The sequence below is a fragment of the Bacillus marasmi genome (genome assembly GCF_902168435.1).
Classification (GTDB): Bacteria; Bacillota; Bacilli; order Bacillales; family Cytobacillaceae; genus Bacillus_BU; species Bacillus_BU marasmi.
The window spans coordinates 115,343-156,260 of sequence record NZ_LR656176.1 but is presented as its reverse complement, the minus strand read 5'-3'; the positions used below and the strand labels follow the sequence as shown (position 1 = coordinate 156,260).

Here is a 40,918-nt window from a genome sequence, read left to right as displayed (position 1 = left end):
ATTTAGGTCGGCCTTTTTCAGTATATATGATCATTTTCTATTGATTTTTACAGTTTCTTTACGTTTGTAATATAATGTAATATTTTGAAATTAATTGTCAAAATACATTATACTCTACCAAAAGTGTAAATTAAACCCTTTTATTGAAAAATATTAAATTTTATAATGATATAGAATTATCTAAAATTTTCCAATAAAAGGAGGGGAAATCATGGAATTGGAACACAAGCGAAATCCCAAAAAAATATGGATAATCCTTGGCGTACTTGTTTCAATTATGCTTCTTGTCGGTATCAACATTGCTGTTGCTCAAAACAGAAGTAAGGGAAGTACTGATGACCTGAAATTTTCAAAAGTAACTGAACGGGAAATCAGTAATACAAAGCTAGTGTCCGGGCGGGTTGTTCCGGGGAGTGAGGAAACGTTTTATATGGATCCAACAAGAGGAAAGCTTAAAGAAATTTTGGTACAGGAAGGCCAACAGGTTGAGCCTGGACAAAAATTATTTTCATACGATAATCCAGAGCTTTCGATTCAATTGAAACAATTTGAAATTGATAAAAAAATGGCGAATCTTCGTTATGAACAGGATAGGAGCCAAATTGCATCATTGAAAAAAGATATTGAAACAAGCAAAAACGATGGGGCAGACGATGCGATGCTTACCCAATTGGAAAAGCAACTTGCTGAAGTGGAATTTCAATTAAAAACGACTGAATTAGAGCAGGAAAAAAATAAACTTCAAGAACAGGAATTACAGCTTAAACAACAAGAATTGTTTGTTACAAGTAGCATAAAGGGAATTGTAAAAACAGTGAAAAAGGATAGTGGACAAAGTAATGCGGACTTATCAGGTCAAGGAAATCCTGTCATTCAAATAGCATCACAGGATCCATATCAGGTTCATGGAGTGTTAACGGAACTGCAGATGGCACAAATCCACCCTGAGATGCCGATTAAAATCACGTCAAAAGCACTTCAAAATCAATCATGGACAGGAAAAATAACGAACATTAGTCAATATCCAACTTCTGATAGTAGTGGATTAGCCGCTAGTGTGTCAGGACAATCCTCGCAAAATATTTCATATTATGACTTTAAGGCTTCATTGGATTCACAAGACGGGCTCTCTCCTGGTTATCATGTGACGATTGAGGTCCAACTGGATACAAAAAAAATACTAGCTGTTCCGCGAAAGAGCATTGTAGAGAAGCAAGATTCTACGTATATTTTCATAGTTGATGGTAAGAAGCTTCGGAAGCAAGCAGTTACAACTGGAATGGGAGATGGAGATTGGCTTGAAATCCTTGAGGGGGTAAAAGCAGGTGACAAGATTGTCAACAATCCGTCCGCTAAATTGAAAGACGGGATGGAAGTGAAAGATAATGATTAGTCTAAGGCACATCCATAAAACATATAAGCAAGGAACTCTTGAGGTACCAGTCCTTCATGAGATTAATACAAACATAGAGTCGGGTGAATTTGTATCGATAATGGGGCCTTCGGGTTCAGGTAAATCAACTTTAATGAACATTATCGGATGTTTAGACCGACCAACAAGCGGTGAATACATACTTGACGCGGTGAATGTTTTAGAGGCAGATGAAGCTCACCTAGCGTTAATAAGGAATAAATATATCGGCTTTGTATTTCAACATTTCCATCTTCTACCCAGATTATCAGCCGTAGAAAATGTGGAATTACCTCTTGTATATGGGGGAATAAAGAAAAGTGAAAGAAGAGCGCGGGCTCTTGAGGCACTGACGAAGGTGGGGCTGGCTGACCGTGTTGACCACCTGCCAAACCAACTTTCTGGAGGTCAAAAACAGCGGGTTGCCATTGCTCGCTCAATTGCCAATGATCCAACCTTTATTTTGGCCGATGAACCGACGGGAGCTCTTGATACGAAATCAGGAGAACAGGTTATGAATATATTTACCCAGCTAAATAAAGAAGGAACAACCATTGTCATGGTAACACATGAAGAAGAAGTTGCAGCATATTCCAAACGACGGATTGTATTGCGGGATGGTCGAATCATTGAAGATAGAAGGGGAGTATTAATTTGAGCTTATTAGATAGCATGAAAATTGCCCTTTCGTCCATTCTAGCTCATAAGCTTCGTTCCGCTTTGACAATGCTTGGTATCATTATTGGCGTAGGTTCGATTATTACAGTTGTAGCAATAGGTCAAGGTGGAGAGGCTGCATTAAAATCACAATTTGCTGGGGATGGAAATAATACGATTGAAATTGTATTTACTCCTAATACGGAGGATCCATATGCATTAATGGCTTATGAAGGTCCGACCTTTTCACAAGAAAACCTTCAACAACTGAAAAGTATTCCAGAAATCTCGCATGTAATCACGACAAATAGTACATTCGAATCGCTTTCAATGGATGAAAAGATGTCTGAAGCACAAATCTTTGGTATAACGAGCGATTACTTTGCTGTAAATTCTATTAAAATGGTTGAAGGTAGAAAGCTAGATGAGCTTGATTTTTCTCAATCCAACAATGTCATCATGATCAACCAAAAGACAGCCGAGGAGTTTTACGAGGGCCAAAAGGCAGTTGGTCAAATTTTCGAAATAAAAGGTCAGCCGTTTGAAATTATCGGTGTTTACAAAACTGCCGATAGCCTGCTAAATTTCGGGATGTCAGAAATACTATTTCCACTGACGCTCTGGCCAGTCCTATACGGTACTGACGAAATTCAGTCCGTAACATTACAGGCTAAAGATGCAAATTCGTTAGAAGTTGGTGGAGAAAAGGCTGTAAATCTTCTCAATGATTCAAAATCTCCTGATTTAAAGGGTGAGTTTGAAGTGTTTAATCTTGAAGAAATTCAAAAAAGCTTATCGAAAGTAACCAATATCATGACAATGATTATAAGTGGAATTGCCGGGATTTCCTTACTAGTTGGTGGAATAGGTGTTATGAATATCATGCTAGTTTCAGTCACAGAAAGGACCCGTGAGATTGGCATTCGTAAAGCGTTAGGTGCAACGAGAGGGAAGATACTTCTCCAATTTCTAATTGAGGCGATGATGCTTACCCTTTTGGGTGGGTTAATCGGGATAGGAATAGGAGTGGGTGGTGCCTATATCGTTTCAACTTACGCCAAATGGCCGCCGCTAGTTTCTCCGACAGTAGTCATTGGTGGAGTATTATTTTCGATGGTACTTGGAATCGTTTTTGGGTTAATTCCTGCTAATAAGGCAGCTAAGCTCAATCCAATTGACGCATTACGATATGAATAACATTACGAAACGAGGAGTGTTCATTATGCAAGCAGAGGTTAATTTAGAAGAAGTGAAAACATCGAAGAAACCTAACTTATTTGGTATGTTATTTTCACCATCATTACAGTTTGAAAGAATGAAAGTAAAAGCTCCAATTGCACTTCCCCTTATTATGATGATGATATTTGCAGGGATAACTTCTGCGCTTGTTGCTTATATCAGTTTAGGAAATCCCATTTTGCAGGAAAACGAGGAACTTGCAGAGCTCGGTATCGATATACCAGTAGGGGTCACACTTGGTATGGGAGCTGCAACTGGGGTAATTGGTGTGGCAATCGGATTTTTACTTGTTGCATTGTTTTACAAAGTGGCAATGATGATTATAGGAAATGATACGACTTTCAAAACGCTTTTCAGTCTTGTTGTGCACGTGAGTATCATTTCAACAGTAGGACTATTGTTAAACGGACTTATTGCACTTGCAATTGGTGGTTATGAACCATACTATACAAGTTTGGCACCATTGTTTGTAGACAATCAGTTAATACACACCATCGCTGTAAACTTTGATATTATTCATGTATGGTATTATGTCGTATTTGCATTAGGTTTACAGGCTGTTGCTGGGTTAAGTAAAAAACAAGCAATTACTGTTGTGATTATTGAGTTTATTATCGGAGTTGGTTTTAGTTCCATTGGAGCATTTTTTGCTATATAAAGTAGAGAAACACTCGCGGTTCATAGCTAGCGAGTGTTTTTTTATTGTTTTAGAGATACAATCCGAGCTATTTTAATCTTTCTAGGAATATATTAAACATATAATTGACTATTAAAAGTAATGTTAGATTAATAATAAAGGGAGGGTATCTATGTATGACATAAGGCTCGCCTTTTATAACAATTATAGCCGATCAGGGAATAATAATTACTTCGAGGATGGCTTGGGGATACTATTGGGTGCTACACTGGTCGCAATTTCTTTGCAATGCTTCTTAATCAAAAATCATATTATTGATGGCGGTATCGTTGGAATATCAGTGTTAATATCATCATCCTTCCCAATTCCAATTGGGATTCTATTACTCCTGTTAAATATCCCATTTCTATTGTTAGGCTATTTTTATATTGGGACAAGATTTGTGTGTATGAGTCTTTATGCAAACCTTAGTCTGGCGATAGGGACATACATCCTCGAGCCGTTTCCGCCCATAACTATCAGTCCATTAATAGCTATCGTTATAGGTGGTTTTTTGCTTGGATTTGGAGTGGGTTTGATTATCCGATATGGTGGGTCGTTAGATGGAACAGAAATTGTTGCCATTATCCTTAGTAAACGGTTACGAGTTTCAATTGGACAAATTGTCATGCTAATAAACTTCTTTATTTTTAGCAGTGCTGTGATGGTTTTTGGTTTAAAAGAAGCTCTTTATTCTTTGGCAACATTTGTTGTTGTATATCAAACGATAGATTTTTCAATTAATAAATGAGCTAGTCCTTGTTTTTAATCTGTATTTTAACAAATGGGCAAATAACGATTTCTTGATAAAATAGGCAATGCTCTTATACACTCGGCCCTACAGGCACATAACATACAAAGTATAAATGACTGTAGGGGGTAAGTGGAGGATATGCAAAAAAAGAATGTATTGTCATATATGGAAAACATGGTTGGGAAAGTATTAAAGATTTATAAAGATGGACCTGAGTCGCGAACAGGTAAATTAATGGGTGTAAACAAAGATTTAATTGAAATAAGAACAGAGGATAACCAAACCGTATATTATCAGCTTAAACATATAAAAAGTATTATTGAAAATGCGAAATTTGGAAGCAAGATGTTAGAGGAAATTGAAGAGCCTGATGGGAACAAAATGAAACCTGCTAATTTTAATCAGCTCTTAAAGCTGCTACTTCAGAAAAAAATCCACATTAACGGTGGTGGACCTTCGCACAGAGTAGGCGTAGTGATTGATGTAAAGCCAGACTTTTTAGTTTTGCAAACGGAAGAAAATGATGTCTTTTATTACCAACTTGAGCATATAAAAAGCATCTGTGCAGTTGAAGAAAATCAAGAAGAGGAAAATGAATCCTCATCAGAATCATCTTCAGAATCAAGCGAGTCTTCAGAAGGGGAGGTTGTTGATGCAACTCCGGCCAATACGAAACCGAATTATATCACTGCTTCTGATTTTGAAAATCTTTTGAAAAAAATGATTCATAACTGGGTAGTGGTTAATGGCAAAGGGCCAGAGAATACTCAAGGGATATTAGTTGATTATGCAAATGATCATATTATCTTGGTGCATCACGATGAAGTATTTAGAATTTATACGTATCATATCAAAAACATCAGTGTAGGTTTTAAGGAACCAAAGCATAAAAAATAAGTATTTTAGTTCAGAAAAACAATGTAAATCAAAACAGGGGACACCTACAAATCAAGGCGTCCCCTTCAAATTGAAGTTTTGCTATTTTGGATGTTTTGTAGAGTCGTGCAAATCAATTCTAGTCGAATCATCACTATTCAAAATGGAGCGAAGTAAAAAGAATAGTGAGCCTCCAACCATTCCAAGACAGAGAATAAATCCAATTGTCATGATCCATAAATAAGCCATGATAAATCTCCCCCTTTATTTAATACATATGCGGACACTATCAAGATAAAAACCTTATTTTGTAAGCAAGCTATGTATAAATTAGGCTTCGAAAGATAAATGGGGTAATTTTACAAATGTCATCAAAAGTACACATAATATGGAATGCTTTTGTTCTCCTTTTGAATTGGTATGCTGTAAACTAAACATAGACACACAGAATTATCATAAGACAGCATGGGGAAGAAGGTGATCGCTTTGAATCGCAGCAATTCACTTTTTTATCAATTATGGAAACAACACGGAATCATAATCATACTATCAATAGTTATTCTGTTCATCTCAATAGTGTTTCGTCAATCATTATATGGGGTGTTTGGGGAGCAAAACTATTTAACTATTCACTTAATAATGGGAATATTTATTATTACTTTTGCATTGTCAATTGCAATTCAGTCCTGGTTGGTGTTTCCACATAGTTTGTCCAGTTATCGCCTTTGGATTGGCGCATTATTTCTTGCAGTTGCTTTGTTAGAGCTTGTACATACGATAACATATAATGGAATGCCATATTTTATTTCCGAGAGCTCACCTTACAAGGCAACATGGTTATTTATGGCAACCCGGTTAACGGAAGTAATCGGGTTGTTAACCGTTATTGCTACACATGATAAGCATGTATCCGCAAAACTAAAATACATAGCCTATTGTATTGCAACCGTTTACGCTTTTGGTTGGATTGCTGTTGTATACTCTCCTACCCCGCTATTACCAGAGTTAGTAGTCGAAGGGATAGGAACTACTGCTTTAAAAAATAATCTGCAATACGTTGGCATGATAATTGAAGTACTTGTTATTTTAATTGTGATAAAACGGTTTCGCACAATGGAAGTCTTTAGCGCAATTATTATTGTTGCTTCAGTTTATTTAATTATCTCAGATTACTATTTTACCTCTTATAAATCTGTTTTTGATATTAATAACTTTATAGGTCATATTTTTCAAATTGCAGGCTATTACTTTTTACAGAGAGCAGTTTATCACACTGCCGTAGAAGAACCTTTTTTGAAACAACGAAATGCAGAAATTCTCCTAAAACAAAACGAAAAGTTTCTAAAAACAATCACTTCAAATATGGGTGAAGGTCTAGTTGTATTAGATGTAAAAGGTAACGTAACTCTTGTGAATTCGGAAGCAATTCGTTTAATCCAATGGTCACAGCAAGAACTGCTAGGTGAAAATTTTCATAAACTTGTTCACCAAAGACTTGCTGTGGATAATTACTTATTTTGTACTTACCCCAATAAACGTCGAAATCAAACTGTGGATATTTTCCAAGAACAAGATGACTATTTTAGGAGAAAAGACGGGACAACCTTTCCAGCTTCCTATGTAGTTACACCATACTATGAGAATAATCGCCTATCTGGGGTAATAATCGTTTTCCGTGATATTACGAGGCAGAAAAAAGACCAGGAAATGATTCAGTATATGGCCTTCTATGATGAGTTGACAAAATTACCTAATTTAAGATATGTAAAAGATAAAAAATTGAATGATACTCTTCAATTACATAATCATCAGTCTGCGGTAATCATTTTGGATATTGATCGTTTTAAGAAAATAAACGAAGCACTAGGTCATGCATTTGGTGATACGATTCTAAAAGTTACAGCCGAGCGATTACAGGAGCAACTTTATGGTAAAATGCTATTAGTCCGTTTAACCGGTGATGAGTTCGCTATAATCCTACCAAATATTCAAAACGAAGCAGAAATTGAAGCTGTAGTTGATTCCATCCACCAAACATTTAGAAAACCTTTAGTGGTAAATCACTTACTTGTAAACATTTCAATAAGTGCTGGTGTTGCCATTTACCCTCAAGATGGAAGAGAGATAGATGAACTGTTAAAGCATGCCAACTTAGCGCTTCGAGATGCTCAACAACAAAATGCAAAAATCATGCTTTATCAACCAACGATGGCCGGAAAGGCATACGATTATCTTCTTTTAGAAAATGATTTATATTACGCTCTGGCAAATCAAGAACTGTTTTTGGTTTATCAACCGCAAGTTAATATAGAAACAGGAAAAATTTCTGGTGTTGAAGCGTTGTTGCGTTGGAACCACCCAAAGCATGGTCTCATTCCACCCAATCAATTTATTCCAATTGCGGAGGATACGGGTATGATTATCCCGATTGGTGAGTGGGTATTACGAACATCCTGTAAGCAACTAAAGGAATGGCATAAACAGGGTATAAGTGATATTGTTATCGCGGTGAATTTATCGATACGACAATTTTATCAGCAAAATCTAGTTGAAACAGTAAAAGACATTTTAATTGAAACGGAACTTGACCCACACTTTTTAGAATTAGAGATAACAGAGTCAATGATGATGAACCGTGAGCATGCTCAAAACACCATCCATTCTTTAAAGGAGTTGGGTATTCAAATTGCCATTGATGATTTTGGTACGGGGTACTCTTCGCTTTCTTATTTAAAGCATTTACCATTTGATCGTCTTAAAATAGATCAATCCTTTGTACGTGATCTACTAAATAACGAGAAGGATACAACAATTGTCTCTACTATTATTTCAATGGCACATCATTTTAATTTGAATGTTATTGCCGAAGGGGTAGAGACACTTAAACAAAAGGATATTCTATTTGACCAAAATTGCATGTTTGTCCAAGGATATTTATTCAGTCCACCCATTCCACCAGGTGACCTAAATGAGAAGATTAGTGAAATTGAAGAGAAAATTCGTAAAAACGTCGACAAGGCAAGTTAAGGATTAAGGAACATAAAATAATATAGACATTTTAAAGCTGCTTACATAACTTGTAAGTAGCTTTTTTCATAAATATTATTTTTTGAAGGGAGAGAACTTTGATGAAAAGAAAGAACAGGTTCCTTGTAATCCTGCTGATCATTTTTGGCGCTATCATAATTGGAGGGTGTGGTCCTGAAGACATTGTTGAAAAAGCTACAGACGGAGCAGTTGATGTCGACAAGGATGGGAATATTGAAATAAAAGGTGAAGACGGTCAAGGGGAAATGAAAATTGGTGAAGCAAAATGGGATAAATCAAAAATGTACGGCCTTCCAGAACCAAAGGCAACGCTCGATAGCTACATCTCAACTGAAGAAAGCACAAGCTATACTTTTTCCGATATGAAGGAAAAGGATGCAAAAGCTTACATTAAAAAAATTAAAAAGGAAGGCTACACATTTAACTTTGTTACCATGGATGAATACCATTATACTGGAACGAATAAGGAAGGGATAATCATCAGTTTTACTTATGATAAAGAAAGCAAATCTGGGATGATTTCTGCTACAAAAGGTGAAGTGCCTCAAGGTGATAATGGTGGGACGGTTTTTGAAGGGGAGATTGCAAAGTGGGAAAGCGATAAAATTGGAGGCTTGCCTGATCCAGGCGTAGCAATCACGTCTTTTGCTTCATCAGGTGCTGAAGCAACCTATACCTTTGAAAAGTTAGATGATTATAAAGCATATGCAGAAAAGATTAAAGAACTTGGTTATACTGAAGAAGCTTCAGAAGTAGAGTCTGTAGATGGTTATTTCTACAGTGCGAAAAATAGTAGTGGGGATTCTATATTCTTCAATGTTATGTCTGATTCATGCTCTGTGGTCTTTACAAAGGCAAGTGAATGATACTTTGTTCGTGATGGTTTGTGAAAAAGGATCTTCTCAACAGCAAAATGAAAAAATGTAAGCCGCCTCATATTTTTGAGAGCGGCTTTTTTCCAATTTTAATAATTTTGGTCTTTTGCTTAAGAAAGGTAGTCCGAAATTAACTGCTCAAGCCGCTTTAATTCATCATGCCAGGTTTCTGAATCTCCCTGTTCTAGTCTTAATGAATCGAGCGTGCTTTCAATTAAGAATTTCCGAGGATTCTGGCTGCTAAGTAGTTCATCCTGAACAAAATCTAGCAATTGAGCAAGCTTCGGTATATTTTCCTCTATGCTGATTCCTTTTTTTAATTCTAAGATGGAATGATAAAGTTTCTTTTGAAAGTGTTCTTTACAATTTTTGCATTCAGGAAGCCATACTTCCAATAGGTCTGGAGGAAATAAAGGTTTTTCGTTTTGAGATACATCTTTCACCATGCATTGAATCCGTTCCACGCTGTATTTTACAACGTGGTAAATTCCTCCGTGAGCGTTTTGTTCATTTGCCATAGCAAAGTATTTTAAATTTGATGTTAACAAGCCCATAAACATGATTGCACAATCTAATAAGTGCTCACGCTGTCTTTCTCCAAATAAGTCAATGAAGCGATAATAATACCAACTAATAAACTTCAAATTACCCAAACGGATGTATTGCTTCATCTCCAAGTCATTTGACGAACTTACTTCTTTAATAAGGGAAGCAACATTATTTGCATGACAAGTATTCATTTGTAGTTCCACTTGCTTAATAAATACTTCAATATCAGTAGGGCTATGACCAATCAATAATTCGTTACGATCCTTTTCAAGCTTTTTGTAGATGGACATAAAAAGTGCGATTAATAATTCATTCTTAGAGGAAAAATAATTATAGAATGTTCCTTTTGATATTCCACTATAATCTAATATATCTTGAATTGATGTGGCTTGAAAGCCTTTATCAATAAACAATTCATGCGATTTATTGATAACGTGTTGTTTTCTGTCATTCATTTCATCACCTGTGTGGTATAGACTTAATCCATAAAGATTATTGTACAAGAATTGTTTTTTTATACAAAAATAGTGGAGTTTCTTACTTTTTCCATTGCAATAATTGAACTGGTAGTATAATATTTTATCCTGTGTGAACTGACAGTTCAATTTTATTAGAAGAAAAAGTTTAGGAGGGGTAGAATGGTTGATGCAATGAAAAAGTCAGAACGACCACCCTATGGTTTGATTGCAGTCTTAATGATTGGTGCGTTTATTGCATTTTTAAATAATACCTTATTAAATATTGCCTTGCCATCCATTATGGCAGATTTAAAGATTGAGGCTTCAACTGTTCAATGGCTTACAACGGGTTTCATGCTGGTGAATGGCGTTTTGATACCAACTACCGCTTTTTTAATCCAGAAGTACTCAGTTCGTCATTTATATTTAGCCGCGATGGGATTATTTACAATTGGAACCCTTATTTCTGGTGTTGCAGATGTGTTTCCGGTTCTACTGGCAGGACGAATGCTTCAAGCATCGGGCTCTGCGATTTTAATGCCACTGTTAATGAATGTAATGCTCGTTAGCTTTCCAATAGAAAAAAGAGGATTAGCGATGGGTGTTTTTGGATTAATATTAATGGCAGCACCAGCGATCGGCCCTACATTGTCTGGATGGATTATAGAGCATTATGATTGGAGAATGCTGTTTCATTTTGTTACTCCAATTGCCATTTTAGTGTTGTTAATCGGCTTCTTCCTACTTAAGGACAAAAAAGAGAAAGTGGATATTAAGCTTGATTTTATTTCCCTAATCCTATCAAGTGCAGGGTTTGGCGGAATTCTCTACGGCTTTAGTTCTGCTGGAACCAAGGGCTGGGATAGTCCAATTGTATATGGAACCATTATCGCAGGAGTTGTAGCTCTTGTTACATTTATTCTGCGTCAAATTAAACAGGATGACCCAATGTTGAATTTTTCAGTGTTTAAATATCCAATGTTCTCGTTAGCATCTGCCATTTCCATCGTATTAAACATGTCGATGTTTTCGGGTATGTTGCTAATTCCGATTTATGTGCAAACCATTCGGGGAATTTCACCGATGGATGCAGGGCTCATGCTACTACCTGGTGCAATATTAATGGCGTTGATGTCTCCATTAACTGGAAAACTATTTGATCAATTTGGTGGACGTATTTTGGCCATTCTGGGTCTTTCCATTACCGTGATTACGACTTACTTATTTAGTAAATTAGCACTAGATACAGGCTATTATTATTTAATGGGTTTAAATGCAGTAAGGATGCTAGGAATGTCTATGGTTATGATGCCTGTTTCGACTAATGGGCTTAATCAGTTACCAAAACGCCTATATCCGCATGGTACAGCGATGAATAATACCTTGAATCAAGTTTCAGGTGCGATTGGTACTGCATTGCTAGTGACAGTTATGACAAATCGTACAGAAACTCATGCTAAAGAAATTGGTGAAGAAATGATGCGAAATGCTCCACAAAGTGCAGATGCAGGGCAAATAACACCAGAGTTATTGGCTCAACTAAAAGAACAAATTGCCATGAAGGCGATGCTTGAAGGAATAAACGATTCCTTCTTTGTCGCAACCTTCATCGCATTAGTATCCCTCGTCCTCGCTTTCTTCATCAAACGTGCAAAACAAGCAGAAGATAAAGATATGGTGCCTGTCACCGCCCGAAATTTGTCGAAAAATAGAGCATAACATCCCTTGTGATGTTTGCTCTTTTTTTAGCTTTGTACTTTGTGTAAACCTTTTATAGAATGATGTTTTTTCTTTGATTAATCGACTATAATTATTCCTGCTATAATTATTTTTTTAGGGGAGGTCTCGTATGTATCAGACCTATACTTTGCAGGATAAACTAAAACAGTTAACATACTTGCTTATTCCGATTTTGATTACGCAGCTCGGCATGTATACAATGGTTTTTTTCAATATCATTATGACAGGACAATATGATTCAACTGAACTAGCTGGCGTGGCGATTGGTTCCTCCATCTGGAATCCAATATTCACAGGGCTTGGTGGGATTTTATTAGCCGTTTCTCCGATAGCTGCTCAGCGATTCGGAGAGAATAAGAAGCAAGGTGTCTCGTCTATTACTGCACATGGAATTTATTTATCTATAGGACTTGGTTTAATCATTATTTTTTTAGGTTACCTCTACTTAGATGCAGTTCTCGAGATGATGAAGGTAGATCATCATGTACGTCAAACAGCCAAGGAATTTTTATTAGGATTAAGCTATGGGATTATCCCTTTGTTCTTATTTAACGTATTGAGGTCGTTTATATATGCATTGGGAAAAACGCGTGTTGTGATGGTCGTCCTATTATTCTCTTTACCAATTAACTTTCTTTTTAACTACTTGCTTATTTTTGGTAATGGAGGATTTCCAGAGCTTGGTGGGGCGGGGGCTGGATATGCTACCTCAATAACCTATTGGTTATTGACCAGCATGATGATTTTGATTACGCTGAGGCAAAAGCCTTTTAAAGGGTATCGCGTTTTAGAAAGTCTAACAAAGTTCTCAGTATCAGAACTGATTGAAGTATTAAAAATAGGTGTACCAATGGGATTGGCCTTATTTTTTGAATCGGCGATTTTTGCAGTGGTGACAATCTTAATTAGTAAATTTGATATGATGACCGTTGCGGCTTATCAAGCAGCCATAAACGTCATGGTATTTATATATATGATTCCGTTAAGTATTTCAATGGCACAGACGGTATTAATTGGGTATGAAATCGGTTCAGGTAGATTAAGGGATGCGAAAGCATATGCTTGGATTGGTATTTATCTATCGCTTATTATTGCTTTTGTTGGCGGTTTAGCCGTGATATTTTTCCGTTACGAAATTGCGGGGCTATACTTGCATAATCCGAAAGTCATCGAGATTATGGTTGGATTTTTAAGCTTTGCTTTATTTTTCATGGTGGCTGATGCCCTTCAAGCCGCTGCACTTGGTGCGTTAAGAGGATATCAGGATGTGATCATTTCGTTTTTGATGACGCTTATTGGATACTGGCTGATATGTTTGCCTTTAGGTTATTTCTTAGCGCAATCGACAAAGCTTGGCGCAATTGGCTATTGGCTTGGGTTAACGGTAGGGTTGTTTGCGGTTGGGATCGTGTTAGTGGTAAGACTCCATATTATACAAAAAAAGCAACAACGTTCTAGCGGAAAAACAGAACCAATACTGGCAGTACAATGACAAAAATGGCAAAAGTGATATACCCAGAGTGGGTTACACTTTTGCCATTTTTTAAAGAAATGCGTTTGGTGCTGTTCTTAACGTACTTTTTTATATATCCTAATTGTTCATTGTTACCAGACACCGCTTCTCCTTTTTATAACTGGTAAAACTTGTAGATAAACTTTCTTTTGAAAAATAAGTACCTTTAGCATTACCATAAACTGCATCTACGATAATATTTTGGTGTTTGGCGTTTCCTAAAAATGTTGAAATCCCTGAAGCCATTGCAATTTTTACTGCTTCAATTTTCGATTTCATCCCACCAGTTCCGATGCTGGTTCCCGCGCTTCCAGCACACGCTTCGATTTCAGGCGTAATTTTCGTAACGCTTTTTAATAACAAAGCATTAGGATTTCTTGTAGGGTCTGCATTAAATAAACCATCTATGTCGGATAAAATAATTAATGAATTTGCGTTAATTAAGGTTGCGACTTTTGCCGAAAGAGTGTCATTATCTCCGAATTTTAAATCATCAATCGTCACTGTATCATTTTCATTTACAATTGGAATAATTCCTCGATCCAATAAAACATTTAAAGTATTATGAACGTTTGTCTTTCTTTCTTCATCAAGAAGGTCTGTTCTAGTAATTAATATTTGTCCAGCAACGTAGCCGTGGGATAAAAATAGTTCGGAGTATGCTTCCATTAAAAGTCCTTGACCTATTGATGCTGCTGCCTGAACCTCTGGTAATGTGTGCGGGCGTTCGAGACAGCCAAGCTTTCGATATCCGCAAGCGACAGCCCCTGAAGAAACCAGTACGACCTCGTGACCTAAATCCTTTAATATAACAATATCAGAAACAAGTTTTTCAAGCTTTTTACGGCTGATTTCCCCGTGACTGCTTGTCAACGAACTGCTACCAATTTTGATAATAACCCGCTGTTTTTCCTTTTTCAGTTTCATTTCATCACCCCTGTGCTCATGATTGCAGTTTTTTCAGTATCTTGTTTGAGCTGTTGAGTGATTTCAAGAGAGCGACTAGTTGCCATTTTAACGGCTTGAGATATAGCAATTCCTCCACCAAATGTTTCAAGTGCTTCTAATCCAGCAGCAGTTGTTCCGTTAGGGGAAGTAACACGTATTCGGAGTTCGGCGGGGGAATTTGTTGCGACTTTAACCATTTTCGCTGCACCACTGATGGTTTGAGCAATAATTTGGCGTGTTAAACTCTCTGATAATCCAGCAGATTTCCCTTCCTTTTCCATGTGTTCCATCAAGTAATAAATATAGGCTGGACCACTACCAGCTAATCCAGTGAAAATATCCATGCTTTCTTCTTGTATCTCGTAAACTTCACCTATACACTTTAAAAGTTCAATAGTAAGATTCATATTTTCGCGTGTGGTCCATGTTCCAGAGCAAATTCCTGTTGCGGATTCCCCAATCATACTTGAAGTATTGGGCATTACTCGGATGACTTGTTGTTCTGAAGGTAGATGCTGTTCCATAAATTGGGTGGAAACTCCAGCTAATACGGAAATAATCAGCTGATGATGTTGTAGTCTATCACTTATAGTAAGTAATGAGGTTTGGGCATCTTTTGGTTTCATTGCGAGGATAATGAGATCGTATTCTGTAAATTTAAGTTCGTCTTTTTTTACCCCAGTAATTTGATATCTATTTTCGAGTTGTTTTAAGCGGTCAATGTTACTTTGATTTGTAACGGTAATCTGATTTGGTGGAATTACGCCTTCCTTTACGATTCCAGAAATCATTGCTTCAGCCATTGAGCCGGCCCCTAAAAATAATATTTTTTTCTTTTGTAACATGCAATCTCTCCCAATGTGTTCGTATTGTGTTCTCGTTTTATTAACGAATATATCGTAACATGTTCTGAAATCATATCAAGGGTTATCGGGAAAGTGGGGAGTATATGACTCAATTAGTGAGCAATAATGTTCATACCCTATATTCTGTGGGGATTATCCCTTCTCATGCCCAGAAATAAGCTCTAATCCCAAAATTTGAGAATTGAATGGGTGCCTGTCACCGCCCGAAATTTGTCGAAAAAAGAGCAGCTGTCATTTGTATGATGCTGCTCTGCGGTTTATTTAATAAAATATCGTTTTCGTGGTTTTACGGGGTAAAAGACGATTGATGGTGATGTAATATGGATATCTGGGAATCCAGGTAAAGAGCGAACAACAGCTTTGTTTGAGAACTTATTTAGATTAATAAGCTTTAATGCTCCTGTGGTGCAAGCCTCGACACAAGCAGGAGGGAGGCCAGCATCCTGTCTTGGATAGCACATTTGGCATTTACTAACCTTTTTTGTTTCAGGATTAAATTGCGGTGCTTGGTAAGGACAAGCACTTACACACAAACCACAGCCAGTACATAGGTTGTCATCAATTAGGACAATTCCATCTTCGCGCTTCGTAAACGCACGTTCGGGGCAAACACGAAAACACTCTGGACTTTCACAATGATTACAGGATATGGAAAGCGCCAGTTCGAAATCAATTTGTTTTACCTTTCGCCAATTAATGTAATCAGGTGTTTGATTTTCATTTTTACAGGCAATTTCACAAGCCTTACAGTTAATACAGTCATCTGCGTTAAAGCAAAAACCCACTTGTTTAAACAAAACCCTCCCTCCATTTCCGTAGCTTTACCATACTGTCATAAAAGAAAGTACTCGAATCTGAATCGCTTTTATGCACGACTAAACGATTAATCGGATTTTTACCACCTTGGTTAGTAACAATAATATCCTTTGGTAGATAAGGGTTTATTTTTGCTACACCAACTATTGCACCATAACGATTATAGACTTCGATTTTTTGTTGATTTTCAATATTATAGGTAGTTGCTGCTTCTATGGAAATTTCTATAATCAGTTCTGTGTGTCCAGTGTTTAACCATGAAAGCGATTCAAACTGTGAATGAATTTTTAGCAAGGATTGCGGAGAGAGCAATCTGTACATATTATCAGGTTCATTATTGATCAGAGATGTTCCATCATTATTTTGTGAATTTGACGGTGAAAAAAGCTTGTATTTACGCTGTTCAGTTGATAGAATATGAATCTCTTTTTTCTTCTGAGGACCTTTAAGCAAATCCTTGTAACTCTTAATAGAGTACATCTCCATTATTTCACTCGTTAATTCACCTTCTATCCAATCAAGTGGTTCCTTTTCAGCAGGGAAGTTTGAAAAACCTTTGCGAGTATCGTTTAATTTGCGTGTTAATTCCCTAGCAATTTGCAGATCACTCTTTGCTTCATAAAATGGAGATATTGATTTTTCATTGATGGATAACCAATAATGCCAATACCCTACATTTAAATCTTCCTCTTCGAAATGACTTGCTGCCGGTAATATAATATCAGCTTGTTGCGCCGTTTTTGTCATGTATAAATCGACAACAACGATTAATTCAAGCTGGTTCATTAACTGTTCCCAGGCCTTAAGATTTTGGTCCTGGACAATCATATTTCGAGAGGCGACCCACAATAATTTCAATGGAGGGGAATCTAGCGATAATGCAGTCTCAGGATAATTACTTAAATTAATTTCGCGAGAAGAATTAATAGTAGGATGACTTGGTCCACGGTGATTGAGTAGATTTAAAGGGAAATGGTCAACATCAAAATGCATGTAATAAATTCCACCATATTGAATCGATAAATTCCCTGAGATAGCTACAAGGCTATTGATGGCACTAATGCTTTCTTTTCCCTGGAACGTTCGTTGAATTCCCAATCCATTCCAAGTACATGCCGGTTTAATTTCCTTATATAATTTGGCTAGCTCGGTAATTGCTTCATAAGGTACACCCGTTATTTCTGAGACCTCTGATAAAGTGACTTGTTCTACTAAAAAGGATTGATATTCATCCCAACCAAGGGCATCAGTTTGTAATGAGTCCTTTGTGTAATTTCCGCTTTCAACTAATAGTTTGGCAACGCCATGTGCGAGCCAAGCATCGCTACCGGGCTTAATTTGAATATAAATGTCTGCTTTTTTTGCAGTTTCAGTCAATAATGGATCGATGACAATAAACTTTGCGCCCTTTTTTCTGGCTTCGTATATAAACTTCATTTGATGGACATTGGTTACGGCAGGATTTGCTCCCCATATGACAATTAATTTTGAGTGTGCCATATCCTCCGGAACAGAACTAAAGTTATGCCCAAAGGATTGATTTATCGAGAGTTTTCCACTTAAGGAGCAAACGTTACCGACTGATTTTGTATGCGGACCAATACTGTTGAACATTCCTTCTGTAGCATAATGTAAAAGACCGATGTTTCCGGAAAATTTATTATAGCCACTAGCCAGGTTTGAACCATACCTGTCATAAAGCTCAATCATCTTCTTGGCGATAATCGTGTAGGCTTCATCCCAAGAAATTCTTGTCCAAATCCCAGAACCTCTGTTTTTTTGAATCATTGGATATCTTAGACGTTTGGAATCGTAAACAAATTGGGTGGAGGCATAGCCTTTGGCGCAAAGTTTTCCTTTGGTGTACCCATGCTTCGCGTCGCCAGTCACCTTAATGAGCTTTCCATCTTTTACATGAGACAAGATTGCGCAAGTACCGTAGCAGTTTCGAGGACATGTATTGCGGAAAATACCGTCATTCATCAAAATCACCCTTTTTTATGTCAGTTTTCGTAGTAGTTTGATTTTGAAAGCAGCTGATATATTTAAACGATTATTAACGTCATCTAGCTTAATATTTAATATTTCTTCCACCTTCTTTAATCGATAACGTAATGTATTCCGGTGTAGAAAAAGAGCAGTTGATGTTTTTGTCATATCAAATTGGTTTGAAGAAAAAGCTTCAAGTGTTTCTAGAAAATTGGTGCCATTTGCTGCGTCATACTCAAGTAGGGCACCTAAAATATTTTCGTAGTATTCTTTCAAGTCTTGGAGGTCATGTTTATATAAAATTCTCTCTAAACCTAAGTCGGAAAAAAACGGTAGCTTAATGTTAATTAATATTCCTAGTTCAAAGGCAACTTTGGCTTCCTGAAAGCTTCGGAATAGTTCGGTGGGATTTTTATATACTTTTCCAAAGCCACAAGCAAGCTGTTTGTCTCCTATATATGAACTCGTATCATTTAATATCGCTGTAGATAAACTCTCAAGATCCTTTCGAAATAAAGCAAAATTTGGGTTTGAAACAGGTAGTAAGACGGTTACCTGATTGTGACGGATTAAACTGATGGGTTTAATGTTCTTTTGGAGAAGTGTTTTTTCAACCTTAAGGAGTATCGTTTGCAGCATTTGATGGTCATTAATAAAATGATCAGCATCTAATAACGAAAAAACGACTGCTATATGGGGCAATCGAAAGTCCCATCCCCAAATATCTCCGTATTCAATGATTTCTTCTTTTTGTTTCATATTTCCAAATAAAAGATTGAATAGAAATGCTTCTTTAAACTTTGATTTTTCCTGCATCATTTCAATTCTTTTTTGCAAATGGATACCGCATAAAGAGGCAACAAAGTTTAACAAATCGGCATACATGGGTATATCTTCATCTTTATTGTTTAATAAAATAATGTAACCAATCGTATTGTCATGGTGCACAATTGGGCAAGCCAAGCCTTGTTGGAATTTCGATTGTAATGAAATTTTACAAGTAAAAGAAGCCCCATTAATAACTTGCCTATCTTGAATTTCTATTATATTCGCTTCTTCCACAGAGAAAGTATGATCGGAAGAAAAGGAGATTTGAAATAAAGGGTCAGTGATATATGCGTGAAGTGATAAAAGGCTTGATAACTTAATTAGAATAGAACGGGCTCCTTGATTAGACACAGCTAGTAATTCTTGAACATAATCTGGAATCGGATACTGTTCGACCATTTTATCCCGTCTCCTTTCTACTATATAGATATAGTAAAACTAGTTCTTTCATCATAACGTATCTTTAAAAGGCAAACAATGAATGTCACAGAACCGTAAAAACCGTTTGTTCCCACGCACAAAAACTAAAGCAAATATTCGTTTGCTGAGGCCATATTATTCACAACCTCAAAACAATATAATGAATTCATAAAATTACTTCAACCTTTTCGCGATGAAAGTGACTGATTATATAAGCAGCTTAAGAGAAATAGTTTCGAAAGGGATGTGCTATCCGGAATGAATGCGCTCATAAAAAACATCGACCACAAACCAAAGAATCATAATCTACTTCAATACGCAGCTATCTATAAAAATATCGAAGAGAATACAAAAAAACAAATTCAGGAATACGGATTACCATTAGGAAAAGATTATGACGAAGCTAAGAAGTCAACTGACCAGCTTGACAAGCTAATTAAGCAAGGAGCCATATTTAGCAACAACAATAAAAGCATTCGCTCGAATAAAAGAGTATCTTCGGCTTGTGATGCCTGTCAGACGGGAACTGGTAGTTATACATCATTTGTATCATTAAAATGCCATCGTGATTGCTACTTTTGTTTTAATAAAAATCAAGATCATTATTCCTTCCATGTAAGGAATCATAATAATGTCAACGGTGAGCTTACTAAATTAGTCCAACAGGGAGTTAAACTTACCCACCTAGCTTTGACTGGAGGCGAACCGCTCCTCCATGCTGAGGAAACCATTAGCTTTTTTCAGCTGGCTAATGTGCTAGTTCCACAAACCCATACAAGATTGTATACTGCTGGTGATTTGTTAACAGAAGAATTACTGCAACGCCTAAAGGAGACTGGGCTAAATGAAATTCGCTTTAGCATTAAACTCGAGGATTCTTCACAGAAAAGAAATCATATACTCGGAAAAATCGCTTTAGCGAAGCAATACATTGAGGATGTTTTAGTCGAAATGCCAGTCATTCCAGGTACTGGAGCAGAAATGAAGACGCTATTATTAGAATTAGAGAAACTACAAATATTTGGAATTAATCTATTGGAATTTTGTTTTCCGTTAGAAAATGCTCAGGCGTTTAGAGAACGCGGCTTTGCACTAAAAAACCCACCTTTTGATGTTTATTATAACTTCTGGTACGCAGGCGGATTAGCTGTAGAAGGTAGCCAAGAGCTCTGTCTCGAACTTGTTGAATTTGCACTAGAAAATCAGCTACAGCTTGGAGTTCATTATTGCTCACTAGAGAATAAATTTACGGGTCAAATCTATCAGCAAAATCAAGATCAGATTTTAAATGAGACCTATTATTTTTCAGCAAAGGACTATTATTTTAAAACAGCTAAAGCCTTTGGAAGCGATATATATAAAGTGCAAAAGGTGATGGAAAAGCATTGTATCCCTTTTACACTCAATCATGAGCACCACTATTTGCAATTTCCGATTAAACATATATGTTTACTAAAAAATAAAAATATCGAGCTCGTAATATCTTCTAATGTAGTTGAATTGGATGGAAATGAACAACTTATTCGTGAAGTTAAACTGGATTGGGTAACTGCTAAGGAATTTCAACTAGATTTAATTTAAGTCACCAAGAAAGTGGGGAGAAACATGGAAGCAATTAAACAAAGACTCGCAAGCGAGGATGTACTAAATATTTTATATGCAAGAGATTTTGCTTACGACATATTAAGAAGATTTTTCATTGAGGAACCATCTCAAATATATTTGAAACCATTTATCCAAGAAAACATGATTGAATTATTCCCTTTTCAAGAGGATTCTTTTGAACTATCACAAGGAGTTAATGAGATAAAGGAATACTTTAAACATCACGATGTAATCCATAATCGGGGGCATTTTGAAGATCTTCATTGGGATTATACAAAAATGTTTGTCGGTCCGTTTGAGCTACTCGCTTCGCCATGGGAATCGATTTATGTTCGAAAGGACAAATTACTTTTTCAAAAAACAACAATGGATATCCGAAAACTTTACGAAAAATATCGATTACGAACATCCCATTTTAATATTGAGGCTGAAGATCATATTGGTCTAGAGCTAGACTTCATGTATCAGCTTAATCATCTTTGTATCGAATCGTGTGAGCAGCAACATGATTATTCTATTGCGGAAATGATTTATCTTATGAAGGAACAGCACTCATTTTTAAATATGCATCTCCTAAAATTCGCACCTCATTTTTCTGATAATGTTTGTGAGCATGCTGAAACAGATTTTTTTAAGGGAATGGCTATAATTCTAAAACATTTCTTATTAATTGATTCAAAAGTTCTTGAAGAACTGTTGAAAATAGAAATATTTCAAAAATAGCAAACTAGGAGGGTTATCATGATCGATCTAATAAAGAAAATTCAAGACTTCAAAACTACGAGAAGATCGTTTATTGGATGGACTTCAGCAGTTGCTGCTACTGCAGCAATTCCAGTCGGGCGAAGCTTGATTGCGAAAGCTGAAACTACTGCAGGGATTGAAGATGCATCAGCTGAAGGCGTATGGAAAGCTGCTGCATGCTGGCATAACTGCGGAAGCCGCTGTTTAAACAAAGTACTTGTTAAAGATGGTGTTGTGATTCGTCAAAAAACAGATGATACTCACGAGGATACACCTGATTTTCCACAGCAACGTGGATGCTTAAGAGGTCGTTCTCAACGGAAGCAAGTGTTTAGTGCTGATCGTCTAAGATATCCGATGAAACGAAAAAATTGGGCACCTGGTGGTGGAAAGAAGGAACTTCGCGGAAAAGACCAGTGGGTTCGAATAAGCTGGGATGAAGCATTCGAAATAATCGCATCTGAAACAAAACGCATTAGTGGGAAATATGGCAATGAGTCAATCATGGTTACCGGCGGTGATGTCAATATTACGAACGTAATGGCAACTATGGGTGGATACAGCTCAGTATATGGTAGCTCATCATGGGGAGCCTGGCGCTGGATTTGGGAAAACATGGGCGTCGGTGAAGGTTTATTAGCAAACGGTATTAATGATCGCTTAGATTTAAGAAATTCGCAATTGATTGTCCTATGGGGAGCGAATCCAGCCTGGAGTACGATGGGAAGCGTAACCTATAACTATTTACAAGCGAAAAAAGCAGGTGCTCGTTTCATCGTCATTGACCCAATGTACTCTGAATCTGCCAATGTATTTGATGCTGATTGGGTTCCAGTTCGCCCGGGAACAGACGATGCATTAGCGTTTGGGATGATGTACACACTTCTAGATGAGGATAGCCCAACTAATCAACTAGTAAAATGGGATTTCTTAAACAAATATACAATTGGTTTCGATGCTGATCATATGCCAGAAGGTGCGGATCCAAAAGAAAACTTAAAGGATTATATTTTAGGAACCTATGACGGTCAACCAAAAACACCTGAATGGGCATCAGAAATTTGCGGAATATCTGCCAATAAAATTCGTGAGCTTGCTCGTGAAATAGGTGGAACAGATCGGGTTTCTTTACTAACTGGATGGTCACCTGCACGTATCAGCAATGGCGAAGGCTGGGTACAAGCGTTTTCAGCACTTGGAATGATGACAGGACATATGGGAAGTTCAGGAAATATGACGGGTGTAAGTTGTTGGGAATATGCAGGTAACATGGGACCTATGCTTCTAAAGGCAGGTGCTGCAGGAACACCAAAGGTAAAAAATCCAGTTACAAATATGATCAACGAGAATGAAATTTGGGATGCTGTTCTGGATGGAAAGTTCCTGCAACGTTACGAAGGTGAAAGAAAGGCTAATATTCAATTTATTTATCACAATTATAATAATACGCTGCAAACGAGAAGTAATATTGCAAAAGGAATCGAAGCGCATCGAAAAGTGGAGTTTATTGTAACAAATGCCTATTGCTTAACAACAAATGCTAAATACTCTGATATTGTCTTACCGGTAACAACACAATGGGAAACACCAGGTGCAGTAAAAGGTGGGAATCGTGAAATCTTAATCACTTGGTCGCAAATTATCGATCCTTTATATGAGTCAAAATCCGATCAAATGATTGCTGAGGGACTTTTAGAAAAGCTTGGAAAAAATCCAAAAGATGTTTTCCCATATTCCGAAAAACAACAATATTTTAATCAATTAGCAGGTAGTAAAGTTGTTACAGAAAACGGTGTGGATTTTGAACCGTTATGTACAATTACGGCTCAGGACATAAAAGAAATGGGCGTCGAAGGAACACCGCAGCAGGGACGTATCCCATTAAAAGAATTCATTGAAAAAGGCCTATATCAGGTTCCTCGAAAGCAAGGAGATAATTTTGGGTTTATTGCCTATCAAGATTTTATTGAAGATCCAGTTGCAAACCCAGTCTCCAGTGAAAGTGGAAAGTTTGAAATCTACTGTAAGGCAATCAACGAACTATCTAAAAAGGCCTATTCAGAAATAGCACCAATTCCAAAATATGAGCCAAAAGTTCATGGATATGAGGATACGTTTAAAGATTGGAAAACAAAGAAAAAAGGAAAGTTTCCATATCAAATTATTAATCCACATTACTTGAGACGTGCACATAGTGTATTTGATAATATCCCGCAGCTTAGGGAAGCATGGCCGAATCCGGTTTATTTGAATAGCAAAGACGCAAAGGAAATTGGCATCAAGGACGGAGATACAGTACTGATTTCCAATGAATTCGGAAAATCATTACGACCTGCACTTGTATGTGAAACCATTATGCCTGGTGTAATTGGTCTTCCTCACGGAGCATGGATTGATATTGATGAAAAAACCGGAATTGACCGTGCTGGTGCCGATAATTTATTTGTTCCGCACATTCCAAAGGGTCTAGGATCATCAGGTTTTAACCTTGCTCGATGTAATGTGGAAAAATGGACAGGTAATCCTCTTGAGGAAGATGTTAAATGGCCGCAACGAGTGATTGATTATAAATAGAAGGAGGTTGTTACTAAATGGCGCAAATGGGATTTTATATAAATGTTGCAGAATGTATCGGCTGTAAAACCTGTACTATTGCATGTAAGGATAAAAGCGATTTAGAAGTAGGAAGGAACTTCAGAAGAGTCTATGATTTTTCTGAAGGCTCTTACCCTAAACCATCAATATGGCATGTGTCAATATCTTGTAATCATTGTGATGATCCTGGATGTGTTCAGGGTTGTCCAACAGGGGCAATGTTCAAGCGCTCTGAAGATGGAGTGGTTTTAGTGGATGAGGATAAATGTGCAGGCTGTAAATATTGTCAGTGGAATTGTCCATATGGTGCACCACAATATAATGAAGAAGCTGGGAAGATGACTAAGTGTGATACTTGTTTGGATTTGCGTGAAAATGGAGAGGATCCAGTATGTGTATCTTCATGCATCATGAGAGCAATCGAGTTTGGACCAATCGATGAATTACGAAAAAAATATGGTAACAATGCTGATATAAAAGGTGTGCCTAGCTCATCTATCACAAAACCAAATTTAGTAATTGCAGGACAATAAAGCCTATAGCAGGAGGGATCATTTATGCATGAATGGCCGTTATTAATTTTTACTGTTGCAATTCCTGCTTCAGTAGGAGGTATATTATTTTTATCGTTTATACAGGGTAGTCTGGCGAAAAGTGGCAAGGATACGGTAAAGGTTATGAAGTTACCAATATTAGTGATTGCCATACTATCAATTATAGGATTGATTGGATCGTTCTTCCATCTTGGTAGCCCAATGAGTGCGATAAACACTCTTAAAGGCTTCGGACGGTCTTGGATGAGTAATGAAATCGTCTTTACAGGAGTTTTTATTGCCTTAGTTTGTGTAATGGCTGGATTAGTATTAATAAATAAAAAATTGAACCCGGTTCTTCTTCTTGTAACTGGAATAGTTGGTTTAGTGACGATTTATTGTATGGCAAGTGCGTATGCAGTAACTCGTGTAAATGGCTGGGATCATCTTAATACGTATTTAGTCTTCTTCGGGACAACATTTTCACTAGGTCCAGTACTTGGTGCTGGATTACTCACGGCTACAGTAAAAGATGAGAAAGCACAAAAGATTATCAAATGGGCATTTGCCTTTGGAATCATTGGTATTGCTATTCAAGTGGCAGGTTCAGCAATGTTTGCTGGGTATTTACCAGAGGTAGAAATGATTGACGGGTCAACGGCTGCTATGAAACTAGAATCATATTCAACAATGATTGGTATTCGCTGGATTATAGAATTAGCCGGTCTTGCAGCGATTGGTTATTTATCAGTCAAATCAATGCCAAAAACTAATTATGCAATGCTTTATGCTGCGATATTAGTCTTCGCGATAGCTGAAGGAATGAGTCGTTACGTATTCTATGTACTTGGTGCATAAGCTGTCATTCGAATTTTCCAAAATTATACTAAGTGTAGGATAAACAATTAAATCAAATATAAAGAGCAGAAGGGATGCGTGAATTACGGCATCTCTCCTGCTCTTTTTTGATAAATCATTCTACTAATTAGCCTCTCAAAGTTGTTTTATATGTTGTAAATTCATCCTGTATTTCTTTTGAAGGGACATTATCAAGCCTGCTAGTGATAATAACAGCAATGCAGCTAAATAAGAAACCTGGTGCGAGCTCGTATAAATCAAAAATACCCCCATTTATGTTACCCCATATTATTACAGTTAAAGCTCCGGTAATAATACCTGCAAATGCACCATTTCTTGTCATCCTTTTCCAGAATAGGCTTAAAATGATGACTGGTCCAAATGCTGCACCGAAACCAGCCCAAGCATAACCCACTAGCTCTAAAACTTTACTATTTGGATTATATCCGAGGAGAATCGCAACCAATGCGATACCGAGAACAGCCATTCTGCCAACAATCATTTCTTCTTTTTTAGAAGCATTTCTTCGGAAGAGTGCCTTATAGAAATCCTGTGCTAAGGCACTTGAAGATACTAGTAATTGAGAATCTACTGTACTCATAATTGCTGAGAGAATGGCTGCAAGTAAAAACCCTGCTATCCATGGATTAAATAATACTTGAGAAAACATGATAAAAACTGTTTCGGAATTTTCTAAGGGAGATTCAGAAAAATGGGCGATTCCTGCAAATCCTACAAATATTGCTCCAAAAAGGGAAATAATCATCCAGACCATACCAATAAGTCTTGCTTTTGGAATTTCACTTGTAGATTTGATGCCCATAAAGCGTACGATGATGTGTGGTTGCCCAAAATATCCAAGGCCCCAAGCTAATAAAGAGATTACTCCTATTAGTGTTGCTCCTGAGTACACATTAAGGAATGATGTATCAATGTTTCCAATTTTTTGAACCATCTTATTCCAACCACCAAGCTGAGTAATGGCAACGATTGGAATGATTACTAGCGCTAAAAACATTAATATCCCTTGGATAAAATCTGTCCAACTTGCAGCAAGAAAACCACCAAAAAGCGTATAAGATAATATCACAGCTGCCCCAATCCAAAGTGCTAAAGTATAATCTACATTAAATGAATTCTCGAGTAGAACAGCACCACCAACTAAACTTGCTGATGTGTAAAAGGTAAAAAATATCAGGATGACAATCGCAGATACAACCCGGAGTAGTTTTGATTGATCGTGGAATCGATTTTCAAAATATTCAGGAACAGTAATTGAGTTATTTGCCAGTTCACTGTAAATTCGAAATGGTTTTGCAATAAATTGCCAATTGATGTAGGCACCAATTGCTAAGCCAATCGGTAACCAAATGGATCCTAGACCACTTACATAAACCGCACCAGGTAATCCTAGCATTAGCCAACCGCTCATGTCTGAAGATCCAGCACTTAAAGCAGCTACTCCAGCACTAAGGCGCCTCCCACCCAGGATATAATCATTCAAATCTTTAGTCATTCTGGCAGCAACGATGCCGATAATTAACATACCAATTAGGTAAATTGTGATTGAAATAAGAGTCGCTGAATTAAAGGCCGTCATAGTGATCTCTCTCCTTTTCTTTAAAATAGGTAATGATTGATAAGATAATTAACATTGGCATTGGTGTTAAAATCCATAACCAAGTAGCGGTAGGGATGCTAAATTCCATAAACTCACCTCCTTTCAAGCTATACCAGACAAAAGGTAAAAAACTGAAAAATTAGTAGATTTGAAAATTCAGATTATGACAAGTGTGACTAACCACCGAATATAAGGTTTACGATGATTCCGTTCCGTTATGTTTAAATGTTGGAACTCACGGGTTAACAGGTTTAGTTAGCAATTGTAGTAGATGTCAAGCACATATTGAAGATAATAATGTTTTGGCTTCTATTGGTTTCATTGTGAGGGTGATGATATGTTGTCTATATCATTAAGTCGTCTTTAGAAATATGTAATCTCTTCCGAGTGTGTTCGTATGGTGTTCTCATTTTATCGTAACATGTTCAGAAATCATATCAAGGGTTATCGGGAAAGTTAGGAGTATATGACTCAATTAGTGAGGAATAATGTTTATACCCTATATTCTCTGGGGAATATCACTTCTCATGCCCGAATTTCGGTTCTTATCCAAATAATTGGGAATTGATGCGTGCGTTTGCGTGCATAATTACACAAAAATAGTATTGTTAAATGTACAAATGATAAAGTGAAATAGTGGATAATATGCGTGTAAGTTGTGTCGAACTCTGTCGTAAATTATGTTAAAATAAGGTTTAATAAATAGTAATTTCTTATTTTAATATTTTAAAATACTTCTAGTTAGATATGAGCAAAAAGGGAAGTGAAGTAGATGGGGAAACAAGAGGATTTAACGCGACAGCTTGAGAGCATCATGAACGAACTAAAAGAAGCCGAAAAAGAAAGTGCAGCATCAGTTGTGCTTAGGAATCATGTAAGTTCCACTGTATTATCCCAATCTTTAATAAAACTATTAATTAATATGTGGGGTAAAAGAATTATCATTGCATCAATCGTTATAGTTCTAATCGCAGCTGTTGGATTTTGGTATTTATCAGATGGTAATACCAAAATAGAAAAGACAAGTTTTGTTGAACAAGTACAGGAGCTTGCGACACTCGCAACAGCAAAAGCTCACATTAAAGTTGTAATTGAGCAAGAGGATAATCGGTTCTTTGGAAAAGAGATATCGATGAACTTTCCAGGCACTAAGCGTGAGCTAATATTAATTGTACCGGCTACGGTCCTGGCTGGTGTTGATTTAAAGGATATAACTTCAAATCAAGTTAAAGTGGATGAAGAGACGAAACAACTTGAAATTATTCTGCCCCATGCAAAATTAATCCAAGAGCCAGCTATTGAGATGGACAAAGTAATTGTGTTTTCTGATGAGGGGTTATTTCGAAGTGAAGTCGACTGGTCAGAGGGCTTTGATCTTGCTTCAGTAGCTCAAAAGGAAATAAAAGCGGAAGCAACAAACATCGGTTTGTTGCAGACAGCAGAAAAAAGTGCAGAAAAAGTATTAACAGAGTTTTTTGCTAACTTAGGTTACACAGTAAAAGTTACCTATGAATAGAAACAAAAAATCCAGTCCGATGATAGAAGGACTGGATTTTTTTGATTTAAGCATTGACAATATTATAGGTAGAGCTTGTTGGATCCCATTGGAAAATACCTTCTTGTAATCGAATCATAGTATCAAAAGGACAGGAGATGTTTTCCTGCAGAGCAGAGTCGTTTTGATGCTGATCTTGAATCAGTTCATTTCTCAGCTGCAGCAGTTCTTTTTTAGAAGCAACATGAACGACCATTTCCATCGTAATTTGGCTTTCGATAATCCCCTTACTCTTACAGAGGCTTTCTTGAAAGCTTTTGTTGTACTTAATCATCATAGGTAAATCCTTTAAACATGCGACACCAAAAACATCCTTAACAATATCGTCGTATCTTAATTGGTAGCCTGTCGCAAATTTCACAATGTTTTTCTCAGGATTTTCCAAATAATAGATCGTTTCAATTTCAGTCGCCAATTTGTTACACCTACTTCCTCAATCGCATGCAATTGTCTAAGTAATTCTATTATGACATATTTTTTGGTTTTTCGGGTATAACTTGCTTAAGTTTTTGTTGGAAATAAGAGGTTTTTGTCATATGTTAGTGTTTTTTCTATATGTGGTATTTCCTACAGAGGAAAGAATGATAGGAGAGATCTGGGGAAGTAGTCCCAGATCACAATTAGCGTGTGTACCGATTTGCATAGCTAGAGGCAACAAAGGCATCTGGTTTTATCTTTGGTTCAACACCCATTGATTCTATTCTGGCGACCATTTCTTTCACAAACTCGCTTGTCTTATTCCGATTTCCGGCACCAATATCAATATGGCCTTCCATGGTGAAGGAAGCGCCTTGGTAGACATAGGGAAGAACGATGTTAATTAGTTGATCCTTCCTTTCTTTTGTGAAAAATGAAACAACTTCTTCAGTTAATGAAAGTTCTCGGGAAATGCGCTCATACAAATGGACCATTTTTCTAGGGACTGTTAACTTATTAATGCAAGCCCATACACCTTTTCCCTCATTTTGAATCACGATACCTGTGATAAAGACCGTTTTACATTTATGAACCTGGGAATCTGTTCCAATCATTAATTTATAATTTCCACAGGGGGATAAACTCATAAACTGCAAGATTCGCTTAAAAACCTCTTCAAAGCTCATTCCGGCTTCCCTGAGATTTTGAAAGGAATACTCAGTAAAATAGCTATTATTCATAAAACAGCACCACATCTTCCTTTTCCCGTAAGAGGGTTTTATCTTATTCATATTTTATGGGATAAGTTTTCATGTGTGCGGGACAAAACTTTATAAAAAAGCCAAGTAAATTTCATAATTTTATTAAAAATAAAAACGTAATGAGAATATATTTTTCCGTTCGATGTATCTCTGGACATCCTTTTGCGTCTAATGTGATAGGAGGGATTCAGATGAAAATACTATGGGGTGTTAGTGGCATATTAGTTGCAGTGTTAACGATTATCATTATATATGTTTACCTTCAGCCTAGTTCCGAACCAAAATGGAATGAATGGACTGATGGAGAATTACCAGTAATTGGGACAAAAGCAAAATTAGATAATTATTTCAAAAAAATTATAAAAGACACGGAAAGCACAAGGTCGTTTTTTGGCGCACAGGAAAACTTGATCGAATCAAAAGCAAGCGATGCCACAAGTGCTGATAGTAGTGGGAATCAGCAAGCATCCGAAACAAATGTTCAGGTTGAGGGTGTGGATGAAGCAGACATTGTTAAAACAGATGGTAATTACATATATCAAGTGCGGCAGAATCAAGTGACTATTATTGAAGTTAATCAGGCTAGAAATATGAAAGTAGCATCTTCGATAAGTTATGATCCTTCTTTTTTACCTACTGAACTTTACCTTTATCAAAATCAGTTAGTCGTAATTGGACAAAGCCATAAATATGAAGCTTACGGCAATACAAACCAGTCTGCTGTAGCAGATATGAAAATGGCACCAGTGTCTCAAGCTACAAAAGCTGTTGTCTACAATGTGGAAAATCCTGAAAAGCCAGTGCAAATTCGCGAAATAAAGCTTGATGGAGCTTACGTGTCATCGCGGAGAATCGACGGTCTCGTATACCTTATCACGAATCAGTTCCCTGAATATTGGATACTGGAGGAAAATAAAGCGATTGACCTCCGTCCGACTTTTTCAGATTCTGTCGTAAGCACCTCTTCAATACCAGTAGATTATGATAAGATTCAATATTTTCCGGATTCAAAGGAAGCAAACTATACAATGATTGCTTCGTTTAATTTAGCGCAGCCCGAAAAAGAAGCAGCCATCACGACATACCTGGGAAGCGGAAATCAACTTTACATGTCAAAGGACAATCTTTATTTAGCTGTCCCTCATTATGAGGAAAAAGCATTTGATTTATCAAATAAGGTCAACACGCCAGATAGTACAATCTATAAGTTTTCAGTTAAGGATACTGAAGTGAAATTCCATAGTTCAGCAGTTGTTCCTGGTACACTGTTAAATCAATTCTCGATGGATGAGTATAATGGTTATTTTCGTCTAGTCACGACAAAGGGATACGCATGGGACGAACGACAGCCTTCAACAAATCAGTTATTGATATTAAATGAGAACTTAAAGCAGGTCGGAAATCTTTCTGAACTTGCCCGAGGTGAACGGATATATTCAGCAAGATTTCTTGGTGACAAAATCTATATGGTAACCTTTAAAGAGACTGACCCACTATTCGTTATTGACGCCAAAGAACCAACACAGCCAAAAGTACTCGGTGAATTAAAAATCCCTGGCTTTAGTAACTATCTGCATCCATATGATGAAAACCATATTATCGGCTTTGGCCAGGACACAAAGCTTGTCGATGATAAGGCTTCAAATGGCCCACCTCGCGTCATAACAAATGGCGTGAAAATCTCATTGTTTGATGTCAGTGATATGAGCAATCCTAAAGAGAAATATACTGAAGTCATCGGAGGTCGTGGAACCTATTCAACATTAAATTATGATCATAAAGCGCTTCTTTTTAATAAAAATAAAGACTTATTTGGTTTCCCGATTTCTGTTTATCAAAACAGCACGAAAAATGAATACGAACAAATTTATGAGTTTCAAGGTGCCTATCTTTACAAAATCAATCCCGAAACAGGCTTTACACTTCAGCTAAAGATTAGTCATGAGACCGAAAAAGGTCAATTTGAACAATGGGAAAATACCATTCAAAGACTTGTAACAATAGGAGATACTATTTACGCTCTATCTCCGGACAATATCAGTGCACACGACTTAACTTCAAATGCACAAATAGGTGAATTATCACTTAAATAATGCATCAAAACGCGTTGGATTTATATTAAGAAGGAAACTTCCAGCGAAACTCTTGACAGAAAAATAAAGAATATGATATTAAAAAGGTATGATTTAGCACTCGGTTAACTTGAGTGCTAATTTGTTTGTCGTTCAATTTTTATGACTATCATAAAGATGATGCATTTTTAAACAGTCGTAGTTTTACATAAGCGAAAGGGGAAATCAATATGGAAAAAATGGAATTTAAAGCAGAATCAAAACGCCTATTAGAAATGATGATTAACTCCATCTATACGCATAAGGAAGTATTTTTAAGAGAGTTAATCTCCAATGCCAGTGATGCAATCGATAAAATCTACTACAAAGCCTTGACGGATGAATCATTAAGTTTTGACAAAGACAATTATTTTATCAAAATTGTGCATGACAAAGAAAACCGCACGTTGAAAATCACCGACACTGGAATTGGGATGACGAAGGAAGAACTAGAAACAAATCTTGGTACAATTGCTAAGAGCGGTTCTTTAGCCTTCAAAAAAGAAACCGAGCTTAAAGATGGTTTCGATATTATCGGTCAATTTGGTGTTGGCTTTTATGCTGCTTTTATGGTTGCTGACACTGTTACGGTCGTAAGTAAATCACTAGGCAGTGATATCGCTTATAAGTGGGAATCAACAGGTGCAGACGGCTACACGATTGAAGCTGTTGACAAAGCAGAAGTAGGAACAGAAATTACGTTAAAAATCAAAGAAAACACAGAAGATGAAAATTATGATGATTATCTCGATGAGTATCGCTTAAAAACAATCATCAAAAAATACTCTGACTTTATCCGCTACCCAATCAAAATGGATGTGACAAAGAGCAAGCTAAAAGAGGGCAGCGAAAGTGAGTACGAACAATACACAGAAGAAGAAATAATTAACAGCATGGTTCCAATTTGGCGGAAAAATAAAAACGAGCTGACCGATGCAGACTATGAGAACTTTTATGCGGAAAAACGCTATGGTTTTGATAAACCGCTAAAATCAATCCATATTACGGTCGATGGAACAGTTCGTTACAATTCAATCCTGTATATTCCAGAAAATATTCCATTTGACTATTATTCGAGAGAATTTGAAAAAGGGCTCGAGTTATACTCTAACGGCGTTCTTATCATGGATAAATGCGCTGATCTCTTGCCAGATCACTTTAGTTTTGTTAAAGGTATGGTTGATTCAGAGGATTTATCGCTAAACATCTCACGGGAAATGCTTCAACATGACCGTCAATTAAAGCTTATTGCCAAAAATATTGGTAAGAAAATTAAGAGTGAGCTACAAAGCCTACTTAAGAATGATAGAGAGAAATATGAAAAGTTCTATAATTCGTTTGGCCGTCAGCTAAAATATGGAGTATATGCAGATTTTGGTGCTAATAAAGACGCCCTCCAAGATTTACTTATGTTCTATTCTTCAAAAGAGAAGAAATTAGTCACCTTGGAAGAATATGTATCTAGAATGCCTGAGGATCAAAAATACATTTATTACGCAGCTGGTGAATCCGTCGAAAGAATCGAAAAGCTTCCGCAAACCGAATTTGTTTCTGAAAAAGGTTTTGAAATCCTGTTCTTCACTGAGGATATTGATGAGTTTGCGATAAAAATGTTGATGAATTACAAAGAAAAAGAATTTAAATCGATTTCGAGTGATGACCTTGGCATCGAAGGAGAAGATAATAAGTCTGACTCTGAATCAGAGGATCAAGAAAGCAAAGAACTGTTTGATTATATGAAGTCAGCCTTGGCTGGAAAGGTGAAGGATGTCCGTATTTCAAAACGTTTGAAATCTCACCCGGTTTGTCTAGCGACGGAAGGTGACATTTCAATTGAAATGGAAAAGATTCTTGCAGCAATGCCGGATAATACTCAACAAGTAAAAGCAGATAAAATCCTTGAAATCAATAAAAACCATGAGGTATACCAATCATTGAAGGCTGCGTTTGAGTCTGACAAACAAAAACTTGAATTATATACAAAACTACTTTACAATCAGGCATTATTAATCGAAGGTCTGCCAATTGCTGACCCAGTCGAGTTCACTAATGATATTTGTAAGGTTATGGTATAAAATAGAAATATTAAAACGTCCTAATACAAAGAGACATCTAGCGTTTGAAGATGTCTCTTTGTGCTTTTGTCATAACTTTTTTATGTAAAAATACTTTCCCATAGAACAAATTGTATTTTTAAGTCGATTATCGTTAAGGTTTTGTAAAAATCATGGTTTCTTATTTTCCAATCTTTTAAAATAGGATTAACCATAATCAACCGTAAATAAGTTATTTGTGAAGGGATGTTGATAAGATTGTACAATGAATATGGAATCATAGATATCGGCTCAAATACAATGCGTCTAGTCATATATAAACGTGATTTGAGTGGACGTTTAATGGAAATAGAAAACGTAAAAATTGTTGCTCGTTTACGTGTATATCTGAACAATGATAGAATTCTCTCGGCAAAAGGAATTAGTCTATTAATTAGGACACTACTTAGTTTTCAGGAGGTAACACGACATCACCAAATAAAAGAGGTGAAATGTGTGGCAACAGCCTCAATTCGTCAAGCGAAAAATCAGCAGCAGATTCTTGCTGAAGTAGAAAAGCAGACTGATTTTTCAATTAGAATACTATCAGAATACGAGGAAGCATATTTCGGTTATTTCGCTGTGTTAAACTCATTTGCCATCGATGAAGCCATCACGATTGATATCGGTGGAGGAAGTACCGAGGTTACCTATTTTAATAAACGTGAATTAATCGAATATCATAGCTTTCCTTTCGGCGCACTAGCCTTAAAGAAACAATTTGTAAGCGGTGAAGTTCCGACACTTGAGGAGAACCAAAGAATTAGTACATTTGTGCAACAGAACTTTGAAACGCTGGATTGGTTGAAAAATAAACAAGTTCCTGTTATTGCAATCGGTGGAAGTGCGCGAAATATGGCCCAGATTCATCAAGCAATTACCAAATATCCACTAGCTGATATCCACCAATATGAAATGGCACTAACTGACATACAAGAAGTTAAGGAATTGCTTGCTCCACTATCCTTTTCGCAACTAACGAAAGTGGATGGATTAGCAAGTGATCGTGCCGATATTATCATGCCAGCCGTTCTTGTATTTGAACAAATCATGGATACTTCTAGTACCACTACGTTCTTGATTAGCAGAAAGGGACTAAGGGATGGGATCTTCTATAAAGAATTATCTAGACCACATGGATCAAAGACTTTTAAAAATGTCGTGGAGAAGAGTTTATTTCTTTTGGCACAGGATTATGAAGTTGACCAGAAACATGCTAAGCAAGTATCTTATCTAGCCCTTTCAATATTTACACAATTACAGAAACTTGCTTTGGCAGAATTTACTGATGAAGATCTTTTTTATTTAATGAAAGGCGCTTCGATTTATAATTTTGGAGAGCATGTTTCTAATGAATCCAGTAGTGAACATACATTTTACTTATTAACCAATCGGATGATTGATGGAATGAAGCATAAGGACCGAGTTAAACTTGCTTTAATATCTTCATACAAGAAAAAGGACTTATTCCGCCAATTTGTTGAACATTATCAGCATTGGTATACCAAAAATGAATTGAAAAAAATGAGGCTTCTTGGTGCGATATTAAAATTGGCAAATAGCTTAAATAGTACAAAGCGAAATGTTGTCGATTGCTTAAAGCTAAGTGTAAGCGATGGAACAATTCTTCTTGAGGCTTTATGCAAAAAAGATTGGAAACCTGAAGAATATCAGGCAAATAAACAAAAAAAGCATTTAGAAAAAGCATTGAAACGAAATATTGAAATTTTGTTTTCCTAATAGTATTCAATTTTACAATTCTTTTACAAACACTTTACACCCATTTAATACCACAGAATATTATTATGATAACATTAATATAGAAAATATTTTTAATAATGTTAATTTTCATAGTAATGAGGAAGTGTATTTTGGTGATTACGACTATATCGAAAAAACCACTCCAACTTGATCATCCATTATTTTATAACAATAGAGAATTGAGTTGGCTTGCTTTCAATGAAAGGGTATTAGAAGAAGCAATGGATTCAGACAATCCATTGTTAGAGCGAATCAAATTTTTGGCAATTTTTAGTTCGAATTTAGATGAGTTTTTTATGGTTCGAGTTGCAGGCATGAAGGATCAGGTGAAAGCAGGTTTTAATAAGCCGGAAAATAAAGCTGGATTAACTCCGAAAGAGCAATTGTGTGCCATTTCTCAAAAGAATCATCGCTTAGTAGATTTGCAATATGATACTTTTGCGGAGATAATTCCAGAGTTAAAAATTGAAAAAATTGAGTTGGTAAAAAATATTAACAATTTATCCGAACGTGAAAGGAAGTTTGTCAAGGACCATTTTGATGTACATATCTTTCCAGTACTAACCCCAATGGCGATTGATGCATATCGACCCTTTCCCATGCTTTTAAATAAAAGTCTTAATCTTGCCATTTTATTAGAGGATCATGATGAGGCTGATGAAGACCTACCAAAACTAGCTATAGTACAAGTTCCGGCTGTATTAGAGCGATTTGTTTGTTTAGATTTTGATAAGGACATAAATAAAATTGTCTTGCTTGAGGATATCATAAGTCATCATATTAATAAGCTATTTAAAGGTTATACCATAAAAGCCATCACTCAGTTCAGAATTACTCGAAATGCTGACATGACAATTGACGAGGAAGGGGCAAGAGATTTACTAAAGGAAATCGAAGAGGAGTTAAAAAAGCGGAAATGGGGAGCAGCAGTTAGGTTAGAAATTAAGGAAAGCACCTGTAATGATGAAATATTAAACTATCTTTTGAAAGAACTTGAAGTTCATGAAAAAGATATATATTTAATTAATGACTTGCTGGATTTAACCTTCCTATTTGATTTTTATAAAACTTTTTCGAAGGTGAAGGATCATTTAGTCTATGATGCAATGATACCTAAGCCATCACAAGATATTCAGCCAAAGCAAAATATTTTTGATGTAATATCGAAACGGGATATTCTTCTCCATCATCCATATGAGTCATTTGAACCTGTAATCGATTTTGTTTCCCAAGCGGCAAACGATCCGGATGTGTTAGCAATCAAACAAACCTTATACCGAGTTAGCGGTGATTCTCCGATTATTAAGGCACTTGAAAAAGCAGCGGAAAATGGGAAGCAAGTAACCGTTTTAGTTGAGTTAAAAGCACGTTTTGATGAAGAAAACAATGTTCAATGGGCAAAGGAATTGGAAAGAGCTGGTTGCCATGTTATTTATGGAATTTCATCATTAAAAACCCATAGTAAAATCACACTAGTAGTACGGCGTAAAAATAATAACATTCAGCGTTTTGTTCATTTAGGTACGGGCAATTATAACGATGCAACAGCAAAAATATACACAGATATGGGCTTGTTCACCTCAAAACGAAAGATTGGAATTGATGCGACAAATTTTTTTAATTATTTAAGTGGATTTACTGAGAAACCGAAATTTCACCATCTTTCCATTTCTCCATTAGATATTCGCAAGGATTTTATCCAATTAATAGATGCGGAAATCGAATATCATAAACGTTTTAATAATGGTCGTATCATAGCTAAAATGAACTCATTAACAGATAAGCAAATTATTATGAAATTTTATGAAGCCTCAAACGCTGGAGTAAAAATTGATTTAATTGTCAGAGGTACTTGCTGCCTTCGTCCCGGAATCGAGGGCGTCAGTGAAAATATTACCGTTTGCAGTATTGTTGGTCGTTTTTTAGAACACAGCAGAATCTATTATTTTCATCATAATGGAGAAGAGAAAATCTTTTTATCCTCAGCGGACCTGATGACAAGGAATATGGAGAAAAGAGTAGAAATATTGTTTCCTATTTTTGATGGTAAATTGAAAAAAAGGATTAAAGAAATCATTGCATTGGTACTGTCAGATAATGTGAAGGCGAGAATTCAAAGTAAACATGGTGTCTATCATTATCGACTTAGGTTTGCAAATGAGCCAATCATAAATAGTCAACAAATTTTGTATGACATCGTAAATCATGTGTCAGAAGACGAAGAATGAGAAGAGGCCAAAGTGAGGGCACTGAAAAACCATTAGTTTTTTTAGAATCCAAAAACGAAATAGAAAAAAGACGACTTAAAAATTCACAAATGTGGATTTTGAGTCGTCTTTTCTATCTAGGTTGGCTTTATTAGCCCTATGTTTCTATGATTGGAGCGGAAGGTGCGAAGACTCCTGCGGGAGCAGCGGGACAGGTGAGACCCCGCAGGCGTTAAAGCGCCGAGGAGGCTCACCGCCCGCCCCGCGGAAAGCGAAGCACCTGGAGCGGAAATCAACAGCAAAGTTCAATGTCCCTTTTCATATAAAAAGGACTTTTTCAGTGCCCTCGGCCAAAGGGTCTCTCTTTTTTTGCCTCGATTTAATAGATTTGCTGGGTAAAGCATTTGATGAAAAAATGTCTTGAAAAAAACCTATTTTTGATAAATAATATTAGAGTTTTAAATTATGAATTTCGGAGGTTTCAAGTTTAACCATGAATACAAGGGAAGCTTATTATGACAATGCCAAGTCAATTCTGGTTTTTTTAATGGTTTTTGGACATTTAATTCAATCGTACATCCAGGATAGTAAGCTGATCTTTACAGTGTATACGACCATTTATTCGTTTCATATGCCGGCGTTTATACTCATCTCCGGATATTTCGCAAAAGGTTTTCGAAAAAAAGGTTATTTATTGAAAGTAGCAAAAAAATTAATCATCCCATATATTATTTTTCAAGGCATGTATGCTTCCTATTATTATTTTCTCCAACACAAAAAAGAGCTTATTTTTGACCCACTTATTCCGGAGTGGTCTTTATGGTTTCTAATAAGTTTGTTTTGTTGGAACGTATTACTATTTTTATTTGCAAAATGGAAGTCGTTCATTGCACTAGCATTAGCAATTAGTGTCGGAATCATGGTCGGATATATAGAAGGGATCAATGATTTTCTTAGCCTATCAAGGACATTTGTGTTCTTTCCATTATTTTTACTTGGGTTCTTTTTCAAAAAAGAAAACTTTGAGAGACTGTTAACGAAGAAAATAAAGCTTAGTTCAATCATTGTTTTCCTAACTCTTTTGCTTATTTTTTATTTAATTCCAGATTTTAACTATAAATGGTTATTTGGGTCTAAACCATATGAAGATTTTGATGTTAATGGCGCTTACGGTGGTCTAATCCGATTAGGTATTTATGGATTAACATTATTAGCAACATTAAGCTTTTTTGCTTTTGTACCAAAGGGGCATTACTTTTTTACAAAATGGGGTACACGTTCGCTTTATGTGTACTTACTACATGGTTTCTTTATTAAATATTTTCGAAGTAGTGAATATAAAGAACTGCTATCTGAGCCATGGCAAGTTTTGATGATGTCAGTGATCGCTTTATTCATTATTGTCATATTATCAAGCAATGCTATTAATGCAATAACACAACCGTTAATTGAGCTAAAGATTTCCACCTTAAAAAGTTATGGGCATAAAGTTTACGAGAAACTCAAAACACAAAAATTACTTCCAAATCAAGTCGAAGAGCAAGGGACTTTTGAATGATGCAGTGAAGTAAGTCGTATTACATGTTGAAAAAATAGAAAACCCGGGGTTAACAAATGAAAAAGATCTTAATTTCGTTATACATGATTTTTGCGTTATTCGCACTCATATTATTTAGTTCATCTGCATATCAAAATCAAATTCATCTTGTTGCCTTGGGAGACTCGATTACGCATGGAACGGGAGATCCTTTGAGAATGGGATATATAGGGCGTTTTCAACAAATATATGATGAGGAACACTTGGCGAATATCAAAATTAGCAACTTTGGAATTCCTAAATATACAACCGATGATACATTGAGGCAGTTAAGAGATAAACAAATTAGTGCAGCAATTCATTCGGCTGATTTTGTCATTGTCTACATCGGAACAAATGATTTTCGAAAAAGCGCTCAATATAAATTCGAACAGCTTCCTAATAAAAGGATGAACTCAGGGAAAATTCATTACATCAATAATCTTGAGCGGATTCTTACGGAAATAAGAAAAGAAAATGAACAAGCAACGTTAATTGTCTTCGGTCTTTATCATCCATATACGGAGTATCAAAATAGTGTTCAAATCCAAAAGTTAATTGAAGAATGGAACGAGGAAATCAATCAAACCGCCAATCACTATCGTCCGTCTCAATTTATACCAACGATAGATTTATTTTTAATGCAGCCAAAAGTACATCTATACAGTGATTCAATTCATTTAAACTCAGCCGGCTATGAACTGATTGCCAATCGTCTTTATAAAAGTATGGAAATCTTGCTGAATACAAAGTAGTTAGAACAGGCCAAGACAATAATGTCAGGCCTGTTTTGTTTAGTCAAACCTCTCGTTTATTTT

At 36.4% G+C, this 40,918-nt stretch carries 33 protein-coding genes and 1 pseudogene (1 of these 34 only partly in view); 22 read left to right on the top strand and 12 right to left on the bottom strand.

The genetic code is table 11. The features are described from left to right. Positions 1-211: 211 nt before the first annotated feature. The 6 genes from FXW34_RS17250 to FXW34_RS17225 all read left to right on the top strand — a co-directional run bounded on the left by FXW34_RS17250 (position 212) and on the right by FXW34_RS17225 (position 5,634). Positions 212-1,393: an efflux RND transporter periplasmic adaptor subunit gene (locus FXW34_RS17250; RefSeq protein ID WP_147535292.1), complete on the top strand. Its 1,182-nt coding sequence runs from the start codon at positions 212-214 to the stop codon at positions 1,391-1,393. Beyond that, positions 1,386-2,069: an ABC transporter ATP-binding protein gene (locus FXW34_RS17245; RefSeq protein ID WP_147535291.1), complete on the top strand. Its 684-nt coding sequence runs from the start codon at positions 1,386-1,388 to the stop codon at positions 2,067-2,069. Before FXW34_RS17250 ends, FXW34_RS17245 begins: the two co-directional genes overlap by 8 nt. Further along, on the top strand, positions 2,066-3,265 hold the full coding sequence (locus FXW34_RS17240) for an ABC transporter permease (protein WP_147535290.1): 1,200 nt from the start codon (positions 2,066-2,068) through the stop codon (positions 3,263-3,265). The genes FXW34_RS17245 and FXW34_RS17240 overlap by 4 nt, the downstream gene beginning before the upstream one ends. A 25-nt stretch (positions 3,266-3,290) precedes the next feature. After that, the gene (gene yknW / locus FXW34_RS17235; protein WP_147535289.1) at positions 3,291-3,965 is read left to right on the top strand and encodes a YknW family membrane protein; all 675 of its coding nucleotides are present in this window, start codon (positions 3,291-3,293) and stop codon (positions 3,963-3,965) included. Positions 3,966-4,116: 151 nt separating this feature from the next. Then, positions 4,117-4,734: a YitT family protein gene (locus FXW34_RS17230; protein WP_147535288.1), complete on the top strand. Its 618-nt coding sequence runs from the start codon at positions 4,117-4,119 to the stop codon at positions 4,732-4,734. A 141-nt stretch (positions 4,735-4,875) separates the two neighbouring features. Next, positions 4,876-5,634: a DUF2642 domain-containing protein gene (locus FXW34_RS17225; RefSeq protein ID WP_147535287.1), complete on the top strand. Its 759-nt coding sequence runs from the start codon at positions 4,876-4,878 to the stop codon at positions 5,632-5,634. Between the two features lie 81 nt (positions 5,635-5,715). Here FXW34_RS17225 and FXW34_RS23040 read toward each other — a convergent pair whose 3' ends face one another. Further along, a complete protein-coding gene (locus FXW34_RS23040) occupies positions 5,716-5,862 on the bottom strand; it encodes a hypothetical protein (protein ID WP_187119006.1) in 147 nt (48 codons plus the stop codon). A gap of 237 nt (positions 5,863-6,099) precedes the next feature. On the opposite strand from FXW34_RS23040, the gene FXW34_RS17220 reads away from it, so the two are divergent. Beyond that, entirely contained in the window at positions 6,100-8,640 is a 2,541-nt protein-coding gene (locus tag FXW34_RS17220) for a bifunctional diguanylate cyclase/phosphodiesterase (RefSeq protein ID WP_246141142.1), read from the top strand. A gap of 101 nt (positions 8,641-8,741) precedes the next feature. Further along, positions 8,742-9,527, top strand: a complete 786-nt coding sequence (locus FXW34_RS17215) for a DUF6591 domain-containing protein (RefSeq protein ID WP_147535285.1) — start codon at positions 8,742-8,744, stop codon at positions 9,525-9,527. A 119-nt stretch (positions 9,528-9,646) separates the two neighbouring features. Here FXW34_RS17215 and FXW34_RS17210 read toward each other — a convergent pair whose 3' ends face one another. Continuing rightward, a complete protein-coding gene (locus FXW34_RS17210) occupies positions 9,647-10,540 on the bottom strand; it encodes a TetR/AcrR family transcriptional regulator (protein ID WP_147535284.1) in 894 nt (297 codons plus the stop codon). A gap of 183 nt (positions 10,541-10,723) precedes the next feature. Here FXW34_RS17210 and FXW34_RS17205 point away from each other — a divergent pair, with 183 nt between their 5' ends. Then, positions 10,724-12,262 carry a DHA2 family efflux MFS transporter permease subunit gene (locus FXW34_RS17205; RefSeq protein ID WP_147535283.1) on the top strand — a complete coding sequence of 513 codons (1,539 nt, stop codon included), beginning with the start codon at positions 10,724-10,726 and terminating at the stop codon, positions 12,260-12,262. A gap of 130 nt (positions 12,263-12,392) precedes the next feature. Then, a complete protein-coding gene (locus tag FXW34_RS17200; protein ID WP_147535282.1) occupies positions 12,393-13,775 on the top strand; it encodes an MATE family efflux transporter in 1,383 nt (460 codons plus the stop codon). Positions 13,776-13,949: 174 nt separating this feature from the next. Here the strand turns inward: FXW34_RS17200 and proB are convergent. The 5 genes and pseudogenes from proB to FXW34_RS17175 form a co-directional block, all read right to left on the bottom strand. Then, positions 13,950-14,717 (bottom strand): annotated as a pseudogene (gene proB, locus FXW34_RS17195) (glutamate 5-kinase); the annotation flags it as partial. 2 nt (positions 14,718-14,719) lie between these two features. Beyond that, the gene (gene proC, locus FXW34_RS17190; protein ID WP_147535280.1) at positions 14,720-15,589 is read right to left on the bottom strand and encodes a pyrroline-5-carboxylate reductase; all 870 of its coding nucleotides are present in this window, start codon (positions 15,587-15,589) and stop codon (positions 14,720-14,722) included. 278 nt (positions 15,590-15,867) lie between these two features. Continuing rightward, a complete protein-coding gene (locus tag FXW34_RS17185) occupies positions 15,868-16,407 on the bottom strand; it encodes a 4Fe-4S dicluster domain-containing protein (protein WP_147535279.1) in 540 nt (179 codons plus the stop codon). Next, positions 16,400-18,409 (bottom strand): molybdopterin-dependent oxidoreductase, encoded by a 2,010-nt coding sequence (locus FXW34_RS17180; protein WP_147535278.1) that lies wholly within the window; start codon positions 18,407-18,409, stop codon positions 16,400-16,402. Before FXW34_RS17180 ends, FXW34_RS17185 begins: the two co-directional genes overlap by 8 nt. A gap of 15 nt (positions 18,410-18,424) precedes the next feature. Then, positions 18,425-19,642 (bottom strand): PucR family transcriptional regulator, encoded by a 1,218-nt coding sequence (locus FXW34_RS17175; protein WP_147535277.1) that lies wholly within the window; start codon positions 19,640-19,642, stop codon positions 18,425-18,427. A gap of 279 nt (positions 19,643-19,921) precedes the next feature. On the opposite strand from FXW34_RS17175, the gene FXW34_RS17170 reads away from it, so the two are divergent. The 5 genes from FXW34_RS17170 to FXW34_RS17150 are packed head-to-tail and all read left to right on the top strand — an operon-like array spanning position 19,922 to position 25,998. Then, positions 19,922-21,244, top strand: a complete 1,323-nt coding sequence (locus FXW34_RS17170; RefSeq protein ID WP_147535276.1) for a radical SAM protein — start codon at positions 19,922-19,924, stop codon at positions 21,242-21,244. A gap of 24 nt (positions 21,245-21,268) precedes the next feature. Next, entirely contained in the window at positions 21,269-21,991 is a 723-nt protein-coding gene (locus tag FXW34_RS17165) for a TorD/DmsD family molecular chaperone (RefSeq protein ID WP_147535275.1), read from the top strand. A gap of 18 nt (positions 21,992-22,009) precedes the next feature. Beyond that, entirely contained in the window at positions 22,010-24,586 is a 2,577-nt protein-coding gene (locus FXW34_RS17160) for a molybdopterin-dependent oxidoreductase (RefSeq protein WP_147535274.1), read from the top strand. Between the two features lie 17 nt (positions 24,587-24,603). Beyond that, a complete protein-coding gene (locus FXW34_RS17155; protein WP_147535273.1) occupies positions 24,604-25,140 on the top strand; it encodes a DMSO/selenate family reductase complex B subunit in 537 nt (178 codons plus the stop codon). Between the two features lie 24 nt (positions 25,141-25,164). Further along, positions 25,165-25,998, top strand: a complete 834-nt coding sequence (locus FXW34_RS17150) for a dimethyl sulfoxide reductase anchor subunit family protein (RefSeq protein ID WP_147535272.1) — start codon at positions 25,165-25,167, stop codon at positions 25,996-25,998. A 127-nt stretch (positions 25,999-26,125) separates the two neighbouring features. Here FXW34_RS17150 and putP read toward each other — a convergent pair whose 3' ends face one another. Together putP and FXW34_RS23595 are read right to left on the bottom strand one after the other, a co-directional pair. Continuing rightward, complete coding sequence (gene putP / locus FXW34_RS17145) at positions 26,126-27,598, bottom strand: sodium/proline symporter PutP (protein ID WP_147535271.1); 1,473 nt, start codon at positions 27,596-27,598, stop codon at positions 26,126-26,128. Further along, complete coding sequence (locus FXW34_RS23595) at positions 27,585-27,707, bottom strand: hypothetical protein (RefSeq protein WP_281292943.1); 123 nt, start codon at positions 27,705-27,707, stop codon at positions 27,585-27,587. Before FXW34_RS23595 ends, putP begins: the two co-directional genes overlap by 14 nt. Positions 27,708-28,391: 684 nt before the next feature. Between FXW34_RS23595 and FXW34_RS17140 the strand changes: the two genes are divergently transcribed. After that, positions 28,392-29,135: a DUF4230 domain-containing protein gene (locus FXW34_RS17140; RefSeq protein ID WP_147535270.1), complete on the top strand. Its 744-nt coding sequence runs from the start codon at positions 28,392-28,394 to the stop codon at positions 29,133-29,135. Between the two features lie 46 nt (positions 29,136-29,181). On the opposite strand, the gene FXW34_RS17135 is transcribed toward FXW34_RS17140, so the two are convergent. Together FXW34_RS17135 and FXW34_RS17130 are read right to left on the bottom strand one after the other, a co-directional pair. Continuing rightward, on the bottom strand, positions 29,182-29,589 hold the full coding sequence (locus tag FXW34_RS17135) for a hypothetical protein (RefSeq protein WP_147535269.1): 408 nt from the start codon (positions 29,587-29,589) through the stop codon (positions 29,182-29,184). Positions 29,590-29,794: 205 nt separating this feature from the next. After that, positions 29,795-30,331, bottom strand: coding sequence for a ribonuclease H-like YkuK family protein (locus tag FXW34_RS17130; protein ID WP_147535268.1), 537 nt, complete (start codon positions 30,329-30,331; stop codon positions 29,795-29,797). A 212-nt stretch (positions 30,332-30,543) separates the two neighbouring features. Between FXW34_RS17130 and FXW34_RS17125 the strand changes: the two genes are divergently transcribed. The 6 genes from FXW34_RS17125 to FXW34_RS17095 all read left to right on the top strand — a co-directional run bounded on the left by FXW34_RS17125 (position 30,544) and on the right by FXW34_RS17095 (position 40,855). Further along, the gene (locus FXW34_RS17125; RefSeq protein WP_187119005.1) at positions 30,544-32,445 is read left to right on the top strand and encodes a beta-propeller domain-containing protein; all 1,902 of its coding nucleotides are present in this window, start codon (positions 30,544-30,546) and stop codon (positions 32,443-32,445) included. Positions 32,446-32,654: 209 nt separating this feature from the next. Next, positions 32,655-34,538 carry a molecular chaperone HtpG gene (gene htpG, locus FXW34_RS17120; RefSeq protein ID WP_147535266.1) on the top strand — a complete coding sequence of 628 codons (1,884 nt, stop codon included), beginning with the start codon at positions 32,655-32,657 and terminating at the stop codon, positions 34,536-34,538. Positions 34,539-34,775: 237 nt separating this feature from the next. Then, positions 34,776-36,296: a Ppx/GppA phosphatase family protein gene (locus FXW34_RS17115; protein WP_342780746.1), complete on the top strand. Its 1,521-nt coding sequence runs from the start codon at positions 34,776-34,778 to the stop codon at positions 36,294-36,296. A 116-nt stretch (positions 36,297-36,412) separates the two neighbouring features. Beyond that, the gene (locus tag FXW34_RS17110) at positions 36,413-38,545 is read left to right on the top strand and encodes an RNA degradosome polyphosphate kinase (RefSeq protein WP_147535300.1); all 2,133 of its coding nucleotides are present in this window, start codon (positions 36,413-36,415) and stop codon (positions 38,543-38,545) included. Between the two features lie 472 nt (positions 38,546-39,017). Beyond that, positions 39,018-40,082: an acyltransferase family protein gene (locus tag FXW34_RS17100; RefSeq protein WP_147535263.1), complete on the top strand. Its 1,065-nt coding sequence runs from the start codon at positions 39,018-39,020 to the stop codon at positions 40,080-40,082. A 56-nt stretch (positions 40,083-40,138) separates the two neighbouring features. Next, a complete protein-coding gene (locus tag FXW34_RS17095) occupies positions 40,139-40,855 on the top strand; it encodes a GDSL-type esterase/lipase family protein (protein WP_147535262.1) in 717 nt (238 codons plus the stop codon). A 39-nt stretch (positions 40,856-40,894) separates the two neighbouring features. On the opposite strand, the gene FXW34_RS17090 is transcribed toward FXW34_RS17095, so the two are convergent. After that, on the bottom strand, positions 40,895-40,918 hold the final stretch of the coding sequence (locus tag FXW34_RS17090; RefSeq protein ID WP_147535261.1) for a hypothetical protein. It continues 213 nt past the right edge of the window; 24 of the gene's 237 nt are visible here — the last part of the coding sequence; its start codon lies off the right edge, out of view; the stop codon is at positions 40,895-40,897.

Coding starts and splice junctions, on each gene's coding strand:
- FXW34_RS17250 (WP_147535292.1), top strand. CDS start 212: ATGGAATTGGAACACAAGCGAAATCCCAAAAAAATATGGATAATCCTT.
- FXW34_RS17245 (WP_147535291.1), top strand. CDS start 1,386: ATGATTAGTCTAAGGCACATCCATAAAACATATAAGCAAGGAACTCTT.
- yknW (WP_147535289.1), top strand. CDS start 3,291: ATGCAAGCAGAGGTTAATTTAGAAGAAGTGAAAACATCGAAGAAACCT.
- FXW34_RS17230 (WP_147535288.1), top strand. CDS start 4,117: ATGTATGACATAAGGCTCGCCTTTTATAACAATTATAGCCGATCAGGG.
- FXW34_RS17225 (WP_147535287.1), top strand. CDS start 4,876: ATGCAAAAAAAGAATGTATTGTCATATATGGAAAACATGGTTGGGAAA.
- FXW34_RS23040 (WP_187119006.1), bottom strand. CDS start 5,862: ATGGCTTATTTATGGATCATGACAATTGGATTTATTCTCTGTCTTGGA.
- FXW34_RS17215 (WP_147535285.1), top strand. CDS start 8,742: ATGAAAAGAAAGAACAGGTTCCTTGTAATCCTGCTGATCATTTTTGGC.
- FXW34_RS17210 (WP_147535284.1), bottom strand. CDS start 10,540: ATGAATGACAGAAAACAACACGTTATCAATAAATCGCATGAATTGTTT.
- FXW34_RS17205 (WP_147535283.1), top strand. CDS start 10,724: ATGGTTGATGCAATGAAAAAGTCAGAACGACCACCCTATGGTTTGATT.
- FXW34_RS17200 (WP_147535282.1), top strand. CDS start 12,393: ATGTATCAGACCTATACTTTGCAGGATAAACTAAAACAGTTAACATAC.
- proC (WP_147535280.1), bottom strand. CDS start 15,589: ATGTTACAAAAGAAAAAAATATTATTTTTAGGGGCCGGCTCAATGGCT.
- FXW34_RS17180 (WP_147535278.1), bottom strand. CDS start 18,409: ATGAATGACGGTATTTTCCGCAATACATGTCCTCGAAACTGCTACGGT.
- FXW34_RS17175 (WP_147535277.1), bottom strand. CDS start 19,642: ATGGTCGAACAGTATCCGATTCCAGATTATGTTCAAGAATTACTAGCT.
- FXW34_RS17170 (WP_147535276.1), top strand. CDS start 19,922: ATGAATGCGCTCATAAAAAACATCGACCACAAACCAAAGAATCATAAT.
- FXW34_RS17165 (WP_147535275.1), top strand. CDS start 21,269: ATGGAAGCAATTAAACAAAGACTCGCAAGCGAGGATGTACTAAATATT.
- FXW34_RS17160 (WP_147535274.1), top strand. CDS start 22,010: ATGATCGATCTAATAAAGAAAATTCAAGACTTCAAAACTACGAGAAGA.
- FXW34_RS17155 (WP_147535273.1), top strand. CDS start 24,604: ATGGCGCAAATGGGATTTTATATAAATGTTGCAGAATGTATCGGCTGT.
- FXW34_RS17150 (WP_147535272.1), top strand. CDS start 25,165: ATGCATGAATGGCCGTTATTAATTTTTACTGTTGCAATTCCTGCTTCA.
- putP (WP_147535271.1), bottom strand. CDS start 27,598: ATGACGGCCTTTAATTCAGCGACTCTTATTTCAATCACAATTTACCTA.
- FXW34_RS23595 (WP_281292943.1), bottom strand. CDS start 27,707: ATGGAATTTAGCATCCCTACCGCTACTTGGTTATGGATTTTAACACCA.
- FXW34_RS17140 (WP_147535270.1), top strand. CDS start 28,392: ATGGGGAAACAAGAGGATTTAACGCGACAGCTTGAGAGCATCATGAAC.
- FXW34_RS17130 (WP_147535268.1), bottom strand. CDS start 30,331: ATGAATAATAGCTATTTTACTGAGTATTCCTTTCAAAATCTCAGGGAA.
- FXW34_RS17125 (WP_187119005.1), top strand. CDS start 30,544: ATGAAAATACTATGGGGTGTTAGTGGCATATTAGTTGCAGTGTTAACG.
- htpG (WP_147535266.1), top strand. CDS start 32,655: ATGGAAAAAATGGAATTTAAAGCAGAATCAAAACGCCTATTAGAAATG.
- FXW34_RS17110 (WP_147535300.1), top strand. CDS start 36,413: ATGAGGAAGTGTATTTTGGTGATTACGACTATATCGAAAAAACCACTC.
- FXW34_RS17100 (WP_147535263.1), top strand. CDS start 39,018: ATGAATACAAGGGAAGCTTATTATGACAATGCCAAGTCAATTCTGGTT.
- FXW34_RS17095 (WP_147535262.1), top strand. CDS start 40,139: ATGAAAAAGATCTTAATTTCGTTATACATGATTTTTGCGTTATTCGCA.